Origin of the sequence: Salmonella sp. SAL04162, assembly GCF_046551535.1 — a bacterium.
Taxonomy (GTDB): Bacteria; Pseudomonadota; Gammaproteobacteria; order Enterobacterales; family Enterobacteriaceae; genus Salmonella; species Salmonella enterica.
In genome coordinates this window covers 1-56,667 of the sequence record NZ_JBGDVX010000020.1, presented here as the reverse complement: position 1 = coordinate 56,667, position 56,667 = coordinate 1, and the positions used below count along the sequence as shown (strand labels likewise).

Below are 56,667 nucleotides of genomic sequence, written 5' to 3'. Positions count from 1 at the left end.
ATACCGGCTGCGACGCCAATGATACGCGCATGATTTTGCATACCCATGCCTTACTGGGCGAAGTGCTGGCGTTTCGTCTCGGCAAAGAAACTATTCTGTTACGTACCGGCTGGCCGCAGTTTGATGAAGAAAAAGCGGAGCTGATTTACCAGACGGTAACCTGCCACATCGATCTTATTCTGCATGGTTTAACGCAAAGGAGTCTGGACTGATGAAAAAACCTGTCGTTATCGGACTGGCAATCGCAGCGATCGTCGCTGTGATTGCCGGTGGAACCTGGTGGTATCAAAGTCGGCAGGACGATGGGCTGACGCTATACGGTAATGTCGATATCCGTACCGTCAATATCAGCTTTCGCGTCGGCGGCAGGCTGGCGTCGCTGAATGTTGATGAAGGCGATGCCATCAAAGCCGGACAGGTGCTCGGCGAATTGGATCACGCGCCATACGAAAACGCGCTAATGCAGGCGAAAGCTGGCGTGTCGGTCGCGCAGGCGCAATATGATTTGATGCTGGCAGGCTATCGCGATGAAGAGATAGCCCAGGCCGCCGCCGCCGTCAGACAGGCACAAGCCGCTTATGACTACGCGCAAAACTTTTATAACCGTCAGCAAGGATTGTGGAAAAGCCGCACCATTTCCGCTAACGATCTGGAAAACGCCCGCTCATCGCGCGATCAGGCGCAGGCGACACTGAAGTCCGCGCAGGATAAACTGAGCCAGTACCGTACCGGTAATCGTGAACAGGATATCGCCCAGGCGAAAGCCAGCCTGGAACAGGCAAAGGCCCAACTGGCGCAGGCGCAGCTTGATTTGCAGGACACTACGCTTATCGCACCTGCCAACGGAACCTTGCTCACCCGCGCGGTCGAGCCTGGCAGTATGCTGAACGCCGGCAGCACGGTATTAACGCTCTCGCTGACCCGCCCCGTCTGGGTGCGCGCCTATGTCGATGAACGCAACCTCAGTCAGACGCAACCGGGGCGCGACATTCTGTTGTATACCGACGGTCGTCCTGACAAACCTTACCACGGCAAGATTGGTTTCGTTTCGCCCACCGCGGAATTTACGCCGAAAACCGTCGAAACGCCGGATCTGCGTACCGATCTTGTCTATCGCCTGCGCATTATCGTCACCGATGCGGACGATGCGTTACGCCAGGGGATGCCAGTCACGGTGAAATTTAATGACGAGGCACGGCATGAGTGAGGCCGTTATTACGCTGCACGGTCTGACGAAGCGCTTTGCGGGAATGGATAAACCCGCCGTCGCGCCGCTCGACTGTACCATTCATTCCGGTTATGTCACCGGGCTGGTAGGGCCGGACGGCGCAGGAAAAACCACGCTGATGCGTATGCTGGCGGGCCTGCTCAAAGCCGATGGCGGCAGCGCGTCCGTATTGGGCTTCGACCCGATACAAAACGACAGCGAGCTGCACGCGGTTCTGGGCTATATGCCGCAGAAATTCGGTCTGTATGAAGATCTTACCGTCATGGAGAACCTTAATCTCTATGCCGATTTACGCAGCGTTACCGGCGAGATACGCGAAAAGACCTTTGCCCGTTTGTTGGAATTTACCGCCCTCGGCCCTTTCACTGGCCGTCTGGCGGGGAAATTGTCCGGCGGGATGAAGCAAAAACTGGGGCTGGCCTGTACGCTGGTCGGCGAACCGAAAGTGCTGCTGTTGGATGAACCGGGCGTTGGCGTTGACCCGATTTCACGGCGCGAGTTGTGGCAAATGGTCCACGAACTGGCGGGCGACGGGATGCTGATTTTATGGAGCACCTCCTATCTGGATGAAGCCGAACAGTGTCGCGATGTACTGCTGATGAATGAAGGCGAGCTGCTCTATCAGGGCGAACCTAAAGCGCTGACGCAAACGATGGCCGGTCGTAGCTTTCTGATAAGCAGTCCACAGGAAAACAACCGTAAGTTACTACAGAGAGCGCTCAGACTGCCGCAGGTGAGCGACGGCATGATTCAGGGGCGTTCGGTACGCCTGATCCTGAAAAAAGAGGCGACCGCAGCAGATATTCGTCAGGCCGAAGGAATGCCGGAAATCACCCTCAATGAGACCGCGCCGCGCTTCGAAGATGCGTTTATCGATCTGCTTGGCGGAGCGGGAACCTCGGAGTCTCCGCTGGGTTCAATCCTGCATACGGTTGAAGGCACTGCCGGCGAAACGGTGATTGAAGCGCAGGAACTGACGAAAAAATTTGGCGATTTCGCGGCCACGGACCATGTTAATTTCGTCGTACAGCGCGGCGAGATTTTTGGCCTGCTCGGCCCGAACGGCGCGGGTAAATCAACCACCTTTAAAATGATGTGCGGCCTGCTGGTGCCGACGTCCGGCAAGGCGCTGGTGCTGGATATGGACCTGAAAGTCAGCTCCGGCAAAGCCCGTCAGCATCTGGGCTATATGGCGCAAAAATTTTCGCTTTACGGCAACCTGACGGTTGAGCAGAACCTGCGTTTTTTCTCCGGCGTCTACGGTTTGCGGGGCCGCGCGCAAAATGAAAAAATTCAGCGCATGAGTGAAGCGTTTGGTCTGAAAAGCATCGCGTCGCATCCCACCGATGCGCTACCGCTGGGCTTTAAACAGCGACTGGCGCTGGCCTGCTCGCTGATGCACGAACCGGATATTTTATTCCTTGATGAACCAACGTCCGGGGTTGATCCCCTCACCCGCCGTGAATTTTGGCTGCATATTAATAGCATGGTGGAAAAAGGGGTCACGGTAATGGTGACGACCCACTTTATGGATGAGGCGGAATATTGCGATCGCATCGGACTGGTTTATCGCGGGAAGCTTATCGCCAGCGGTACGCCGGACGATCTCAAAGCGCAGGCCGCCGATGAGCAACAGGCCGATCCGACGATGGAGCAGGCCTTTATCACTCTCATCAATGACTGGGATAAGGAGCATACGCATGAGTAAGTCTCTCTCCTGGCGCCGCGTGCGTGCGTTGTGCGTCAAAGAGACGCGCCAGATCGTGCGCGATCCCAGTAGCTGGCTGATTGCGGTGGTGATCCCGCTGCTGTTGCTGTTTATTTTTGGTTACGGCATTAACCTTGACTCCAGCAAGCTGCGCGTGGGGATTCTGCTTGAACAGCAAAGCCAGGAGGCGCTGGATTTCACTCATGCGATGACCGGTTCACCCTATATCGACGCGACCATTAGCGATAATCGCCATGAATTAATTGAAAAAATGCAGGCCGGACGCATTCGCGGACTGGTGGTGATTCCGGTGGATTTCGCGCAGCAAATGGCGCGCGACGGTAACAGCGCGCCGATTCAGGTGATTACCGACGGCAGCGAGCCAAACACCGCCAACTTCGTTCAGGGTTATGTTGAAGGCATCTGGCAAATCTGGCAACAGCAGCGGGCGGAAGATCGCGGCGACACCTTTGAACCGCTCATCGACGTCCAGACGCGCTACTGGTTTAACCCGGCGGCGATCAGTCAGCATTTTATTATTCCCGGGGCGGTGACCATTATCATGACGGTAATTGGCGCAATCCTCACCTCGCTGGTCGTTGCCCGCGAATGGGAGCGCGGCACGATGGAGGCGCTGCTCTCAACCGAAGTGACGCGTGTTGAACTGCTGCTGTGTAAGCTTATTCCCTATTATTTTCTCGGTATGCTGGCGATGCTGCTCTGTATGCTGGTATCGGTGTTTATTCTCGGCGTGCCGTATCGCGGTTCGCTGGTGATTCTGTTTATTATCACCAGTCTGTTTTTACTGAGTACGCTGGGGATGGGGCTGTTGATTTCCACCATCACTCGCAACCAGTTTAACGCCGCGCAGGTGGCGCTGAACGCCGCCTTTTTACCCTCGATTATGCTGTCCGGATTTATCTTCCAGATAGACAGTATGCCTGCGGTGATCCGCGCGGTGACCTATATTATTCCGGCGCGCTATTTTGTCAGCACCCTGCAAAGTCTGTTTCTGGCCGGCAATATTCCGGTCGTGTTAGGCGTTAACGTACTGTTTTTAATCGCCTCGGCGGTGATGTTTATTGGCCTGACGTGGCTAAAAACCAAACGACGGCTGGATTAAATATGTGTATGGATAATTGTCGTCGTAGGCCGGATAAGGCGTTCACGCCGCCATCCGGCATTATGCCTGATGCGCTTTGCTTATCAGGCCTACAAACTGGACCGAGAGGACGGACATGTTTCATCGCTTATGGACATTAATTCGCAAAGAACTGCAATCGCTTTTACGCGAACCGCAAACGCGCGCGATCCTGATTCTGCCTGTGCTGATTCAGGTCATCCTGTTTCCGTTCGCCGCGACACTTGAAGTCACTAACGCGACTATCGCCATCTATAACGAAGATAACGGCAAACATTCGGTAGAACTTACCCAGCGCTTTGCCCGCGCGAAAGCGTTTACCCATGTGCTATTGCTGAACAGTCCGCAGGAGATCCAGCCGACTATCGATACGCAAAAAGCGCTGCTGCTGGTACGCTTCCCGGCGGATTTCTCGCGGAATCTGGATACCTTCCAGCCTGCGCCGATGCAACTCATTCTTGATGGACGTAACTCCAACAGCGCGCAAATCGCCGCCAATTATCTGCAACAGATCGTCAAGGAGTATCAGCAGACATTGATGGACGGCAAGCCAAAGCCCAACAATAGCGAACTGGTGGTACGCAACTGGTATAACCCGAATCTGGACTACAAGTGGTTTGTGGTGCCCTCGCTGATCGCCATGATCACCACTATTGGCGTGATGATCGTCACTTCGCTGTCCGTCGCCCGCGAGCGTGAACAAGGCACTCTGGATCAGCTGCTGGTCTCTCCGCTCACCACCTGGCAGATTTTCGTTGGTAAAGCGGTGCCGGCGCTGATTGTCGCGACCTTCCAGGCCACGATCGTGCTGGCTATCGGCATTTGGGCATACCAAATTCCCTTCGCCGGTTCGTTAGCGCTGTTTTATTTCACGATGGTGATTTACGGGCTGTCGCTGGTAGGCTTTGGCTTGCTGATATCATCGCTTTGCGCCACGCAACAGCAGGCGTTTATCGGCGTCTTTGTCTTTATGATGCCAGCGATTTTGCTCTCGGGGTATGTCTCGCCAGTGGAAAATATGCCGGTCTGGCTGCAAAACCTGACGTGGATAAACCCTATCCGCCACTTTACTGATATTACCAAGCAAATTTATCTTAAGGATGCGAGTCTGGGGATTGTCTGGGAAAGTTTGTGGCCGCTACTGGTGATAGCGGCCACCACGGGTTCAGCGGCGTATGCGATGTTTAGACGCAAAGTGATGTAGCTTTTTATCTTTCGCCAGTAGCGAGACTACGGCGGGCCCGGCCAGGATAGCCAGCCCCGCCAGAGCCAGTAAGACATTGTTTTGCAATACGCGGGATAGCAGCCAGAGGACAATCAGCGCGGTGCCGAAGTACCAGGTGGTAGTCAGCTCTTCCAGCACATCCGCCACATCGCGCCAGCGTTGCTCATGATGGCGCTGCAACGCCAGCATCAGCAGTACCGTCACGCCATAAAGCACGCATAATCCCAGGCCGACGCGCACTAATGTGCCGCTCATCCAGCCTATTACCAGCATCGCCACTACCAGTAAATGCAACATAATCTGCCAACAACCGAGGCCGGTTGCGACACGAACGCGTTGTTGCCACTTCATGGCTTTTCTCCTGAAGCATTTTTCTCTCATTATTCAGAGTACCGAACTTTACGGAAAATTCCGTAAGACCGCATCTTTTTGTGACGACGACTACACTATTTCAATCAGGATAGTGACGCGGACAGGAAGAAAATGACTCAACACACGCGAAATTTTTCATTCAAAGTGCTCACAATTAATACGCACAAAGGTTTTACCGCCTTTAATAAACGCTTCATCCTGCCGGAGCTGCGCGACGCCGTCAGAACGGTCGGCGCCGATATCGTCTGTCTGCAAGAAGTGATGGGCGCGCATGAAGTACATCCGCTGCATATCGAAAACTGGCCGGACACTACCCACTATGAATTTTTGGCCGACACCATGTGGAGCGATTTCGCCTATGGCCGCAATGCGGTCTATCCGGAAGGCCACCACGGTAACGCGGTTCTTTCTCGCTATCCCATTGAACATTATGAAAATCGCGACGTCTCGGTCGGCGGTAGCGAAAAACGCGGCGTGCTCTATTGCCGCATTACGCCGCCCATGCTCAACCGCCCTATCCACGTCATGTGCGTACATCTCGGCCTGCGGGAGAGTCACCGCCAGGCACAGCTAACCATGCTGGCGGGATGGGTGAATGCCTTGCCGGAATCAGAACCGGTGCTGGTGGCCGGAGACTTTAATGACTGGCGGCAAAAGGCCGGCCCGCCGTTAAACGCGGCCGGGCTGGAGGAGATATTCACCCGTGCCCATGGCCGACCGGCGCGCACATTCCCGGTGAGTATGCCGCTGCTGCGACTCGATCGTATTTACGTCAAGAATGCGAACGCCAGTTCTCCTACGGCACTACCGCTGCGGAACTGGCGACATTTATCAGACCATGCCCCCCTTAGCGCGGAGATCCATCTATGAAATGCGGCTGGCGTGAAGGTAATCAAATTCAGCTACTGGAAAACGGCGACCAGTTCTATCCTGCCGTGTTTGAGGCTATCGCTCAGGCACAGCAAAAAATCATTCTGGAAACCTTTATCTTGTTTGAAGATGAGGTGGGTAAAAAACTCCATGCCGCTCTGCTAAAAGCCGCACAGCGCGGCGTAAAAGCCGAAGTATTACTCGACGGCTACGGCTCTCCCGATCTCAGCGACGCGTTTGTCGGCGAATTAACCTCGGCGGGCGTGATTTTTCGCTATTACGACCCCCGCCCGCGTCTACTGGGGTTGCGAACCAATATCTTCCGCCGAATGCACCGCAAAATTGTGGTGATTGATGATCGTATTGCTTTTGTCGGCGGCATTAACTACTCCGCCGAACATATGTCGGATTACGGCCCGCAGGCGAAACAAGACTACGCGGTACGGGTCGAAGGGCCTGTTGTGGCCGATATCCTGCAATTCGAAGTCGAGAATCTGCCGGGGCAAAGCCCCGCGCGCCGCTGGTGGAAGCGCCATCACCAGGCTGAAGAAAACCGTCACCCCGGCGAAGCGCAGGCGCTGTTTGTCTGGCGGGATAACGAAGAGCACCGTGACGATATCGAACGTCATTATCTGAAAATGCTGACCCAGGCAAAGCGTGAAGTGATTATCGCTAACGCCTATTTTTTCCCCGGCTATCGCTTGCTCCACGCAATGCGTAAAGCCGCCCGCCGTGGCGTGAGCGTAAAACTGATTGTCCAGGGGGAACCAGACATGCCGATAGTCAAAGTCGGCGCGCGGTTGCTCTATAACTATCTGGTGAAGGGCGGCGTGCAGGTTTATGAATACCGACGCCGTCCGCTGCATGGCAAAGTGGCGCTGATGGACGATCACTGGGCCACGGTAGGGTCGAGTAATCTCGATCCGCTCAGCCTGTCGCTTAACCTTGAAGCTAACCTGATCATTCACGATCGTACCTTTAACCAGACCCTGCGCGATAATTTACAAGGCATCATCGTGAACGATTGTAAGCAGGTCGATGAGTCTATGCTGCCGAAACGCACCTGGTGGAACCTGACCAAAAGCGTGCTGGCGTTCCACTTTTTACGTCATTTCCCGGCGCTGGTCGGCTGGCTACCTGCGCATACCCCGCATCTGGCGCAGGTTCCCCCGCCTGCCCAGCCAGAAATGGAAACCCAGGATCGCGTTGATCCAGAAAATACAGGAGTGAAGCCCTAATGGCTAAATCGCATCCGCGCTGGCGGCTGGCTAAAAAAGTGCTGACCTGGCTGTTTTTTATTGCGGTCGTCGTTCTGCTGGTGGTTTATGCTAAAAAGGTCGACTGGGGTGATGTCTGGACCGTCATCCGCGACTATAACCGCACGGCGCTTTTAAGCGCTGTAGGACTGGTGATCGTTAGCTATCTTCTGTACGGCTGCTACGACCTGCTTGGACGGCTTTATTGCGGCCATAAACTGGCGAAGCGACAGGTGATGTTGGTATCGTTCGTCTGCTATGCCTTTAACCTGACGCTCAGCACCTGGGTCGGCGGGATCGGGATGCGTTACCGACTATACTCTCGCCTCGGGTTGCCCGGCAGTACTATCACGCGCATTTTCTCGCTCAGCATTACCACTAACTGGCTGGGCTATATTCTGCTGGGCGGCATCATTTTTACCTTCGGCGTTGTCCAGCTTCCCGACCACTGGTATATCGATGAAGGCACGCTACGTATTCTCGGTATCGTTTTATTGTTGATTATCGCGGTCTATCTGTGGTTTTGCGCCTTTGCAAAGCGGCGGCATATGACGATTAAAGGGCAGAAACTGGTGCTGCCGTCATGGAAATTCGCGCTGGCGCAGATGGCGATCTCCAGCGCGAACTGGATGGCGATGGGCGCCATCATCTGGCTGCTGATGGGTCAGGATGTGAACTATTTCTTTGTGCTGGGCGTACTGCTGGTGAGCAGTATCGCGGGCGTCATCGTGCATATTCCGGCAGGCATCGGCGTGCTGGAGGCCGTATTCCTCGCGTTGCTGGCGGGCGAACATACGTCGCAAGGCACGATTATCGCCGCCCTGCTCGCGTACCGCGTGCTTTACTATTTTATTCCCCTGTTGCTGGCGCTGGTGTGCTACCTGATCCTGGAAAGCCGGGCGAAGAAGCTGCGGGCGAAAAACGAGCGGGCGATGGCGAAATAAATCTAAGCAGACGCGTTTTCGCTTTCCAGCACAACGCGTTTTATCCGGTAAAAATAAACATATGCTGAGAAAAAAGACGTATTCATCTGTAAGCGGGAAAAAAGCAGCAATGACCAGCTAAACAGCAGCAGGAGCACTTCGTGAAACTCGCCCATGAATACTGATGACAGGGTACAGAACGTTGCCAACGTAACGGAAATAATGGCCAGCAATAGCGCATACCGGTAAATAATGACCCCGTTCATATTCCCATGACAATCCGGTAATGAAATGAGAAATTAGCGCTGGTGGGCATTTCTTATTAAAATCCTCGCCGCCATTTTTAATGGCGCGAGTGACGTCTTTAGCTTCACAAAACGCTAACCAAAATTGTTTGCCACATAATTTACTCATTATACCCATCATCACCAACCTGAATAAAAAACCTGCAACGCCTACGGCCTGAAAGATAATAGTATTTCCAGAATCATCAAAATGATATAACGACACAGCGTAACCACAGCATTAATAATGCCAAGGTAAAGCGTCAGCGCGCCAAATAAAGCGCAACGAGGCAGCGATGAAAACTCGCCGTGGTATAACATGCGGGCATAACCGTGAAGCGTGGATTTTTCTAGCGCTGTAATCAATGTCCACACCAATACCGTCAGCACACTGACTATCCAGACCAGAGTGCTACTGGCCACCAGGCTATTGACAACTATCGCAGCGATGATCCCGCTTACCGCCATAAAAATTAACGGTCTGAATAGACCAGAACTGATATTCAGGTAGAAAATAAATAAGGCATTAAGACTAAACATGATTCCACCAATCACGAAAATGGTCGCGCCACCTGAGAAAAGGTAAGCTAATGACACGCCGGTAAGCGTAATGATGGCAATATATATCAACGTTGCGACAACAGTGCCAAAGCGGGAAAGACAGGTAATGGCCCCATACCCCAGGCCAAGCAAAAGTGCTGATATCCACAAAACAACAACAGGTTGAACGTGAGTTATCAAAAAATGAGTATACAACGTTAACCATATAATGCCGGCGGTACACCATAGTCCCAACGCAGTATACCAATAGGTAAGGGATAACATTGTCGCGGGAATAAATGCTATTTGTCGTATACGTATTGCAGCCAGAGGTCCCACTTGTCATTTATCACTCTTCACATGATCACGGTGATAAGAATGGCAAGCGCAGGAAAACATTTCTAAGATATTTATGCTGTTTCGCCCTAAATATAGTCCTAAAAAAATCCTGGCGCAGGGCCAGGATTTTAAGAGATCGCGATAATTAGCGGCGATTACCAAAAATACGCAGTAACATCAGGAACAGGTTGATAAAGTCCAGGTACAGCGTTAACGCGCCGAGAATCGAATATTTACGCAGATTAGCGCTATCGCGGGTATCTATTTGCTCGCCGATATTTTTCAGTTTCTGCGTGTCATAGGCGGTCAGACCGACAAACACCACCACCCCGATATAGGTTACCGCCCACATCAGCGCTTCACTCTTCAACCAGAAATTGACCAGCGACGCCAGAACGATACCAATAAGCGCCATAAACAGCATATTGCCGAAACCGCTAAGATCGCGCTTAGTGGTGTACCCGTACAGGCTCATGGCGCCAAACATTCCCCCCGTCACCACAAACGTGCTGGCGATAGAGGAGTAGGTGTAAACGATAAAAATACTGGATAACGTCAATCCGGTTAGCGCCGAATAGAGCATAAACAGCGTCGTCGCCATTCCGGCGCTAAGCTTATGCACCAGTCCCGACAGAACAAACACCAGCGCAAGCTGGGCAATAATTAAGCCAAAGAAGGTGATCTTACTGGAAAAGACAAACATCATGACGGCTGGCGTATTAGCCGCATACCACGCGATAAACGCGGTCAGTAACAGTCCGACCGTCATCCAGCCATACACTTGCGCCATATAGGTCTGCAGGCCGGACCGCGCCTGCACTATTGAATCAGATCGTGGAAATCTGTCCATGATGAACTCCTGTGTGGAAATGATACCCTAAAGCGTATCACATTCTGCTACCAACGTTTCGCCGACTGCTGGTCGCTGTCGCGCGCTTCGACCCAGCGTTCGCCTTCCGGCGTGGCTTCACGCTTCCAGAACGGCGCACGGGTTTTCAGATAATCCATAATGAACTGACCGGCGTCGAACGCGCTACTGCGGTGCGCGCTGGTGACGCCGACAAACACAATCTCATCGCCCGGCCATAATTCGCCAACGCGATGAATCACCGTGACCCGCCCCAGCGGCCAGCGGGAACGCGCCTTTGCGACGATCTCCGCCAGAGCTTTCTCAGTCATGCCGGGATAATGCTCCAGCGTCAGCGCCTTAACGCTATCGCCCAGGTTATGATTGCGCACTTTTCCGGTAAAGGTGACGACCGCGCCGTCTTCGTCGCGCGCCGCCAGCCAGGAATATTCCTCCCCGACGCTAAACGGCGCAGGGCCGACTACAATTCGCGTTTCGTGCATGTTAGCCCCCCGTGACTGGCGGGAAAAACGCCACTTCATCGCCCGCCGTCAGCGGGTGGTCAAAACTTACCAGCGTCTGGTTGACCGCCGCCAACAGCTTGCCGTCTTCCAGCGCCAGCGCCCAACGATCGCTCTTTGTCGCCAGATGCTGTCGCAGCGACTCAACGGTGGAAAAATCTGCTGGAAGATCCAGCGCATCAGTTCCTGTAAGCTCGCGAACCTGGGCGAAGAAAAGCACCTTAATCATGCGCATCCACCTTAAAATCCCCCGATTTGCCGCCGCTTTTCGCCAGCAGGCGCACCGGACCAATTACCATATCTTTTTGTACCGCTTTGCACATGTCGTAGATGGTTAACGCCGCGACGGACGCCGCGGTTAATGCTTCCATTTCGACGCCGGTTTTACCGGTCAGACGGCACAGAGACTCAATACGTACACGGTTATGCTCCGGCTCGGCCTGAAGCTGAATCTCCACTTTACTTAGCAGTAGCGGGTGGCACAGCGGGATCAGCTCCCAGGTGCGTTTGGCGGCCTGAATACCGGCAATTCGGGCGGTCGCGAAAACATCGCCCTTGTGGTGTTTGCCATCAACAATCATCGCCAGCGTTTCACTACGCATGGTAACGAATGCTTCCGCACGCGCTTCACGAACGGTTTCCGCTTTCGCGGAAACGTCCACCATGTGCGCTTCGCCTGCGGCGTTTATATGGGTTAATTGCGACATCGTTATTTCTTTAAATGAGGGTGAAAATTACATGGGCGTGTACGGGCATCCAACTGCGGCGCAATGATATTCTCCCATGCGGTTCTGCACGCTTTTGTGGAGCCCGGCATGGCGAAAATCAAGGTGTTATTCGCCACGCCAGCTACCGCGCGCGACTGCAGAGTTGCGGTGCCGATCTCTTCAAACGAGAGCATGCGAAACACTTCGCCAAATCCTTCCACTTCACGATCGAACAGCGGCAACAGCGCTTCCGGCGCCTGATCGCCTTCGGTCAAACCGGTCCCGCCAGTTATCAATACGACCTGCACCTCATCACTGGCGATCCAGGCGGAAACCTGGGCGCGAATCGCGTAACGGTTTTCTTTAACGATGGCTTTCGCCACCACTTCATGCCCGGCCTCCTGCGCCGAATCACGCAGATAATGACCGGAGGTGTCGTCTTCTTCGCCGCGTCGGCTGGAAACAGTAAGAATAGCGATGCGGGTCGGGATAAATTCAGCGCTGACCTGACTCATCTGAAATCTCCTTATTAAGGATTAACCGCCAATGTAAGATAAATTTTGCGTAATACCAGTATTGCTCTGGTGAAGGAAATGGGTCTGCTTTTTCTCCCGCAACGCGTCGGAAATACGTTCCTCAAGCGCGTATTGCTGCGCATCATCCTGTAACAGGTCGCGTAAACTCACGCCGCCGTCGCCAAACAGACATAAATGCAGCTTACCGACGGACGAAACACGCAGGCGGTTACAGGTGGCGCAGAAATCTTTTTCGTACGGCATAATGAGACCGATCTCACCGGCGTAATCGGGATGACAAAAAACCTGCGCCGGGCCATCGCTACGCTGGCGGAGCTGGTGGATCCAGCCGCGCTTAATCAGCTCGTCGCGTAATACCTGACCCGAAATATGATGTTTGCGGAAGAGATCGCTCCCCTCGCCCGTCTCCATAAGTTCAATGAAGCGTAGCTGAATGGGGCGAGGCTGAATCCAGGCAAGGAAGGTATCCAACTGATGGTGATTCACGTCGCGCATCAGCACGGTGTTGACTTTCACCTTTTCGAAACCGGCGTCAAAGGCGGCATCGATGCCCGCCATCACCTGGCGGAATTTGTCCTGACCGGTAATCGCATGGAACTGACGCGCATCCAGACTATCCACGCTAACATTGACGCCCGTCAGCCCCGCTTCGCGCCAGTTCGCGGCATCGCGCGCCAGTCGATAACCGTTAGTGGTCACCGCGATCTGGCGAATAGCATCATTTTCACCTACGGCGGCAATGATGTCGGTAAAATCGCGGCGTAATGAAGGCTCGCCGCCGGTAAGACGCACCTTCTCCGTGCCAAGACTGGCAAAAGCGCGCGTAACGCGACGAATTTCATCGACGGTAAGGAAACCGTTGTTAGTAACGCCGCCAGGTTTGTAGCCATCCGGCAGACAGTAGGTGCAACGAAAGTTGCACACATCGGTAATCGACAAACGCAAGTAGTAAAACTTACGCGCGAAAGCATCGGTAAGTTGTGAAGCCATGTACACCTTTCCAAATACGGGAGGCGGAGTCATTTCTTCCTGCGCCCTGGTGGCAAACGTTAAACGTTGTCACGGCCAAAGCACCATATCAAAAATGACCCAGGTGCAGAGGCTAGAGTGTTTACTGTGGTTACGCCGATACTAGCGTGTAAATGACAATTTCGCCATCACGCTTTCGCTATATAAACATATACATAGCGATATGATCGTGCTATTTAGCGACAGAATACGTGAAAATCACACTTTTACATTGATATATATCATTTAGCCGTGGTAACGCCCTCGCTATAAAGGGGTAGTCGGGAATAATTAATTGTCTTTTAGCCGGTCGGCTAATTGCTGAAAACCCGCGACTTGCGCTACTGTAGCGCTGCTTATTTGACTTCAGGAATTTTTATGCGCAATCGTACGCTGGCTGACCTTGATCGTGTCGTTGCCCTCGGCGGAGGGCATGGATTAGGACGCGTCCTCTCCTCGCTTTCTTCATTAGGTTCGCGCCTGACCGGCATTGTGACTACCACAGATAACGGGGGGTCAACTGGCCGTATTCGCCGCTCGGAAGGCGGAATCGCCTGGGGCGATATGCGCAACTGTCTGAATCAGTTAATAACCGAACCCAGCGTCGCATCCGCTATGTTTGAGTATCGTTTTGGCGGTAATGGCGAACTTTCTGGTCATAACCTCGGAAATTTGATGTTAAAGGCGTTAGATCACCTGAGCGTGCGGCCTCTGGAAGCGATTAATTTAATTCGTAATCTGCTTAAAGTGGACGCGCAGCTGATCCCGATGTCGGAGCTACCGGTAGATCTGATGGCGATTGACGATCAGGGGCATGAGATTTATGGCGAGGTGAATATCGATCAGTTAGCGACGCCGCCGCAGGAGATCATGTTAACGCCAAACGTTCCGGCGACGCGGGAAGCGGTACAGGCCATTAATGACGCGGATCTGATTCTGATTGGCCCTGGCAGTTTTTATACCAGCCTGATGCCTTGCCTGCTGCTTGATGAACTGGCGCAGGCGCTGCGGCGCACCCCGGCGCCAATGGTGTATATCGGCAATCTGGGCCGCGAACTGAGTCTGCCCGCCGCCAGTTTAACGCTGGTCGATAAGCTGGCGATGATGGAGCAATATATTGGCAAAAAAGTCATTGACGCAGTGGTGGTTGGACCGCAAGTTGACGTCAGTGCGGTGAACGATCGGGTGGTGATTCAGGAAGTGCTGGAGGCCAGCGATATCCCCTATCGCCACGATCGTCAGTTACTACACAATGCGCTGGAAAAAGCGCTACAGGCGTTGGGTTAAGCCCGTTTACCGACGACGCTGCGCTTATCAGATGCCTGTTTACACCGAAGGGTAAACAGGCTCTCTCCCCCTTCTGATAAACTGCGTTCAGCTATCGCCAGTAGGCGCTCATGAGCGAGCTCACCTCTTTTTTCAGCAATATATTCTCCATGATCCCAGTAAAGTGGGTCTGATTGATCTCTTCCATTATCCGCATCCCAGCCATGCGCTCTGCGTCAGGATCACCCGCTATTCCTAACGCTTCCAGTTCAGCATTGACCCGGCTCTGATACTCATCCGTTTCAATATACTCAGCCCTTTTAGCCATCATTTCACGCCACTCTTCTGGCGCTATACGCTCCAGCACTTTATGCCACGGCCCCCACAGCGCAAACCATTTGTGAAAATCCCTATTTTCAGCAATTTTTATCCTTAATTCCGCCTCGTCAAGGTCAGACTCAGTGATACCCGAAACGTTATAAAATCGCATATCCTGGGTCATTGTTGTCAGCGACAGCGACTCTCGTAACTGATTCTGAAAACCCAGAAATACTTCGATTTCGTCAATAAAAAACAGCCGTTTTACCTTTTCTCTCGCGAGCGATTCTATTTGCTCCAGCCGAAAGATTTCACGCCCCGCCATAATCAGTTCCGCTAAGTGGCTATCAAAGACGCCTCTTTCAGCATCATGAACCAACGTCGCTTCCTGCATTTGGTGGTATGCCAGTGTGACCCGATCTTCACAGCTTATCGTTGCATCCATCGCTATAATAAATGCGGTTTCTCTTAGTGTGCTATCATCAGCCAGGCGCATTAGCCAGGCGGAGACTTGCTCCTTAAAATCCGAATGTCGGGTGTTCTGCGTATCGCCAAGACGATCCAGAAACATGCTGAAGGCTGCCGCGTTTACTTCCGTCTCAAACGCCCGCCATTGGTTGACGTCTTCCTCCTCGAGATTGGTTAGCCACCCCCGGACAGCTTGATGCAGTGGTCGAGTTACCCGAACAGTTGAAAAGTCGCCCATGGCAAACAATACCCGGGGTCCCTGATAACCCGCAGAGGACATTAGCCGCTGCATATTCTGTATTGTTCGTTCTGAAAAAGGATTACGTTCTACGATTATTCTTGTAGGTTGAGGTCCTTCACCACGAAAATGGGGTAACGACTCCGGGAGACGGACCAGGCGATTGCGAGAGGCCTGCATTATTTGTAATGCCGCCGGGAGGTTTTCCGGTAGATTACTCAATGCGTTACGGGAAACGTCCAGCGTTGTTATCGTGGGAGGTAGTGTTTCAGGCAGAACAGTAATCTGATTTTTACTTACATCCAGGAACTGTAATTCTGGTGGTAACGATGCGGGCAGACTGGTTAAGGCATTTTCGCCGGCCTCCAGATTCTTCAGGCCCGGCGGCAATGTTTCAGGCAGAGCGGTTAACGAATTACTCTGCACATTCAAATGGGTAATCCCTGACGGAAGATGTTCTGGCAGTGTCCTTATGCGGTTATCATAAACGCTCAGGTACCGAAGTTCCTCAGGTAGATTTTCAGGTAAAGAACTAATTTTATTATGGAAAAGATCCAGCGATTGAAGCGCTGAAGGCAAACGTTCCGGTAATTCAGTAATACGGTTAATGCTCAGCTCCATTTTCTGTATGGTATCCGGTAACGTGGCAGGGATACTGGTTAGCCGATTACTGCTGGCATACAGGGTCTTTATATTTCCCTGTAAATTTTCCGGCAAACTTTTCAGTTCATTGTTATCGAGTGTCAGAGTAGTTATCTGCTCAGGAATACAGGCGGGTATAGTGGTAAGTCCTAATATTTTCAGACGGAGTTCCGTCTTATTATTTTTCAGGCAGTCACGCATCCGTTGTACGGCTTCTTCACGATTTGCTGCCTCTTCCGCTGGTGCCTCTTTTACCCACTCAGACCAGATTAACTCATAATTCACAGCAACTTTGGAGCCGGAAGCGCTACTCGCCTGCTCGCTTTCTGTTACACGGGTATAGGTGACTGACTTTCCCCCTCCCTCAACGGTATAGCCCTCTGTATTAAAAATTATAGACAGAATTTCCTGACTATTTTCATTCAAAATACAGTATTGGTCTGTCCCCCCTCTATTACTCTGAATATTATCCGCATACGCCGGGAAGGCTAACTCCCTCAAACATTCAAACTTGCTTTTGATCTCTTCTGGCGAGGCGGTTTCAGGTGGATGACAAAGATAAGCGATGCAGCTTTGTGCTTCAACCTGATGTTCTGAAGAGAAAAAGGCACTTATTTTATTCCATATCTCTTCTTTTAAAGGCACCTCTGTTGATGCCTCATTGCTAATACTTTGATGCCTTGCCGTAGATTGTATATTAGTAATATTAAACATATTTTCCCTACCTGATCTGAACGTAACCTAAAGTAACAGATAAGGATATTCTCAACTTTAAACAAGAGGTCATAGTCATCATTATTTCGGACAAATCATTCAGTATTTGCAGCGCTTGACTTATAAATGCTCGCGCTTCCATCACCTCTTTTTTAAGTAGAATGATGTAATCTGTTGCCATGACACGCTTTCAACGAACTCACATAAGATTAAAATGACGATCATAAGGATAGCTATACCGATAATACGGGGCGTTTTTTTTCATAGCCGAGGAGAGAGGGAAAATTAGCGTTGGGTTCAGCCTCAACGCTAATTTTCTTCAGTTGTGATTAAACTAGCTACCCCATTGATGTTTTGAGTTTTTCGACAATCCCGTTAGTCAAAGCCTGTCACTGTTTTTCATTCCTGACTGACTTAGCCCTTACTATTGCACTGAAATTCTCAAAAGCGAGCCATGGTAACGATGACTCGCTGCCGATCGACACATTGTCAGGACGCCGCGATAAACAACTCGCGTAACTGGTGCAACTGGTCGCGAATTTGCGCGGCTTCTTCAAACTCCAGATTTTGCGCGTGCTGCATCATTTGCCCTTCCAGTTCATGAATTTTCTGCTGCAACGCTTTCGGCGTCATATCCAGTTCGACAATTCCGGCTTTTGCCGTAGAACGGCCCTTGCCTTTCCCCTTCGCTTTGGTTTTCGCAATGTTCTGCCCCAGCGCCAGGATGTCGACCACTTTTTTATTCAGCCCCTGCGGAGTGATACCGTGCTCTTCGTTGTACTTCTGCTGCTTCTCGCGACGTCGCTCGGTTTCGCCAATCGCCTTCGCCATCGACGGCGTGATTTTATCGCCATACAGAATCGCTTTACCATTAACGTTACGCGCCGCGCGTCCTATGGTCTGAATCAGGGAGCGCTCGGAGCGCAGGAAGCCCTCTTTATCGGCGTCCAGAATCGCCACCAGCGAGACTTCCGGCATATCCAGCCCTTCGCGCAGCAGGTTAATCCCCACCAGAACGTCAAACTCGCCCAGACGCAAATCGCGGATGATTTCCATGCGCTCCACGGTATCAATATCTGAGTGCAGGTAACGCACGCGCTCGCCGTGTTCTTCCAGATATTCGGTCAAATCTTCCGCCATCCGTTTGGTAAGCGTAGTGACAAGGACACGCTCATTAATGGCCGCACGCTGACGAATTTCGGACAGCAGATCGTCCACCTGGGTCGCCACCGGACGCACTTCAATAATCGGGTCCAGCAGCCCGGTCGGTCGCACGACCTGATCCACCACCTCATCACCAGATTTTTCCAGCTCATAGTTGCCGGGCGTGGCGGAAACATAGATAGTTTGCGGCGCTAAGGCTTCAAACTCCTCAAACTTCAGCGGACGGTTATCCAGCGCCGAAGGCAGACGGAAGCCATACTCGACCAGCGTCTCTTTGCGCGCCCGGTCGCCGCGATACATGCCGCCTATCTGCGGGATGGTGACATGAGACTCATCCACCACCAGCAGTCCGTCGGCGGGCAGATAATCGAACAAGGTTGGCGGCGGTTCGCCCGGCCCGCGGCCCGACAGAAAGCGGGAATAGTTTTCAATGCCTGAGCAGTAGCCCAGCTCGTTCATCATCTCTAAATCGAACTGCGTGCGCTGGCTTAATCGCTGCTCTTCAAGCAGCTTATTATTTGCCAGCAAGACTTTACGCCTGTCCGCCAGCTCATCTTTTATCTCTTCCATCGCCTGCAGAATACGCTCGCGCGGCGTCACGTAGTGCGTTTTGGGATAGATGGTATAACGTGGCACCGTTGACTCTACCTGCCCGGTTAACGGGTCGAACAGCGACAGGCGTTCCACTTCTTCATCAAACAGCTCAACGCGTAGCGCGATATCGTCAGATTCAGCCGGGAAGATGTCGATCACTTCGCCGCGCACGCGAAAGGTACCACGCTGAAAAGCTTGATCGTTACGGGTGTATTGCAATTCCGCCAGCCGACGCAAAATCGCGCGCTGGTCAATCAGCATTCCCACCGTCAGATGCAGCATCATTTTCAGGTAGAGATCCGGATCGCCCAGACCGTAAATCGCGGACACGGAAGCCACCACCACGACATCGCGTCGCTCAAGCAACGCTTTCGTTGCCGACAACCGCATTTGCTCAATATGTTCGTTTACCGAAGCGTCTTTTTCGATAAACGTATCCGAACTTGGCACATACGCTTCCGGTTGATAGTAGTCATAGTAGGAGACGAAATACTCCACCGCGTTTTCCGGGAAAAACTCTTTCATTTCGCCGTAGAGCTGCGCCGCCAGGGTTTTATTGGGCGCAAGCACCATCGTTGGCCGCTGCAAGTCCGCAATGACGTTGGCGATGGTGAATGTCTTCCCGGAGCCGGTCACGCCCAATAACGTCTGATGCGCCAGCCCGTCCTCCAGCCCCTCTTCCAGACGACGTATAGCGTCCGGCTGATCGCCAGAAGGTTTAAAAGCGGAATTCAGTTTGAACGGTTTACTCATGAGCGGCTACCTGAAGGAGTGAGCGGGCAGGGATGTAATTTTACTCTCGACGGTGAATATTGCCAATAAAAAACACTGGATGAAAAAACAGTAACACTCCAGTGTATAATGGCTATCGGCAGATACCCCACGCTATTTAGAGGTAAAACATAGACAGTCGCGGGGTAAAATTCCAGCAGTGCGCTGGTTATCCCCAGACCAGAGTCTTTTTTAACATTTGTCAAGTCGGATGATGAAAGTTTTATGTCAACGTATCCCCATTCCTTTACAACCATTGATTTTATATAACTTGCTGTCTAAAAAGGGATATTTTCTCAAGCCGTCTTTCGCGCCAATTTAGTCGCAGGCCGCGTCGCCTCTCGCTTACGTTGTGTTTTCTAACTCTAATACACAAGGTTATCCACAGGAATAGTGGATAACTGCTTCCAGCCCGTATCCCCTGCCGCCTGGCAAAATCGGCCCCTGACGTTTTCGCCGGGCGATAAAAAAAAATTATCGCTATTTTTGGCAGATTATTGGCTAACGAGAAGGGAAAAATTGAGGCGTACACGCTCACATTTTGCACATTTTTAGCCTGGCGACGTCAGGAGGGTCTGGCGAAAGAACAGCAGGATCGTCTGATCCTGCAAGAAGGCGGTTTTTAAGCGCGGTCAGGCGCGTTCCAGGGGGCTAAGGTCCAGATACTGTCCTGTCGCCGCCTGCGATGGAGAAACGCCCAGCCACGGGATTTCCCCTAACAGCGGGGCCGGTATGACGCGGCGAAGCGTCGCGAGATATTCACCATGACGCGCGCCCGGCGGCTGTATGTCGTTGGCTATCCATCCGACAAGTGGTAATCCGGCCTGTTCTACCGCCAGTGCCGTCAGCATGGCGTGATTAATACAGCCCAGCTTGACGCCAACAACCAGAATCACCGGCAGCTGCTCCGTCTGTACCCAGTCGGCAAACGTCAGCGTGGCAGAGAGCGGTGTAAACCAGCCGCCCGCCCCTTCTGTCAACACCCAGTCTGCCTGCGCCTCCAGCGTTCGCAATCCGCGTGATAATACCGCCGCGTCTATCGCCCGGCCTTCGTCGGCGCTAACGATGTGGGGAGAGGTAGGCTCGGCAAAAGTATAAGGATTGATAGCGGAATAAGGTTGCGGGAGGCTGCTGTTACGCTGCAAGGCCAGGGCATCGCTATTGCGTAGCCCGTCGGTTGTCATTTCGCTGCCGGAAGCGACGGGCTTATAGCCTACGGTTTGATAACCTAACTGCGTTGCGGCCTGCAATAAGGCGCAACTGGCAACCGTTTTACCGACTTCAGTATCAGTACCGGTCACAAAATAGCGTTTAGTCACGTTCAATCACTCCCATAAAAAGATGGTACGTCAGCGGATATTTCCCCTGCCGCTGCGGCCATGCCAACTGAATCTGTCTAAGCCGGGCGCGGGTTAATACATCCGACTCCCGCCCTTCATGAAGATGGGTGGCGCCAATGCCTTTAAGCGAGCGCATCGCACTCAGGGCATCCTCAAACCACAATGTCATCGCCTGAGTATGACGAGACGCCCGCCAGCCGCGCAGCGCGTGGTCAATGGCCTCTTCCGGCAAAAAGCTATTCGCGTGAGCGCGATTATCGACGGCCTGCCATGCCTGACGCAGCTCCGGCAACGACCCCTGGCACAAGGTGGTAAACGCCACCACGCCGCCGGGCCGTACAACCCGATACAACTCGCTCAACGCATCACGTAAATCGCCGCACCACTGGACCGCCAGGTTGCTCCAGGCCAGGTCAAAAACTTCGGCGTCATGGGGAATCGCTTCGATATCCGCCAGCAAATAGTGATGCGCCGCCTGACGATCGCGCGCCTGTTGCAGCATCGCCAGCGAAAGATCCAGGGCGGTCACTTCGCTCCCCCGCTCTCGCCAGTAACGACTCATACGTCCAGGGCCGCAGCCTGCGTCCAACACACTGGCAAACTGGCGGCCTGCCAACAGCGTCAGCAGCGCATCCGCGCTGTGTTGCTGCAAAGAGGCGTGTTGTTCATATTGCGATGCGGCCCGGCCAAACGCCGCCGCAATAGCCTGCTTATTCACCTGCGCCATGCAGCACCTCCAGCAGACGGTCTATATCGCACGCTTCATGCGCCTGCGTTAACGTTAAGCGCAGGCGCGCCGTACCGACAGGCACCGTCGGCGGACGAATCGCCGTCGCCCAGCATCCTTGTTGACGTAGCGCCTCCGCCAGGCGCAATGCACGGCTGTTATCGCCCACGATTAACGGCTGGATGGCGCTATGGGCATTCAGTAGCGTAAATCGGGACGCGTTAACGCCGGCCCGAAAGCGCTGAACCAGAGCGGCGAGTTTTTCGCGCCGTTCACCACCTTCATCGCTACGGATCACCGCCAGCGAGGCGCTTAACGCCTGCGCCTGGGCGGGCGGCATACTGGTGCTGTAAACCAGATGGCGGGCAAATTGCAGCAGATAATCCGCGACGCTTTCCGAGCAGAGCACCGCTGCGCCGCTGACGCCAAACCCCTTACCGAAAGTCACTACCAGCAACTCAGGCTTCACCCCCCGTTGCCAGCAGGTGCCCCGCCCCTCATCGCCAGTCACGCCGATGCCGTGCGCATCATCAACCAACAGCCAGGCATGATGCCTGCGGGCAATGTGCTGGATTTCCGCCAGCGGCGCGCTGTCGCCGTCCATGCTGTATACACCTTCTGTCACCACCAGTTGCTGACCCACGCAGGGCGATTGCAGTAAACGCGACAGATGCTGCGTATCGTTATGGATAAAGCGGCGAAGCTGCGCCGGACTCAGATTAGCGGCTTCCAGCAGGGAAGCATGACTCAACCTGTCGGCCACAATCCGGTCATTTTTTTTCATTAAGGCGGTAATGACCGCCTGATTCGCCGCAAAGCCAGAGATAAACAGCAGCGCGCGTGGATATCCTAACCATTGCGCCAGTTCCTCCTCTAACGCCTGGTGCGCCACGGAATAACCGCTGATATGACCCGACCCGCCGCTGCCGACGCCAAAACGCGTCGCTGCCTGTTGCCAGGCGCGAATAATCTGCGGATGTTGACTTAAGCCGAGGTAATCATTGCTGGAGAAGTTAAGATACTGTCGCCCGTTCGCTACCAGCCAGCGTCCGGCGCCCTGCGACACCACATAGCGGCGGCGCAACGTATCCGTCGCCCGACGCGCCGTCAGCGCATCGTCGACGCGTTGTTGCCAACTCATAAGGCTGCCGCGTTGTAATAATCATCGGTGTCAGGCGTCATCAGCGTCTGCTCCAGACGTTGCTGCTGCTCGTTATCGCCCGCCAGCACCCTGGTCTGCTGCGGATTCAGCCCCAGCTTACGGAATAACTGCAGATCCTTGTCCTCTGCCGGATTTGGCGTAGTTAACAATTTGCAGCCATAGAAAATCGAGTTCGCCCCGGCCATAAAGCACATCGCCTGGGTCTGTTCGTTCATCTGTTCACGCCCTGCGGAAAGACGCACGTATGAGGTCGGCATCATGATGCGCGCCACAGCGATAGTACGAATAAAATCAAACGCATCCACGTCATCGTTATCCGCAAGCGGCGTGCCTTTCACCTTCACCAGCATGTTAATTGGCACGCTTTCCGGCGGCGTCGGCAGGTTCGCCAACTGCAACAACAGTCCGGCGCGATCGGTAACCGTTTCGCCCAGACCCACAATGCCGCCGGAGCACACTTTAATCCCTGCTTCACGGACTTTTTCCAGCGTGTCGAGGCGCTCCTGATAGGTACGGGTAGTGATGATATTGCCGTAAAACTCCGGCGAGGTATCGAGGTTGTGGTTGTAGTAATCCAGCCCGGCATTAGCCAGACGCTGCGCCTGGCTCTCGTTCAACATACCGAGCGTCATACAGGTTTCCAGCCCCATCGCTTTGACGCCCTGTACAATCTTCTCCAGATAAGGCATATCGCGTTCATGCGGATTCTTCCAGGCCGCCCCCATACAGAAGCGGGTCGAACCGGCGTTTTTCGCTTTACGGGCGGAGTCCAGTACCTGCTCTACTTCCATTAAACGCTCGGCTTCCAGCCCGGTTTTATAGCGCGAGCTCTGCGGGCAGTATTTACAATCCTCCGGGCAGGCGCCGGTTTTGATCGACAGCAGCGTACTAACCTGTACCTGCTGCGGATCGAAATGCTGGCGATGAATTTGCTGCGCTTCAAACAGCAATTCCAGCAGTGGTTTTTCAAATAATTCGGTTACTTGCGACAGTGTCCAGCGTGGGTGGCGAGCCATCGGGCTTCTCCAAAATATGTTGTTTGTTTTTGATATGGTGTAGACTCGTAAACCTAAATCTTTTTAATTTGGTTTACAAGTCGATTATGACAACGGACGATCTGGCCTTCGATAAACGCCATATTTGGCATCCTTACACTTCCATGACCTCGCCGCTGCCGGTATATCCCGTTGAGCGGGCCGAAGGCTGCGAGCTGGTTCTCGCCTCGGGCGAACGCCTGATTGAGGGGATGTCCTCCTGGTGGGCGGCCATTCATGGTTATAACCACCCGCAATTGAACGCGGCGATGAAAGCGCAAATTGACGCCATGTCGCATGTCATGTTCGGCGGCATAACCCATCAACCTGCGGTGAATCTGTGCCGTAAGCTGGTCGCGATAACGCCTGAGCCGCTGGAGTGTGTCTTTCTGGCCGACTCTGGTTCGGTGTCGGTAGAAGTGGCCATGAAGATGGCGCTGCAATACTGGCAGGCGCGGGGCGAATCGCGTCAGCGTTTTCTGACGTTTCGCCACGGTTATCATGGCGACACGTTCGGCGCGATGTCGGTGTGCGATCCGGATAACTCCATGCACAGCTTGTGGAAAGGCTATCTGCCGGAAAATCTGTTCGCGCCGGCGCCGCAAAGCCGGATGGATGGCGAATGGGATGAAAGCGACATCGCGCCATTTGCCCGCCTGATGGCCGCGCATCGCCATGAAATCGCCGCAGTGATTCTGGAACCTATCGTTCAGGGCGCGGGCGGGATGCGCATATATCATCCACAATGGCTCAGGCGTATTCGTAACATGTGCGATCGCGAAGGCATTCTGCTGATTGCCGATGAAATAGCCACCGGGTTTGGCCGTACCGGCAAACTGTTCGCCTGCGAGCACGCCGGGATCGCGCCGGATATTCTGTGTCTCGGCAAAGCCTTAACCGGCGGCACCATGACCCTCTCGGCAACGCTCACGACACGCCAGGTTGCAGAGACTATTAGCAACGGCGAGGCGGGGTGTTTTATGCATGGCCCGACGTTTATGGGGAATCCGCTGGCCTGCGCCGTCGCTTGCGCCAGCCTGACGCTGCTGGAAAGCGGCGAATGGCGTCAGCAGGTGGCGTCTATCGAGTCTCAGTTACACGCTGAGTTAGCCCCCGCGCAAAGTTCTCCCTGGGTGGCAGATGTGCGGGTGTTGGGCGCGATTGGGGTGGTTGAAACCACGCATCCGGTCAATATGGCGGCGCTTCAACGCTTCTTCGTCGGGCAAGGCGTCTGGATCAGGCCGTTCGGCAAGCTAATCTACCTGATGCCGCCCTACATTATTCGTCCGGATCAACTGCGCTGTTTGACCCAGGCGGTCAATGACGCGGTACACAATGAAACATTTTTTAGCCATTAATCAGCGGTAAGCGATGCTGCTTCTGGCTACACTTCTGGTGAGTCAAAAGGAGAGCGCATGAAACTTATCAGCAACGATTTGCGCGATGGAGATAAACTTCCTCATCGCCACGTTTTTAACAGTATGGGCTATGATGGCGATAATATTTCGCCGCATCTGGCCTGGGACGACGTGCCGATGGGCACCAAAAGTTTTGTCGTGACCTGTTACGATCCCGACGCGCCGACCGGCTCCGGCTGGTGGCACTGGGTGGTGGTGAACCTCCCGGCGGATACGCGCGTACTGACCCAGGGGTTCGGCTCAGACCTGGTAGCCGTACCAGACGGCGTCATTCAGACGCGTACCGATTTCGGTAAAGCCGGCTACGGCGGCGCGGCGCCGCCTAAAGGGGAAACGCACCGCTATATCTTTACGGTTCACGCGCTGGACGTCGAGCGTCTTGACGTTGATGAAGACGCCAGCGGCGCGATGGTCGGCTTTAACGTGCATTTCCATTCGCTCGCCAGCGCCTCGATCACGGCGATGTTCAGTTAAACGCTGTGCCGGATGGCGGCGTAAACGTCTTACCCTGCCAACGGGTTGGGTAAGCCGAATAAGCGCCTCGCCATCCGGCAGCATTCACATAAAGTCCGGCACCAGACGCTGTAACGCGCCTTGCGCCAGCAGCGCCGTCGCACACTCAATATCGGGTGCGAAAAAACGATCCTGCGTATAGTGCGCCACCCGCTCGCGCAGTGTCTGCCGCGCCTGTTCCAGTAACGGGCTGGAGGTTAACCCTTCCCGTAAATCTATCCCCTGACAGGCAGCCAGCCACTCCACGGCAATGATGCCGCGGGTATTCGCCGCCATTTCCCAGAGTCGCCGTCCTGCCGCCGGGGCCATTGAGACATGATCTTCCTGATTCGCCGAGGTCGGCAGGCTATCCACGCTGTGCGGGTGCGCCAGCGCTTTATTCTCGCTGGCGAGCGCTGCGGCGGTGACCTGGGCAATCATAAAACCGGAATTAACGCCGCCATTTTTCACCAGAAACGGCGGTAACTGCGACATATGTTTATCCATCATCAGCGCGATGCGCCGCTCCGATAGCGCGCCGATTTCCGCTATCGCCAGCGCCAGATTATCCGCCGCCATGGCAACCGGTTCAGCATGGAAGTTACCGCCGGAGATCACCTCCCCCGCATCGGCAAAGACCAGCGGATTATCGGACACCGCGTTGGCCTCAGCCAGCAGTACCTCTTTCGTCTGACGTAACTGGGTCAAACAAGCGCCCATTACCTGTGGCTGGCAGCGAAGGGAATACGGGTCCTGAACTTTATGACAGTGGTGATGTGATTCAGCAATGGCGCTGGTATCGGTCAGCAGATGCCGGAACAACCGCGCGACGTCAATTTGCCCCTTTTGTCCGCGCGCGGCATGAATGCGCGCATCAAAAGGACGGCGCGATCCCAGCACGGCTTCGGTAGTCAGCGCGCCGCAGACAACGGCGGAGGCAAATAACTCCTGTGCCTCAAACAAACCGCGCAGCGCAAAGGCCGTTGACGCCTGGGTGCCGTTAAGCAGCGCCAGCCCCTCTTTGGCCGCCAGCGCGACAGGCTCCAGTCCGGCCTTTTTTAGCGCCGTCTGCGCCGGAAGCCATTCACCCTGCCAGCGCGCTTTTCCTTCGCCAAGCAGCGTCAGCGACAGATGCGCCAGCGGCGCTAAGTCGCCCGACGCGCCAACCGAGCCTTTTGCCGGAATCAGCGGATACACGCCGGCATTAACCAGAGCGATGAGCGCCTCTATCACGCTCAACCGAATCCCGGAAAACCCGCGCGCCAGGCTATTGATTTTCAATACCATGATCAGACGCACCATCGCGTCATCCAGTGGGTCGCCTACGCCCGCGGCGTGAGACAGCACCAACGATCGCTGTAGATTTTGCAAGTCTTCATCAGCGATGCGCGTCTGCGCCAGCAGACCGAAACCGGTGTTGATGCCGTAGGCGGTACGCCCTTCGGCAACGATATCATTGACGCACGCGACGCTGGCGTTAATGCCGTCAATGGCGCTGGCGTCCAGCCGAAGCTGTACCGGATGACGCCAGACATCGTACAGTTGAGAGAGGCTTAACTGCCCCGGAGTGAGTGTCATGGTGTTCATATCAGCCTTTCCCCCTGTGTCGCCGCAACCATCGGTAAATTCAGACCTTGCTCAACAGCGCATTCCACCGCGAGATCATATCCGGCATCGGCATGGCGCATGACGCCCGTCGCCGGATCGTTGTGTAACACGCGGCGAATACGCGCGGCGGCCTCGTCAGTGCCATCACAGACAATCACCATACCGGCGTGTTGCGAAAAACCCATCCCCACCCCGCCGCCATGATGGAGCGATACCCATGTCGCCCCGCTGGCGGTATTCAGCAACGCATTTAACAGCGGCCAGTCGGAAACCGCGTCGGAACCGTCGCGCATCGCTTCGGTTTCACGGTTAGGGCTGGCGACAGAACCGGAATCCAGGTGATCGCGGCCAATCACAATAGGCGCGGATACCTCACCGCAACGCACCATTTCGTTGAACGCCAGCCCCAGTTTTTGCCGCCACTCCAGGCCTACCCAGCAGATACGCGCCGGTAGCCCCTGAAAATGAATGCGCTCGCGCGCCATATCCAGCCAGTGATGCAGATGTTTATCCTCAGCCACTATCTCTTTGACTTTGGCATCGGTTTTATAGATATCCTGCGGATCGCCGGACAGCGCCACCCAGCGAAACGGCCCGATGCCACGACAGAACAGCGGACGAATATAGGCTGGCACAAATCCCGGAAAATCAAAGGCGTTTTCCACCCCCATCTCTTTCGCCATCTGGCGAATATTGTTGCCATAGTCAAAGGTCGGCACGCCCATTTGACTGAACGCCAGCATCGCCCGAACATGCGCCGCCATGGAACGTTTCGCTGCCTGCATCGTCCCGTGGGGATCGGATTGCGCGTTTTTCTGATACTCCTCCCAGCGCCAGCCGGAGGGTAAATAGCCATGTAGCGGATCGTGGGCGCTGGTCTGATCGGTCACCAGGTCCGGGCGCACGCCGCGATTAACCAGTTCCGGCAGGATATCCGCCGCGTTCGCGCACAGGGCGACGGACACGGCTTTCCCCTCGCGGGTGTAGCGCGTAATGCGGGCCAACGCGTCATCCAGCGTGGCGGCCTGCTCATCCACGTAGCGAGTACGCAGACGAAAATCGATACGGCTTTGCTGGCATTCAATCGTCAGCGAACACGCTCCGGCCAGCGTCGCGGCTAGCGGTTGCGCGCCGCCCATGCCGCCCAGCCCGGCGGTCAGCACCCAGCGTCCCGCCAGCGTGCCGTTATAGTGCTGACGCCCCGCCTCGACAAAGGTTTCGTATGTTCCCTGCACGATTCCCTGACTGCCGATATAGATCCAGCTTCCGGCCGTCATTTGACCGTACATCGCCAGCCCTTTCGCATCCAGTTCGTTAAAGTGTTCCCATGTCGCCCAGTGGGGAACCAGGTTGGAGTTGGCGATTAATACCCGCGGCGCGTTGTCGTGCGTTTTAAATACGCCGACCGGTTTGCCAGACTGAATAAGCAACGTTTCGTCCGCCTCCAGCCGGGTGAGCGCATCAACAATAGCGTCATAGCATTCCCAGTTGCGCGCGGCGCGACCAATCCCGCCGTAGACCACCAGCTCATGCGGATTTTCCGCCACGTCAGGATCGAGATTATTCATTAACATCCGCAGCGGGGCTTCTGTCAGCCAGCTTTTCGCCGTTAATACCGTGCCTCGGGGCGCGCGGATAGTCTGCTGACGATACTTGCTTTCAGGCATAGCAATGACTCCTCATTGTTATCGGTCTGCCATCGCCAAATAACGCTAAAACGCCACTATCAGGCACCGCCGCAGACCCACAGATAAGAATCAGACATATACTTGTCTATACAAGTAAGCACAAGAATAGAATTAACAAAAATGATACAATTTTGTTATATTGTGTCAGCAATCACGTTTTCCGGCAGCGGCCCGCTCAGGAGATAAATCGTCCCTGTAGCCGATAGCGCGACCCGGGGAAAAGTAAGCGGGCGTGAGAAACAATCCGCGACGCGGACCAGGTTGTACGACGAATGAGCAGACAAGGCTCATGCTCTTTGATTGTTAACCACGCGCACTCTTGCGCCGTGGCGCGCACCGCCTCCACAATATGTTCCCCTTCCGTTAGCGGCGCGATCCGCGACAAATAAGCGTGCGGCGTGGTCTGACGGTAATCTTGCGTCAGGTAATCCACGGCAATATCCGCATTCACGCAGCGATCTTCAATTTGTACCGGCAGATCGTTTTCATAATGCACCATGATGGAATGGAAAATGACATCGCTCTCATTGACGTTGAGAGCGCTGGCCTGGATGGCGTTTGCCCGCACGCGCTCCAGCGTGAGCACCTCACAACGATGCTGATGACGGCGGGCGGCAATCTCCTCGGCGATACTGCGGACTTCAAACAGCGCGGACTGGCCTTTTGGTTCGGCGACAAACGTCCCCACGCCCTGTAAACGCACCAGCCACCCTTCATCCGTCAGCTCACGCAGCGCCCGGTTGATGGTCATTCGGCTAAAGCCATACTGAGCGACCAGTTCAGCTTCCGACGGAATGCGATCGTGCGGCTGCCAGACGCCGCCGGCTATTTTTTTACAGATGTCCTGTTTCACCGTTTCGTAAAAAGGCGCAGGCGCAGAACGGGAGCGGGATGAATACATGCGTGAAGCCTTCCTTATGCGGAGAGTGTTTTGCGGATGACAGATTAACGCCACCAGTGCGCGATTTGCCAGCCAAGCCGCGCCGCCACGCGCGCCGCTGCGCCATCTTCATCAAAGCGTGGATTAAATTCAACCAGATCCGCCGCCTGTAATTTTCCGCTGCGGCAAACCGGCTCAATTAAACGCAGAACCTGTATCAGTGGCACGCCCAGCGCTGCGGGAGCGGAGACGGCCGGCATTTCCCAGACAGGCAATACGTCGAGATCGATAGTCAGATAAATTTTATCCACCTTGTCGATAAACTGCGTCATCTGCGCCAGCGCGTCATGGCAGTCAAGATCCTCCACCGCGGTAACATTCCGCCACTGCGCTTCCCGCCACAACGCCTGCGTATTCGCCGCACGGCTCACGCCGAAACAGGCATAATGAAACGCGCGGCTCTGCGCGTCGCATAGCTGCGCCAGTTGACGAAACGGCGTCCCGGATGTTGCCCGGTCGGTCTGACGGAGATCCAGATGCGCATCAAGATTAATGATCCCTACGCTTTCCTGCGCAAACGCGTCCAGCACCCCCGCGCCGTGTCCAAACGCGGTTTCATGCCCGCCGCCCAGCACCAGCGTGCGCATCCCGGCCCGCAGACAGCGGCTTACCGCATCGCGCAAGGCCTGCTGCGCGCCTTCCAGATCGGGCGTCGGCGCAACCCAATTGCCTAAATCCACCAGCCGTTCATGTCCCTGGTGGCTGGCCATATTCGCCAGCGCTTTACGCAACGCGTCCGGGCCGCCTGCCGCGCCGGGACGGCCTGCATTGCGTTTTACCCCCTCATCGCAGGCAAATCCCATTAACGCGATCTTTTGCTGCCAGTTTTCGGGGGAAAAGGTCTCGCTGCGCGTGACGGTCTGAAACAGACGCCGCGCATCCGGCGCTTCTATACTGTCATCGCGCCCCTGCCAAAGCGCCGGAGAAGCCGGATACCATTGCGTCATGAGATTTTTCCTCTGTATACCCGCTGATATAAAGGGTTACGCCCCGGCTCATACACTATCTCTACCGGCTGTTCAGCATCCCACACCACAAAATCCGCCCGGTAGCCGGCCCTGAGCTGCCCATGCGTCGCCTGTCTTCCCAGCGCGCGTGCGGCATGGCGCGTAACGCCCGCCCATGCCTCTTCCGGCGTCAGACCAAACTGTACGCAGGCCATATTCATCGCCAGATGCAAACTGCAAAACGGGCTGGTGCCGGGATTGAAATCGCTGGCGACGGCGACAGGCACCTGATAGCGGCGCAGCAGTTCAACCGGCGGGCGCTGCGTCTCGCGCAGAAAATAAAACGCGCCGGGCAACAACACGCCGACAGTACCGCTGTCACGCATCGCCGCGACGCCCGCTTCATCAAGATATTCGATATGATCCGCCGATAAACCCTGATAACGACTCACCAGCTGCGCGCCGCCCAACAGCGAAAGCTGCTCAACATGGCCTTTAACGGGAATACCTAACGCCTTCGCCGTCTGCAACACGCGCTCACTCTGCGCCACATTAAAGCCGACGCTCTCGCAAAAGAGGTCTACCGCATCAAATAACCCTTTTTGCCAGAGCTGCGGAATCATCGTCTCGCAGACCAGAGTGATGTAGCCGTCCGGGTCGTCACGATACTCCGCTGGCGTAGCATGAGCGGCCAATAGCGTGGGGCTAATGTCGATAGCGTTTTCGGCAGCAAGTTTTGCAGCGACGCGCAACAGCTTTTCTTCTGTCGCCAGTTCCAGACCATAGCCGGATTTAATCTCCAGCAGCGTAACGCCTTCGCTGGCAAGGCGCATCATGCGTTCGCGCGCCAGCAGGTAGAGCGTCTCCTCCGCACAGGCGCGGGTTGCTGATACCGTCGCGTTAATGCCGCCGCCCTGAGCGCTAATATGCTGGTATGACGCGCCGTTAAGCCGCTGTTCCCACTCTGCGGCGCGGTTACCGGCAAACACCAGATGCGTGTGGCAATCGATAAGTCCCGGGGTTACCAGTCGTCCCTGCATATCATGGATATTGTCCCCACTGACAGGAAGCTGCGTCTCTGGCACGATATCGCAAATATACCCTTCGCGTACAATCAGCGCCTGGTTATCCACCAGCCCATACGGGGCTTGCCGCTGCGGGTCCATTGTCGCCAGCCTGATGTTTCGCCAGACAGTATCGCCCGGTAAAAGTTGCCGCATTCCTGTCGCTCTCTTGCCTGTCATGAGTTGTATAGACATTTATTTTCTTTCTGCTCCGGATTGTCAACTCAAAGCGCGAAAGTTGTTGCTTAATTGTGATAAAACTATCTGATGCTACAGGTGTTTCCAGCCTGAAAAGGAACTTTTTACCTTTTCGCCTTCCCGTTTCGTTCAACTTAGTATAAAAAAGCAGGCTTCAATGGATGTCATTTAACTTTTTCAAGCCCGGAGCAACCTGTGAATACATTATCGGTTTCCCGTCTGGCGCTGGCACTGGCTTTTGGCGTGACGCTGAGCGCCTGTAGCTCTACGCCACCCGATCAGATCCCTTCCGATCAAACCGCGCCTGGCACCGCCTCGCGCCCAATTCTGTCGGCAAATGAAGCGAAAAACTTCGTTGCGGCGCACTATTTTGCCTCCCTGACGCCGAATACCGCCCCGTGGTCGCCGTCGCCGATTACCCTGCCCGCACAGCCTGACTTTGTGGTGGGGCCGGCAGGTACGCCAGGCGTTACGCACACCTCAATTCAGGCCGCGGTCGATGCGGCAATGGTTAAACGCACGAACAAACGCCAGTACATTGCTATTATGCCGGGCGACTATCAGGGGACCGTGTATGTTCCCGCCGCGCCGGGAAGTCTGACCCTGTACGGGACCGGTGAAAAACCGATCGATGTGAAAATTGGGATGGCGATTGATGGTGAAATGAGTGTCGCTGACTGGCGCCGCGCGGTGAATCCCGGCGGGAAATATATGCCTGGTAAACCCGCCTGGTATATGTTCGATAACTGCCAAAGCAAACACGCCGCGACGATCGGTGTGATGTGTTCTGCCGCGTTCTGGTCGCAGAATAACGGTCTGCAGCTACAAAATCTGACCATCGAGAACACGCTGGGCGACAGTGTCGATGCCGGAAACCATCCGGCGGTGGCGCTGCGTACCGATGGCGACAAAGTCCAGATTAACAAGGTCAATATCCTTGGCCGCCAGAACACCTTCTTTGTGACCAACAGCGGCGTGCAGAACCGTCTGCAAACCGATCGTCAGCCGCGTACGCTGGTGACGAACAGCTATATTGAAGGCGATGTGGATATGGTTTCCGGACGTGGCGCCGTGGTGTTCGATAACACCAACTTCCAGGTCGTCAACTCCCGCACACAGCAGGAAGCCTACGTCTTCGCCCCGGCTACGCTGTCCAATATTTACTATGGCTTTTTGGCGATCAACAGCCGCTTTAACGCCTCCGGCGATGGCGTTGCGCAGCTTGGCCGCTCGCTGGATGTCGACGCCAACACCAACGGTCAGGTAGTGATCCGCGACAGCGTGATTAACGAGGGCTTTAACGTTGCCAAACCGTGGGCCGACGCGGTCATCTCGAAACGTCCGTTTGCCGGAAATACGGGAACCGTGGATGACAAAGGCGAGGTGCTGCGTAATCTGAACGACACTAACTACAACCGCATGTGGGAATACAACAACCGCGGTGTAGGCAGTAAAGTGGTGGCGGAACCTAAGCAGTAATCGCCGTTCCGGTTCAGGCTTATAAACGGGCCGCCGCAGCAGATGTGGCGGCCCGTGGTTTTACTGCAAGTGATGTTTATTGAAATTAATCAGGCATCCTGCCCTGGTGAGCTCCAGCCCGCCGCCCTCCGGCACACAGCGCTTTAGTACGCGTTCACCACAACCCACATTGGCCCCTGGCCGACGGCATAACGACCTTTTTCCGTCAGCAACCCCTGAGTGCCCGTAATTTCATAGACCGCGATATGATGTGATTTTTGACCCGCTGCAATCAGGTATTTCCCGCTGTTGTCGATATTAAAGCCGCGCGGTTGGGCTTCCGTCGGCTGGAAGCCTTCAACGCTCAGTACGCTGCCGTCTTCGGAGACACTAAAGACGGTAATCAGACTGGCGGTACGGTCACAGGCATACAAATGCCGTCCATCCGGCGTAATATGAATATCCGCCGCCCAACGGGTATCGGAAAAATCGGCGGGCATCATATCCAGGGTTTGTACGCACTCTATCTCGCCATGCGGATTTTTAAGCTGCCAGACATCCACCGAACTGTTCAGTTCATTGACGCAATAGGCATATTGTCGATTCGGGTGGAAGACCATATGACGCGGGCCTGCCCCTTCAACTGTATTCACTTCCGCCGGCTCCAGGGCCACCAGATGGCCGTCATCGCTTAGCGTAAACAGACAAATGCGATCCTGTTTTAGCGCAGGCACCCACAAAGTACGGTTATCAGGCGTAATATTTGCCGAGTGGCAGCCGTCCAGCCCCTCCACCACATCCACCAGCTCAACCGGCAGGCCATCCTGTAAGCGCGTCACGCTGACATTACCGGCGTTATACGATCCGACAAAGACAAAACGACCATGATGATCGGTAGAAATATGGGTCGGGCTACCCGGCAGGGCGGATTCGGCGGCAAACGTCAGCGCGCCATCATCCGGCGCAATACGATACGCCAGGACACGAAACTCCGGGCGCACGCCGACATAGAGGTAGCGTTTATCCGGACTGACCACCATCGGCTGAACCTGACCGGGCACATCCACGACCTGTACCAGCGTCAGCGTCCCTTCGTGGTTCAGGCTCCAGACGTGAATTTGCTGACTCTCAGGGCTGGCGGTATAGACTGTTTGTTTCATGAATACTCCTTTGCATATGGCATGTAGCTGCAATAACAGGACACAGCTTAACGTAGTCGCTTTTGACGGCGAATGCTGAATTCAGACGCAGAATTTTGTCTGCTTACCGTCCCGGTGTACCATGCCGACAGACGGAATTATTACTCTTAATCTGGAAAAAATTATGACTGCACGCGTGATTGCCCTCGATTTAGACGGAACGTTATTAACCCCGCATAAAACCTTACTCCCCTCCTCACTTGACGCGCTATCACGCGCCAAGGCGCTGGCGCTGGAAACACCTGCTATTTGCTGCAACGGCACCTATTTGTATAAGTGAAGCATTACTACAATAAAAATCTTACTCATGCTTCGCTTCCCATCCCATGACATACAACTATTGATCAACAAAGTGAGCGGTGTACTATCAGTGCAACTTCTAAAATGGACACAGCGAAAATAGCATGAATTATCAGGTAATAGCTCTCGATCTGGACGGTACTTTATTAACACCTGGAAAAAAAATCCTCCCTGAATCACTCACTGCCTTAGAAAATGCCCGAAAATCTGGTGCAAAAGTCGTCATTGTTACCGGAAGGCATTTTGTTGCAATTCATCCTTTTTATCAATCACTTAGATTAGATACTCCTGCAATATGTTGCAATGGTGCATTATTATACGATTACCAAGAAAAGAAGGTGCTTGAGTCTGATCCCCTGCAAGCAGAACAAGCTTCACAACTAATTTCCCTTCTTGATAGTTACAATGTTCATAGTCTGATGTATGCCGATGATGCCATGTTCTACCAAGAACCTACGGGGCATATTATCCGTACAGAAAATTGGGCTAAATCTCTCCCAGAGTCACAACGTCCAATCTTCAAACAAGTACCCTCTCTTAGTGAAGCATCTCAGAACGTTGATGCTATCTGGAAATTCGCCCTTACTGACTCTGATACTGAGAAACTGCATAGCTTTGGTCAAATTGTAGAACGCGAGCTTGGCCTTGCCTGTGAATGGTCCTGGCACGATCAAGTAGACATAGCACAAGCCGGAAACAGTAAGGGTAAACGCTTGGCACAATGGGCAGAATCACAAGGTTTATCAATGGACCAAGTTATAGCCTTTGGCGATAATTTCAACGATCTTAGTATGTTGAAGTCTGCTGGTTTGGGTGTTGCTATGGGTAACGCTGTTGATGAAGTCAAAGCCTGTGCTGATTTGGTTATAGGTAATAATGCTGAAGCTGGTATAGCTGATGTAGTTAATCAGTACTTTTCAGAAGAGAAAATAACAGCGTGACACTGAAACAGGGAGGTGTGTAATGATAGAATTTAAACCAGAAATTGGAATGCGAACTTATATTGATGAACAGTTAGAACAATTTGGTTTTCAATTTAATAATGGCTTAACAACACTTGAAAATTTAAAGACTGTTTTTAAAGACTGTTTTTGCATTACAAAGAAAGATACCAAGTATTAAAAGAAGAATAGTAATCTAACTACCAAGAATTCAAGTGCCTAAGGGAACAGAAAAGGCATATTGAATCGCTTACTACCCCCGTAATTGTTAGTTAGAACAAGAGATTGGATGTTATATAATTGTTGGTCATGGCTAGAAGGGATGAGTAAATGGACACTACTGAAACATTGAATGGTACGTACTTCTACGGCGGGTTACCCAACCTGACACCACAACAGCTATGGTGGGCTATCACCATCGCCGTTGTGAGCGATCGTCTGGGGATCTCAGCGGTTGATGCTGCACTGGTTATCTCAGGGCAACCAATTCTACCTACGAGGAGTAAACCTCGTGGGACAACTCCAGGAACATCAATTGCTTCTAAGTACATCAGTAATTGGTTGAACTATAGACTGCCACCTGGGATCAGATTACCAACGTTGACAGGCAAAACCATCAACTCATTACAGCTAAGCTCAACGAATAATTTAGGTCGTTTCGTTGGTCGTAATGTGCCCTGGCTCGGTTGGGTTATGACATTCACTACGATTTATGATATCCAGCGTGATATTAAAGATACATTTAATCGTGTGGCGGTTCCTAAAGATCGCATTCAGTGGACATATTTCTAATGAGAGATATTGAGAAAGAAATTATCGATTTTATCGATCAGGAATATAACACTAAAAAGTACTTTCTCTTTGGGCCAAAGCGAACCATCACACTTGATACCAGTATTAGGGATGATCTTAAACTCATTTTTGAAGATAGTGAAGAACTTCTACAAGAGTACTTCAAGCGTTGGAATGTAGATTCAGAAGGATTTGACATACTTAACTATCTGAATCCAGAGTACTTTGGAAGTAAAGAGCCCGATCCGCGTAAGCCACTAACAGTTGGTATGCTCGTTGAAAGTGCTAAAGCTGGACGTTGGTTATATAGTTGAAGAATAAATTTATTATATTTTAAACGCCCATTATTTGGGAATTTTTATTATCATAATGGTAATATGATTAGGCGTATATTTTCATGATTACTAGTAAATACATAGAATGGTTAGCAGTACTAACCAACTATGGGATTTACAGAATGATTAGAATGGAATTTAATACATACGATGATGGAACATACTACTTTCTCTATATTACAGAGGAAGTACGGATAGAAACTAATGGTATTAATGGCTTGCAGATGGAAACCCGCGATTGGCGAGTACGTGATTCAGGCGATCCGTTCCAGTACTTAACCATCAGAAAAAGAAAGGATAAGTACTTTAATGAAGCCATTGTAAATCCGTATACTGAAGTATTAATTATAGCGGCGATAACTACAACGACATCAGTATGCTGGAGGCGGCAGGCACCGGCGTTGCGATGGGCAACGCCGATGAGACGGTGAAAGCGCGCGCTGACGTTGTGATCGGCGATAACACTACCGATAGCATCACCAAATTTATTTACACCCACCTGCTATAGTCAGGCGGTGATAGAAACGCTTTTCACCTGCGCGTAAAGCCACAGGCCAGGCTTGATATTCAGCTCATCCCTGGCCCACGGGCTTATTCGCGCCCACAGCGTTCTGCCGCCTATCTCAAGCTGGACTTCCACCTGTCCGTTATCGTCATAGCAATTTGCCACTTTTGCCCGCAATACGTTGCGGATACTGGTCTGCTGCGGCGGCTGTAGTACCAGCGAGACATCCGACGCCTGTATACGAATACGCAGTGTGGATTGCAGCGGCTGATTGAGTTTATTTACCCACAGGTGCTGGTCGCCAAGCGCCAGGGCGGTCATGGCATAATGCGGGTGATGCTCCAGCACGCTGACTTTCAGAATACTGCTCTGTTGCTCTTTCGGCAGCCACGGGTGCATAACGCTGCTTCCCCAGACTTCTTCCAGCGGGCCAAACGCTTTAACCTGTCCATCCTCCAGCACCATGACTTTATCCGCCAGGTGGAGAATTTCATCGAGAGAATGGCTGACATACAGCATGGGAATATTGATTTCTCGCGCCAGCCGTTGCAGGTACGGCAGTAATTCGCGTTTTCGCGGGATATCCAGCGAGGCCAACGGTTCGTCCAACAGCAGCAACTCCGGGGCAGTGAGCAATGCCCGGCCTATCGCTACGCGCTGTTTTTCTCCGCCGGACAAGCTCCCCGGCAGGCGATCAAGCAACGCTTCAATTCCCAGCAGCGACACCAGCTTATCAAACTGACCGGTCATGCTTTTCGCCATGCCGTAGCGCAAATTGCCGCGTACTTTGTAATGGGGGAACAGGCGCGCATCCTGGAAAACATAACCGATGCGGCGCTTTTCCGGCGTTAAACAGATACCGTTTTCCGCGTCATGCAACACCCGGCCATTCAGCGCGATGCGTCCTTTTTGCGGGCGAGTTAAACCGCTGATGGCATTAATCAGCGAGGTTTTTCCCGCGCCGGAGACGCCAAAGATAGCCGTGATCCCACTGGCTGGCAGCGTTTCGTTGAGGGTTAAACAGTGCGTTCCCAGCGTCTGGGAAAAATTAAGCTCCAGCATGGTTAGCGCCCCGTCCGTTCACGGCTAATCCGCGCCAGCCATTCAGAAATCAACAGCGAAATCAGCGCTAATACAATCGAAATCACGCACAGCCTCGCCGCCGCGCTCTCCCCGCCCGGCGTCTGGATCAAGGTATACATGGCGGAAGGTATGGTGCGGGTTTCGCCCGGAATATTGGAAACAAAGGTAATGGTTGCGCCAAATTCGCCAAGCGAACGGGCAAACGCCAGCACCGTACCGACAATAATGCCCGGCAGGGTAAGCGGTAAGGTGATAGTCAGGAAAACGCGCCAGCGCCCGGCGCCCAGCGTTCTGGCGGCCTGTTCAAGCTTGATATCCACCCCCTCCAGCGCCAGCCGAATGGCCCGCACCATCAGCGGGAAGGACATCACCGCCGCCGCCAGCACGGCGCCGCGCCAGCTAAAGGCAAACGTGAGACCGAACCAGTCATACAGCCACTGGCCAATAAACCCGCGTCGCCCCATCGACACCAGCAGCAGATAGCCGACCACCACCGGCGGCAGCACCAGCGGCAGATGCAGGACGCTATCAAGTAAGGCTTTGCCCGGAAACCGGCATCGTACCAGTAACCAGGCAAAAAAGATCCCAAACGGCAGGCTAAACAGCACGGCCAGGGAAGACACTTTCAGGCTAAGAAGGACAGCCTGCCATTCTGGATCGGTCAGTATCATTACTTCGTCGTAAATCCATAACGTTTAAAGATTGCCGAGGCCTGCGGTCCTTTCAGGTAATCATAGAACGCGCTGACGGTCGCATTTTTATGCCCCTCCACGATAGCGATGGGGTATTCCACTTTTTTATGTGAATCTTCCGGGAACGTCGCCACCACGTTGACCCCCTTGCTGGCGACCGCATCAGAACCGTATACAATGCCCAAAGGCGCTTCGTTACGTTCGACCAGCGCCAACGCGCCGCGCACATCCTCGCCCGGCGCCAGTTTCGGTTCAAGCGTTTGCCATGCGCCCAACTTTTGCAGCGCTTCTTTGGCATAAATTCCCGCCGGTACGTGTTGCGGATCGCCCACTGCCAGACGTCCGCCGTTCAGCAGACGAATCCAGTCCGTTTTGTTGTCGATGGTAAACGGTTTTTGCTCGCTGGCTTTCGGCGCCACCACCACCAGGCTATTGCCAAGCAATGTTTCGCGCGTCGTGGTATCCACCGCTTTTTTATCGGCTGCGTAATCCATCCATTTCTGGTCAGCAGAGATGAACAGATCCGCCGGCGCGCCCGCTTCTATCTGGCGCGCCAGCGTTGAAGAGGAGGCGAATGAGGAGACCACATCCACATTTTTCTCTTTTTTATATTCTGCCGCAATGTCTTGCATCGCGTTCGTTAGCGACGCGGCGGCGAATACGGTGATCTTGCCTTCATCCGCCAGCGCATGACCAGCGATGACGAAAGATAATGTCGCCCCTGCGACCAGGCGTAACCAGGAATGCGCCATCTGTAACTCCTTGTGTGTTTCGTTATGTAAACGACAATATAACGATAATCTCAGGGGTTTCCCAGCGGTTATTCATACCCATTAACGATTAAACACAGAAAATATCGGCAGGAAAAGCAGGATCTTGAGTAACAAAAACGCCCGACTGAGCGGGCGTTTGGGGAAATCAGCGGTTCTGTCTGGACTGGTCTTTCTGACCGATACCGGAAAAAATGTTGAACACCTCACCCAGACCGTAAATCAGACCGAGGATGATGGCCATCACTACCGGTACCATGATGACGGCGAATACCAGACTTTTTAATAACTCTAACATGGGCAACTCCAGATATAGTCCTTTTTGTATTTTAACCGCATCACACAGAAAAGCACTCCCCTTTTGTGCGGTCGGCTTTGCGCTGACGCGCTTTTCAGTCACAATAGTCTTTTTACCAGGAGCTGGTTATGCAGGCCGAAATCCTTCTTACCCTGAAACTTCAGCAAAAGCTTTTTGCCGATCCCCGACGTATCTCTCTGCTGAAACACATTGCGCTTTCCGGCTCGATTAGTCAGGGCGCGAAAGACGCGGGAATCAGCTATAAGAGCGCCTGGGATGCGATAAACGACATGAACCAGCTTAGTGAACATATGCTGGTTGAACGCGCAACGGGCGGCAAAGGCGGCGGCGGCGCGGTATTAACCCGCTATGGTCAGCGTCTGATCCAGCTTTACGATTTGCTGGGCCAAATTCAGCAAAAAGCGTTCGATGTGTTAAGCGACGATGACGCCCTGCCGCTTGACAGTCTGCTGGCCGCTATTTCCCGCTTTTCACTGCAAACCAGCGCCCGAAATCAGTGGTTCGGCACCATTACCGCCCGCGATCGCGATCAGGTGCAACAGCATGTCGACGTACTGCTGGCCGACGGCAAAACGCGGCTCAAAGTTGCGCTGACGGCGCAAAGCGGCGAGCGTCTCGGCCTGGAGGAAGGTAAAGAAGTGCTGATCCTGCTAAAAGCGCCGTGGGTTGGCATTACCCGGGATGCAGCCGTTGCGCGCGCCGCTGACAATCAGTTGTCGGGAACGATCAGCCATATCGAGCGCGGCGCGGAACAGTGTGAAGTGTTGATGGCGCTGCCGGACGGCCAGACGCTATGCGCCACGATACCGACTGCGGATGCCGCCACGTTAAAGGAAGGCGATGACGTGATTGCCTGGTTTAATGCGGACAGAGTGATTATTGCAACGTTGTGCTAAGCACATTGACATCCGTTGCCGAAAGACGTATCCCTGTCATTCATCGCTGCATAAAATGGGATGCAAAATGTCATCGTTGCAAATTTCGCAAGGCACGTTTCGTCTGAGCGATACAAAAACACTTCATCTGGATTCGCTGACGCTCAATGCGGGCGATAGCTGGGCATTCGTTGGGGCTAACGGGAGCGGGAAGTCGGCGCTCGCCCGCGCGCTGGCGGGTGAACTGCCATTATTAACAGGCGAGCGCCAGTGTCAGTTTACCCGCATTACTCGTCTGTCCTTTGAACAATTGCAAAAGCTGGTCAGCGATGAATGGCAACGTAATAACACCGATATGCTCAGTCCTGGCGAAAACGATACCGGGCGCACTACCGCGGAAATTATTCAGGATGATGTTCACCATCCTGCCCGCTGTGCGATGCTGGCGCAGCAGTTCGGCATTTCCGCTTTACTCAACAGGCGTTTTAAATACCTTTCTACCGGCGAGACGCGAAAAGCGCTGCTGTGTCAGGCGATGATGTCTGAGCCGGAGTTATTGATCCTTGATGAACCGTTCGACGGGCTTGACGTGACCGCCCGTCAACAACTGGCGCAACGCCTGACGGCGTTGAACCAGGCGGGTATTACCCTGGCGCTGGTACTCAACCGTTTTGATGAAATCCCGGACTTCGTGCAGTTTGCCGGCGTGCTTGCCGACTGTACGCTGGCGGAGACCGGAACGACGACAGAGTTACTGCAACGGGCGTTGGTCGCTCAACTCGCGCACAGCGAGCGTCTGACCGACGTACAATTACCCGAACCGGACGAACCTTCCGCCCGCCATGCGTTACCCGATGGCGAACCACGGATCGTACTTAACGATGGCGTAGTCTCGTATAACGATCGCCCTATCCTCCACCACCTAAGCTGGCGAGTCAATCCAGGCGAACACTGGCAGATCGTCGGTCCTAACGGAGCGGGTAAGTCTACGTTGCTTAGCCTTATTACTGGCGATCATCCGCAAGGCTACAGCAACGATCTTACGCTGTTCGGGCGGCGGCGAGGAAGCGGCGAAACAATCTGGGATATCAAAAAACATATCGGCTACGTCAGCAGCAGTTTACATCTGGATTACCGCGTCAGTACCACGGTACGCAATGTCATTCTCTCCGGCTATTTCGATTCTATCGGCATTTACCAGGCCGTTTCAGACAGGCAACGAAAACTGGCGCAACAGTGGCTGGATATTCTGGGAATCGATAAGCGCACGGCGGATGCCCCTTTCCACAGTCTCTCCTGGGGACAGCAGCGGCTGGCGCTGATCGTGCGCGCGCTGGTTAAACATCCGACAGTGTTGATTCTGGATGAACCGCTGCAAGGGTTGGATCCGCTGAACCGCCAACTGGTACGCCGTTTTGTGGATGTATTAATTCGCCAGGGAGAGACCCAACTGCTGTTCGTTTCCCATCATGCAGAGGATGCGCCTGCCTGTATTACCCACCGACTGGAATTTGTACCAGAGGGCGAACGTTATAAGTACGTTTCCGGACGATGCAATAATTAAATGTATTATCAGAATGGCGCCGCGCGCCATTCTGGAACCACTCTCCTTTTATTAAGAATAATAATAACGGTCGATAAGCTTACTATCTCTTGAATCGCTGACCGCCTCATTGTCATAATAATCCTGAAATTTTCGACAATGATGTCGTATGTGAATATAAGGGATTCATTATGGCTTTTCGTTTTCCACAAATAATACTATTTTTACTGGCAGCTATGTTATTTTGCCCCGGCAGTTATGCTGAGCAAAAGCCGACCGCTGCGCAGGAAGCGCGTAAAACCGCCGTTGAGGTCGCTGTTGAAGGCATGAGTCGCGCCGCCGTTGCGGGTCCGACAAAAATTAGTTTAGGTGATAAAGCCACGCTTAATCTGCCGGAAGGATTTACCTGGATACCCGCAAAAGAAGCGGCGGTATTTATGCGTGAAATTGGTAACTATGTTGACGATGAATATTTTTACGGTCTCGTATTTAAAAAGGAAATGAATGGATTTATTTCTATCGAATATGATGATTCTGGTTATGTAAAAGATGATGATGCAAAAAATTGGGATGCCGATGAATTAATGGATAACCTGCGCAAAGGCACAAAAGAAGCGAATAAAGATCGTATTGCAAAAGGCATTGAGCCGATAGAAATTATTGGCTGGATCGAGAAGCCTACCTACGATGCAACCAATCATCGTCTGATCTGGTCCGCCGCCATCCAGGATATCGGCACCAACGAACCACTGAATGAACAAGGCGTGAACTACAACACCTATCTGCTGGGACGTGAAGGCTATTTTTCTTTAAATCTGGTGACCGACAGAGGTTCTGTTGACCATGAAATCCCTCTGGCGAAAAGAATTCTCAGTTCCGTCAAGTTCAACGCTGGACAACGCTACGCTGACTTCAACGAATCAACGGACAAAATAGCGGAGTATGGGCTCGCCGCGCTGATTGGCGGTATCGCGGCCAAGAAAGTAGGACTGCTTGCTATGCTCGGTATCGCGTTGCTTAAATTCTGGAAAGTGACCGCCATCGGCGTCGTCGCTGTCGGGGCGCTCGCCAGGAAGCTACTCTCGCGTAAAAAAGACTGACAGCTCCTGCCCCGTCCGTTTCATTCCCAGGCGCGTAACGCGCCTTTTTTTCGGATAAAAAGCAGAAGCATTCTCAAGCCAGATGATTTGTAATCATTTAATTGATATAAATGCGTAAAATCACCAGTGTGTAAACGATTCCACTAATTTATTACATGTCACACTTTTCGCATCTTTGTTATGCTATGGTTATTCCATACCATAGGCTTAACGGAGCGAATTATGAGAGTATTGGTTACAGGTGGTAGCGGTTACATTGGAAGTCATACCTGCGTACAATTGCTGCAAAATGGTCATGACGTCGTCATCCTCGATAACCTCTGCAACAGCAAGCGCAGCGTGCTGCCCGTTATTGAACGTCTGGGCGGTAAGCACCCGACCTTTGTCGAAGGCGATATTCGCAACGAAGCGCTTATAACCGAAATTCTGCACGATCACGCGATTGATACCGTGATTCACTTTGCCGGCCTGAAAGCCGTCGGCGAATCGGTCGCCAGGCCGCTGGAGTACTATGACAACAACGTCAACGGTACGCTACGGTTAATCAGCGCCATGCGTGCGGCCAACGTTAAAAACCTTATTTTTAGCTCCTCTGCCACCGTTTATGGCGATCAGCCCAAGATCCCTTACGTCGAAAGTTTTCCTACCGGCACGCCGCAAAGCCCCTACGGCAAAAGTAAATTGATGGTAGAACAGATCCTCACCGATCTGCAAAAAGCCCAGCCGGAGTGGAGTATTGCGCTGCTGCGTTATTTCAACCCGGTCGGCGCGCACCCGTCGGGCGACATGGGAGAAGATCCGCAAGGTATTCCGAATAACCTGATGCCCTATATCGCCCAGGTCGCCGTGGGTCGTCGCGAATCGCTCGCCGTTTTCGGCAATGATTACCCGACCGAGGATGGCACCGGCGTACGCGATTACATTCACGTTATGGACTTAGCCGACGGGCACGTCGTGGCGATGGAAAAACTGGCGGACAAATCCGGCGTACATATTTATAACCTCGGCGCGGGTGTCGGCAGTAGCGTCCTGGATGTGGTCAACGCCTTTAGTAAAGCCTGCGGTAAACCCATTAATTACCACTTCGCGCCGCGTCGCGACGGCGATCTCCCGGCGTATTGGGCGGATGCCAGCAAAGCCGATCGCGAGCTGAACTGGCGCGTCACCCGCACGCTTGACGAAATGGCGCAGGACACCTGGCACTGGCAGTCACGCCATCCGCAGGGATACCCAGATTAAGGATGTTGTTATGACCCCATTTAATCCCATCGATCATCCGCATCGCCGTTATAACCCGCTTACCGGCCAGTGGGTTCTGGTTTCGCCGCATCGCGCAAAACGCCCCTGGCAGGGGGCGCAGGAAACGCCGTCTCAGCAAATGCTGCCGGCCCACGATCCGGACTGCTTCCTGTGTGCGGGCAATACGCGTGTCACCGGCGATAAAAATCCCGATTACAAAGGGACTTACGTCTTTACTAACGATTTCGCGGCGCTGATGGCCGACACGCCGGATGCGCCGGACAGCCACGATCCGCTGATGCGCTGTCAGAGCGCGCGCGGCACCAGCCGCGTGATCTGTTTTTCTCCCGATCACAGTAAAACGCTGCCGGAGTTGAGCCTGCCCGCGCTGACGGAAATCGTCAGAACCTGGCAGACGCAGACCGCCGAGTTAGGCAAAACCTATCCGTGGGTGCAGGTCTTTGAAAATAAAGGCGCAGCGATGGGCTGTTCGAACCCGCATCCACATGGACAGGTCTGGGCCAACAGCTTCCTGCCGAATGAGGCCGAACGCGAAGATCGTTTACAAAAAGCCTACTTCGCCGAGCAGCGCTCGCCAATGCTGGTGGATTATGTCCAGCGGGAACTGGCGGACGGCAGCCGCACCGTGGTCGAAACCGAACACTGGCTGGCGGTGGTGCCTTACTGGGCGGCGTGGCCGTTCGAAACGCTACTGTTACCCAAAACGCATGTCCTGCGCATTACCGATTTAAACGACGAGCAGCGCGACTCTCTGGCGCTGGCGTTGAAAAAGCTGACCAGTCGTTATGATAACCTGTTCCAGTGTTCCTTCCCCTACTCAATGGGCTGGCACGGCGCGCCGTTTAACGGTGAAGAAAACGCACACTGGCAGTTGCACGCGCACTTTTATCCGCCGCTGCTGCGCTCTGCGACCGTCCGCAAATTTATGGTCGGCTATGAAATGCTGGCGGAAACCCAGCGTGATTTAACCGCAGAACAAGCGGCTGAACGCCTGCGCGCGGTCAGCGACATCCATTTTCGCGAATCCGGAGTATAAAAATGAATCTGAAAGAGAAAACGCGCGCGCTGTTTGCTGAAATTTTCGGCTACCCTGCCACCCACACGATTCAGGCGCCAGGCCGCGTCAATCTGATCGGCGAGCACACTGATTACAATGATGGTTTTGTTCTGCCCTGCGCTATCGATTACCAGACCGTAATTAGCTGTGCGCCGCGCGACGATCGTACCGTACGGGTGATTGCCGCCGATTACGACAATCAGGTGGACGAATTTTCACTGGATGCGCCGATCGTGACCCACGATAGCCAGCAGTGGTCTAACTATGTGCGCGGCGTAGTGAAACATCTGCAACAGCGTAACAACGCGTTTGGCGGCGTGGATATGGTCATCAGCGGCAATGTGCCGCAGGGTGCCGGGTTAAGCTCCTCCGCCTCGCTGGAAGTGGCGGTGGGCACCGTCTTCCAGCAGCTTTATCACCTGCCGCTGGACGGCGCGCAAATTGCGCTCAACGGACAAGAGGCCGAGAACCAGTTTGTCGGCTGTAACTGCGGCATTATGGATCAGCTCATCTCTGCGCTCGGCAAAAAAGATCATGCGTTGCTGATTGATTGCCGTACGCTCGGCACCAAAGCGGTTTCCATGCCGAAAGGTGTGGCCGTGGTGATCATCAACAGTAACTTTAAGCGCACTCTGGTGGGCAGCGAGTATAATACCCGCCGTGAACAGTGCGAAACCGGCGCCCGTTTCTTCCAGCAGCCGGCCCTGCGCGATGTCAGCCTTGAGGCGTTCAATGCCGTTGCCAGCGAACTGGACCCGGTAGTCGCAAAACGCGTTCGCCATGTATTGAGCGAAAATGCGCGCACCGTTGAAGCGGCAAGCGCGCTGGAGAAAGGTGATTTGCAACGTATGGGCCAACTGATGGCGGAGTCCCATGCCTCAATGCGCGATGATTTCGAAATTACCGTCCCGCAGATAGACACGCTGGTAGACATTGTCAAAGCGACCATCGGCGATCAAGGCGGCGTGCGCATGACCGGCGGCGGCTTTGGCGGGTGTGTTGTCGCGCTGATCCCGGAAGATCTGGTTCCCGCTGTGCAGCAGGCCGTTGCGCAACAGTACGAAGCGAAAACCGGAATCAAAGAAACCTTTTATGTATGCAAACCGTCACAAGGAGCAGGACAGTGCTAAATGAAACGCCCGCACTGGCCCCCGATGGTCAACCGTACCGCCTGCTAACCCTGCGCAACAGCGCAGGGATGGTGGTAACGCTGATGGACTGGGGAGCCACTCTTCTTTCCGCCCGTATTCCGCTGTCTGACGGCAGCGTTCGGGAAGCATTGCTGGGCTGCGCCAGCCCGGAACACTACCCTGAACAGACGTCGTTCCTCGGCGCCTCTATTGGCCGTTACGCGAACCGTATCGCCAATAGCCGTTATACGTTTGCCGGCGAAACCGTACAGTTAAGCCCAAGCCAGGGCGAGAACCAGCTACACGGCGGACCGGAAGGCTTTGACAAGCGCCGCTGGCAAATTGTGAACCAGAACGATCGCCAGGTATTATTCGCGCTCACCTCTGATGACGGCGACCAGGGCTTTCCTGGCCATCTTTGCGCCACGGCGCAATATCGTCTGACCGATGACAATAGAATCTCCATCACCTACCGGGCAACGGTCGATAAACCCTGTCCGGTGAATTTGACCAACCACGTCTATTTTAATCTGGACGGCGATCGGACCGACGTGCGCCAACATAAGCTGCAAATTCTGGCGGATGAGTATCTGCCGGTAGATGAATCCGGTATTCCACGCCAGGGGCTAAAATCGGTAGCCAATACCTCGTTTGACTTCCGGATGCCAAAAGTCATTGCCAGCGAGTTTCTCGCCGATGACGATCAGCGCAAGGTTAAAGGCTACGATCATGCTTTCCTGCTACAGACGCAGGGTGATGGCAAAAAGCCGGCGGCCCGTCTGTGGTCACAGGATGGAAAGCTACAAATGATGGTTTACACCACCGCCCCGGCGCTACAGTTTTATTCCGGCAATTATCTGGCGGGTACACCTTCCCGCGGGCCGGAACCTTATGCCGACTGGCAAGGGCTGGCGCTGGAGAGCGAACTGCTGCCGGACAGCCCGAATCATCCTGAATGGCCGCAGCCTGACTGTATCCTTCGCCCTGGCGAGGAGTACGCCAGCCTGACCGAGTATCAGTTTATTCCGTTCTAACGATATGCCGCTACATGCCCGATGACGCAAGCTTATCGGGCCTACGCGCCATTGCCCTGCTCAAACCTCCACCACTTAAAGACAAAATCGCAACTCTGAGTTCACAAGAACCTTACACTGCGCCACTATTTTCGCTATGGTTATGCGTAAGCATTGCCGCCAACACCTCGCGGCAATATAATGAGAATTATTATCATTACATATGATTTATAGGAGTGAGAGTATGGCTGTAACTAAGCTGGTTCTGGTACGTCACGGTGAAAGTCAATGGAACAAAGAGAACCGTTTCACCGGCTGGTATGATGTTGACCTGTCTGAAAAAGGCGTAAGCGAAGCAAAAGCAGCGGGTAAACTGCTAAAAGAAGAAGGTTTCAGCTTTGATTTTGCCTACACTTCCGTACTGAAACGCGCTATCCATACGCTGTGGAACGTACTGGATGAACTGGATCAGGCGTGGCTGCCGGTGGAAAAATCCTGGAAACTCAATGAACGTCACTACGGCGCGTTGCAGGGGCTGAATAAAGCGGAAACGGCAGAAAAATATGGTGACGAGCAGGTTAAGCAGTGGCGCCGCGGTTTTGCCGTGACGCCGCCGGAACTGACCAAAGATGATGAGCGTTATCCGGGTCACGATCCACGTTATGCCAAACTGAGCGAGAAAGAGCTGCCGTTGACCGAAAGTCTGGCGCTGACCATCGACCGCGTTATTCCTTACTGGAACGACACCATCCTGCCGCGTATGAAGAGCGGTGAGCGCGTGATCATCGCCGCTCACGGTAACTCATTGCGTGCGCTGGTGAAATACCTGGATAACATGAGTGAAGATGAGATCCTTGAGTTAAACATCCCGACCGGCGTGCCGCTGGTGTATGAGTTCGACGAAAACTTCAAGCCGATCAAACATTACTATCTGGGCAACGCTGACGAAATCGCTGCGAAAGCGGCTGCCGTGGCGAATCAGGGTAAAGCGAAGTAATCACCTTTGCCGGATGGCGGTATAACTGCCTTATCCGGCCTACGAGCAATGGGTAGGCCGGATAAGCGCAGCGCCATCAGGCAATATGTCTTAAACAGCGATCACGCCGTCCAGCACCACCTGCAATTTCCCCTGCGAACAGCGCTCCACACGTCCTCGTACCCGGTACACTTCAGCCAGACGCTCCGCAGTAATCACCGTCTCCGGCGCGCCGCTGGCGACCAGCCTGCCGTCTTTTAGCATCAGGACATGGTCACCATGACGCAGTGCAATATTAATGTCATGCGCCACGACTATCGTTACCCTATTTTGCGCTTGGGTATCCCGACGCACGAGATCCATTACGTGAAACTGATAGTTTAAATCCAGCGCGCTGAGCGGCTCATCCAGCAACAGAAGTTCAGGGCGACGAATCAGCGATTGCGCCAGACCCACTAACTGCCGCTGACCGCCGGAAAGCTGGTCGAGATACTGCAACGCCAGATGCGTTATGCCCAATTGCTCAAGGATAGCCAGTATCTGCGCTCTGCCCTGCGCATTGTCTCTGCCGCCTGATGCCCGCAGTACCACGATAATCGACTCCAGTACATGCAGATGTACGCCCTGCGGTAATGACTGCGGCAAAAACACAACTTTCTGCGCCCGCTCGGCAAACGATAACGACATGAGATCTTCGCCATCAAGCAGCGCCTCGCCGTCGGCGTTATTCAGCCCGGCCAGCGAACGTAGTAACGTCGATTTACCACAGCCGTTCGGCCCCAGCAAAATGGTAATTTTCCCGCGCGGCAGTAAGGGAACGTTGAGATCTGCAATAACCGGCTGAGTGGAATAGCCGGCGCTAAATGAGCGGAGCATTAACCCGCGCATCAGAGACTCCCCCGATGTCGCAATACAATGCTTAAAAAGAACGGAACCCCGACCAGCGAGGTGACAATCCCCACCGGCACCATGACGCCCGGAACACTATTTTTCGCCGCAATAGAGGCCAGCGATAACACCAGCCCGCCTATCAGCACGCTGCCCGGAAGGTAGAAACGGTGATCTTCCCCCAAAAGTATTCGCGCAATGTGCGGCGCAACGAGACCAATAAAACCAATCGGCCCGACGAAAGCTACCGCCAGCGCTGATAACAAGCTGATACGCAACAATGACAGCAGGCGTAAACGGCGGACATGAATCCCAAAGCTCATCGCCCTCTCTTCGCCCAGACGTAATGCCGTGAGTTGCCAGGCGCTTCGTAACGCGCAAAAAAGCACAGCAATAAACACCACGGCCAGTACGCCCAATTTTTCCCACGACGCGCGGACCAGGCTCCCCATCGTCCAGAATACCAGCCCCTGCAGCGTATCTTCATCAGCCACAAACTGCATAATGGCGACCAACGCGTTAAAGGTGAATACCAGCGCAATGCCGAACAACACCACTCCGGATGCGGCGACGCCTGTCCAACGGGTAATACCGTCCAGTAGTAACGCGGATAAAAGTGCAAAGATGAACGCATTGGCCGGGATAAACCAGGCGGCTGGAATACCGGGAATACCGATCCCCAACACAATCGCCAGCGCAGCGCCAAAAGCCGCCGCGGACGATACGCCAAGGGTAAACGGCGTCGCCAGCGGATTATTTAAAATGGTTTGCATTTCGGCGCCCGCTAACCCTAACGCCATGCCTACCAGCAGCGCCATCAGGGCATAGGGTAAACGAATATCCCAGACAATAACGTGTATGCCCGCATTCACCTTTTCCGGCTGGAAAAGGGCCTGCCACAGCGCACTGAGCGGTAAACCAGAAGACCCACAGGTTACATCCACCATCAGTGAAGCCATCATCGCCAGCGCAATAGCTAACATGAGCACAGCCCGTTTGCGTATGATCTGGCGATAGCGCGGAATGACGGGCGTGGAAGCGAAACCGGGGGCTAAAAGTGATTTGTCCTGACAGGTCATGGTTCGGGCTACGTTATTAATCAGAGGAGAATTATAGCGCCGAATTATTTCGTTATATATTTATTTATATTTCGATTGATGACACGGTGGCCTATCTCACCGGTTTCCAATAAAAAACCGGCCTTGCGGGCCGGTTTAAGACGTAATGAAGATTAACCGCGACGGGCTTTTACCGCTGCCGACAACTGACGAAGCAGCGCATCGGTATCTTCCCAGCCAATACAGGCGTCAGTAATGCTTTTACCGTAGGTCAGCGGCTGACCGCTTTCCAGACTCTGGTTGCCTTCTACCAGATGACTCTCGACCATCACGCCAATAATCGCTTTTTCACCGCCCGCTATCTGCTGACAGACATCGGCGCAAACCTCCATCTGCTTTTGAAATTGCTTACAGGAGTTGGCATGGCTGAAATCGATCATGACCTGCGGCGTCAGTCCCGCTTTGGTGAGGCCTTCTTTCACCTCAGCAACATGTTGCGCACTATAGTTTGGCGCTTTACCGCCGCGCAGAATGATATGGCAGTCGCCGTTGCCGCTGGTATTCACAATCGCCGAATGACCCCATTTAGTGACGGAGAGGAAGCAATGCGGCGCGCCGGCGGCGTTGATGGCGTCAATGGCGACTTTAATCGTGCCATCAGTACCATTTTTAAAACCGACCGGACAAGAGAGGCCAGACGCCAGTTCGCGATGAACCTGGGATTCAGTAGTCCGCGCGCCAATGGCACCCCAGCTCATCAGATCGGCCAGATATTGCGGCGTGATCATATCGAGGAATTCGCCGGCGGCAGGCAGGCCGCTGTCGTTAATATCCAGCAGCAGTTTGCGCGCAATACGCAGACCGTCGTTAATCTGGAAGCTGTTATCCATGTGCGGATCGTTAATCAGCCCTTTCCAGCCGACGGTAGTACGCGGTTTCTCAAAATAGACGCGCATAACAATTTCAAGCTCGCCTTGAAGCTCATCGCGTAGCGCCAGCAAACGGGCGGCATACTCTTTCGCCGCTGCCGGATCATGAATTGAACAAGGACCGATCACCACCAGCAGACGATCGTCATTGCCTTTGAGAATTTTATGGATGGCTTTGCGCGCGTGAGCAACGGTATTTGCTGCATTTTCCGTGGCGGGAAACTTTTCCAGCAGCGCGACCGGAGGTAATAACTCGTTGATTTCTTTAATGCGTAAATCGTCGTTCTGATAATTCATGTTTATTCCAGTGTTGCCGTACTTATCCCAATGAATGCAATCCCTCCAATCTATCTCTTCAATTAAATAGTGTAAACGGGCTTTTACACTTTGAACGGAATAATCCTGGAATTCAGGAAAAAAACGCACAAATGTAGCGAAAAATGGGATCTAACCTACACTTTTTAACTGTAACCACTCTGTTTATGAATTATTGCAAGATTCTCTGCTGCGTTAACCTGCGGCGGCGAACGCTTTTTATCCCTTATTTGAGGATTTGACTGACACGTGCACTGTTGGAAGAGGTTATCCGACATATCCACCATAACAGGAGCATCTTATGAAAATGACAAAACTGACTACGCTTTTACTCACCGCTACCCTCGGCCTTGCCAGCGGCGCAGCGTTAGCTGCTGAATCTAACGCGCAATCCAGTAATGGCCAGGCGAACTCGGCGGCAAATGCCGGTCAGGTTGCCCCGGACGCCCGCCAGAATGTGGCGCCAAATGATGTGAATAACAACGACATCAATACCAACGGCAATACTAACAGCACGATGCAGCATCCGGACGGTTCAACCATGAATCATGATGGAATGACCAAGGATGAAGAGCATAAAAATACCATGTGTAAAGACGGTCGCTGCCCGGATATTAATAAAAAAGTGGAAACCGGTAATGGCGTCAATAATGACGTGAATACCAAAACCGACGGTACCACACAGTAATGCAGAAAAAAGTCTGATAACGGGAGAGCTTTCGCTCTCCTTTTTATTTTGTCAGCGAAAAATCAGTATGATGTCTACAGTATTGATGAGAATAACAAAGGAATGACGTTATGGCGCACTCACACTCTCATGCCGATTCACACCTGCCGAAAGATAATAATGCTCGTCGCCTGCTTTTCGCCTTTATCGTCACTGCCGGATTTATGCTCCTTGAGGTGGTGGGCGGGATACTCTCCGGCTCTCTGGCGTTGTTGGCGGATGCGGGACATATGCTCACCGACGCGGCGGCCCTTCTCTTTGCGCTGCTGGCGGTTCAATTTTCCCGTCGCCCCCCGACTGTTCGCCACACTTTTGGCTGGCTAAGACTCACCACACTGGCGGCCTTTGTGAATGCCATTGCGTTGGTGGTCATTACCCTTCTCATTGTCTGGGAAGCGATAGAGCGCTTTTACACGCCACGTCCGGTGGCGGGCAATCTGATGATGGTGATTGCGGTCGCGGGTCTGCTGGCGAACCTGTTTGCATTCTGGATTCTCCATCGGGGAAGCGATGAAAAAAACCTGAACGTGCGCGCTGCCGCGCTACATGTGATGGGCGATTTGCTGGGTTCCGTCGGCGCAATAGTCGCCGCGCTGATCATTATCTGGACGGGCTGGACGCCAGCGGACCCGATTCTCTCTATTCTGGTTTCGGTACTGGTGTTACGCAGCGCCTGGCGTTTGTTAAAAGATAGCGTCAACGAATTGCTGGAAGGCGCGCCGGTTTCACTGGATATTAATGCCTTACAGCGCCATTTAAGCCGGGAAATCCCCGAAGTCCGCAACGTACACCATGTGCATGTCTGGATGGTCGGCGAAAAACCGGTCATGACATTGCACGTTCAGGTCATTCCGCCACACGACCATGATGCGCTGCTGGAACGTATCCAGGATTTCCTGATGCACGAATACCATATTGCGCACGCCACGATTCAGATGGAGTATCAAGTGTGTCACGGCCCGGACTGTCACCTGAATCAGACGCCATCCGGGCATGTTCATCACCATTAACGGGAAAACGCGCGCGATCCTCGCTCCCGCGCGCTGTTTATCCACAGGCGGCTACCGTTCACGGCGATAAATGTCAGGATCAGATATTCCAGCGACATCGCATAGACGCCCTGCAAAGCAAAAATCACCACACTGATCACGTTGATTACCACCCACAGGAGCCAGTTTTCGACATATTTGCGTGTCATCAGAATCATCGCCGCGATAGACAGTACCATCATGCAAGAGTCCCAGAACGGGAAAGCGTCCGGTTGCAGTACGGGCATTGTCACCTGTAACCCCAGCATCTGCATAATGGCGACGGCCACGCGCGTCAGGACGGCGAATACGGGATCGATATATCGCGTCATCAAACCAATGGCTATCACACATATCGCCAGCCATGCCATTGCTTTTGGCAACGGCAGCCAGCGGATTTTAAGCTCGGCTTCATTATCATTTGTTTGCCGAGACCACGCATACCAGCCATAAACATTGGCGGCAAAGAAAAAGAGTTGCAGCAACAGGCTGGCATAAAGCTGGATCTGAAAGAAAATAATCGCAAACAGGGTGACGTTAACCAGCCCAAAAAAGTAGTTGCTGATCTTCTCCAGACTGGCAAGCCAAATACAGAGCAGGCCGGCGATGGTTCCTACCGCCTCAATCCACGAGAGATCGTACCCGCCAGCGCCAATCGGAATATGAATCAGTATGTTGTGCGTACTAAAAAAATCCATTATCTCCCCCAAAGATTTCCGTCTTTACGCCCGAAGTGTAGTCGCAAAATCCAGCATCCGGTTGAGGGGCAGTAATGCGCCCTCGCGTAGCGCCGCATCAACCTGTATTTCATGCGCCGCGCCTCCCTGCTCCAGCCCTTCAGCAATGGCTTTCAGGCCATTCATCGCCATCCACGGACAGTGCGCGCAGCTACGGCAGGTCGCCCCCTCGCCAGCCGTGGGCGCTTCAAGCAGCTCTTTTTCAGGCACCGCCTGCTGCATTTTGTAGAAGATGCCGCGATCGGTCGCCACGATAAGCTGTCTGTGCGGCAGCGTTTCTGCCGCCTTAATAAGCTGACTGGTGGAGCCCACCGCATCGGCCATTTCGACAATGGACTGCGGCGATTCAGGGTGAACCAGAAGAGCGGCATCGGGATAGATTTTTTTTAAACGGGTCAACGCCTGGGTTTTAAACTCGTCATGCACGATACACGCCCCTTGCCAACACAGTACATCGGCCCCGGTCTGTTTTTGCACGTAATTCCCCAAGTGTCTGTCCGGCGCCCAGATAATTTTTTCCCCCAAACTATCCAGATGCTCAATCAGTTCTACGGCGATACTGGAGGTCACAACCCAGTCCGCACGCGCTTTAACAGCAGCCGAGGTGTTAGCATAGACCACTACGGTTCTGTCAGGATGCGCATCACAAAAAGCGCTAAATTCGTCTATTGGGCAGCCTAAATCCAGCGAACATTCCGCCGCCAGGGTAGGCATAAGAATGGTTTTTTCCGGGCTGAGGATTTTGGCGGTTTCCCCCATAAACCGTACGCCCGCTACCAGCAGCGTGGATGCGGCGTGCTTCGCGCCGAAACGGGCCATTTCCAGCGAGTCGGAAATACAGCCGCCGGTTTCTTCTGCCAACTGTTGAATTTCCGGATCGGTGTAGTAGTGCGCCACCATGACGGCATTGCGCTCTTTGAGCAACCGCTTGATTTTCTCACGATAAAATTGCTTTTCATCGTCGTTCAACGGCGTTGGTTTCGGCGGGAACGGGTAGATTGCGGCTTGTGGGTCAAACATTACGCTCATCGTGGCTTCTCGTTTTACTGACTTAACGAAACAACCGAATGAAAGCGTAATAAACGCCACAATCGGTTAATTTGTTTTATATGCTAAACAAGATAGCTGATTCAATAAGGAAAGTCACAATAATTACGTAGCCCCGTATCTGATGGCGGCGTAACGTCTTATCTGGCCTACGTGAGCGGTGCCGTCTGTAGGCCTGATAAGCGCAGCGCATCAGGCAAGACCCGAACCTGCGACAGGTTCGAATCTTCCATATCGCAGATAGCAAAAAAGCGCCTTTAGGGCGCTTTTTTACATTGGTGGGTCGTGCAGG

57 protein-coding genes, 3 pseudogenes and 1 riboswitch (1 of these 61 only partly in view) are annotated in these 56,667 nt (G+C 53.6%); of the genes and pseudogenes, 28 read left to right on the top strand and 32 right to left on the bottom strand.

Annotated features, from left to right (window positions below; translation table 11 throughout):
* The 5 genes from cecR to ACLJRH_RS24990 form a co-directional block, all read left to right on the top strand.
* Window positions 1-212 carry the end of a transcriptional regulator CecR gene (gene cecR / locus ACLJRH_RS25010; RefSeq protein ID WP_001028037.1) on the top strand. 463 nt of this gene lie to the left of the window's left edge, so the window shows 212 of its 675 coding nt (coding positions 464-675); its start codon lies beyond the left edge, outside the window; it ends in the stop codon at window positions 210-212.
* Entirely contained in the window at window positions 212-1,207 is a 996-nt protein-coding gene (gene hlyD, locus ACLJRH_RS25005) for a secretion protein HlyD (protein ID WP_000743431.1), read from the top strand. Before cecR ends, hlyD begins: the two co-directional genes overlap by 1 nt.
* On the top strand, window positions 1,200-2,936 hold the full coding sequence (locus tag ACLJRH_RS25000) for an ATP-binding cassette domain-containing protein (RefSeq protein WP_023136840.1): 1,737 nt from the start codon (window positions 1,200-1,202) through the stop codon (window positions 2,934-2,936). The genes hlyD and ACLJRH_RS25000 overlap by 8 nt, the downstream gene beginning before the upstream one ends.
* Entirely contained in the window at window positions 2,929-4,059 is a 1,131-nt protein-coding gene (locus tag ACLJRH_RS24995) for an ABC transporter permease (RefSeq protein WP_080187414.1), read from the top strand. Before ACLJRH_RS25000 ends, ACLJRH_RS24995 begins: the two co-directional genes overlap by 8 nt.
* A 115-nt stretch (window positions 4,060-4,174) precedes the next feature.
* Window positions 4,175-5,281, top strand: coding sequence for an ABC transporter permease (locus ACLJRH_RS24990; RefSeq protein WP_023136839.1), 1,107 nt, complete (start codon window positions 4,175-4,177; stop codon window positions 5,279-5,281).
* Here ACLJRH_RS24990 and ACLJRH_RS24985 read toward each other — a convergent pair.
* The gene (locus ACLJRH_RS24985; RefSeq protein ID WP_000871970.1) at window positions 5,243-5,653 is read right to left on the bottom strand and encodes a YbhQ family protein; all 411 of its coding nucleotides are present in this window, start codon (window positions 5,651-5,653) and stop codon (window positions 5,243-5,245) included. The genes ACLJRH_RS24990 and ACLJRH_RS24985 overlap by 39 nt on opposite strands.
* Window positions 5,654-5,785: 132 nt before the next feature.
* On the opposite strand from ACLJRH_RS24985, the gene ACLJRH_RS24980 reads away from it, so the two are divergent.
* Genes ACLJRH_RS24980 through ACLJRH_RS24970 form a run of 3 tightly spaced genes read left to right on the top strand, consistent with a single transcriptional unit; the run spans window position 5,786 to window position 8,744 of the window.
* A complete protein-coding gene (locus ACLJRH_RS24980; RefSeq protein ID WP_000192039.1) occupies window positions 5,786-6,544 on the top strand; it encodes an endonuclease/exonuclease/phosphatase family protein in 759 nt (252 codons plus the stop codon).
* On the top strand, window positions 6,541-7,782 hold the full coding sequence (gene clsB, locus ACLJRH_RS24975) for a cardiolipin synthase ClsB (RefSeq protein ID WP_000649639.1): 1,242 nt from the start codon (window positions 6,541-6,543) through the stop codon (window positions 7,780-7,782). The genes ACLJRH_RS24980 and clsB overlap by 4 nt, the downstream gene beginning before the upstream one ends.
* Complete coding sequence (locus ACLJRH_RS24970; RefSeq protein WP_001129824.1) at window positions 7,782-8,744, top strand: YbhN family protein; 963 nt, start codon at window positions 7,782-7,784, stop codon at window positions 8,742-8,744. The genes clsB and ACLJRH_RS24970 overlap by 1 nt, the downstream gene beginning before the upstream one ends.
* 2 nt (window positions 8,745-8,746) lie before the next feature.
* Here ACLJRH_RS24970 and ACLJRH_RS24965 read toward each other — a convergent pair.
* The 9 genes and pseudogenes from ACLJRH_RS24965 to moaA form a co-directional block, all read right to left on the bottom strand.
* A pseudogene (locus ACLJRH_RS24965) lies at window positions 8,747-8,995 on the bottom strand (hypothetical protein); the annotation flags it as partial.
* A pseudogene (locus ACLJRH_RS24960) lies at window positions 8,922-9,155 on the bottom strand (hypothetical protein); the annotation flags it as partial. The pseudogenes ACLJRH_RS24960 and ACLJRH_RS24965, both read right to left, overlap by 74 nt.
* A gap of 23 nt (window positions 9,156-9,178) precedes the next feature.
* Window positions 9,179-9,886 carry a Bax inhibitor-1 family protein gene (locus ACLJRH_RS24955; RefSeq protein WP_000529054.1) on the bottom strand — a complete coding sequence of 236 codons (708 nt, stop codon included), beginning with the start codon at window positions 9,884-9,886 and terminating at the stop codon, window positions 9,179-9,181.
* Window positions 9,887-10,031: 145 nt separating this feature from the next.
* Window positions 10,032-10,736, bottom strand: coding sequence for a Bax inhibitor-1 family protein (locus tag ACLJRH_RS24950; protein ID WP_000373611.1), 705 nt, complete (start codon window positions 10,734-10,736; stop codon window positions 10,032-10,034).
* Window positions 10,737-10,783: 47 nt separating this feature from the next.
* A complete protein-coding gene (moaE, locus tag ACLJRH_RS24945) occupies window positions 10,784-11,236 on the bottom strand; it encodes a molybdopterin synthase catalytic subunit MoaE (protein ID WP_023136838.1) in 453 nt (150 codons plus the stop codon).
* Window position 11,237: 1 nt separating this feature from the next.
* The gene (gene moaD / locus ACLJRH_RS24940; RefSeq protein ID WP_000598596.1) at window positions 11,238-11,483 is read right to left on the bottom strand and encodes a molybdopterin synthase sulfur carrier subunit; all 246 of its coding nucleotides are present in this window, start codon (window positions 11,481-11,483) and stop codon (window positions 11,238-11,240) included.
* Window positions 11,476-11,961 carry a cyclic pyranopterin monophosphate synthase MoaC gene (moaC, locus tag ACLJRH_RS24935; RefSeq protein ID WP_000080894.1) on the bottom strand — a complete coding sequence of 162 codons (486 nt, stop codon included), beginning with the start codon at window positions 11,959-11,961 and terminating at the stop codon, window positions 11,476-11,478. The genes moaD and moaC overlap by 8 nt, the downstream gene beginning before the upstream one ends.
* 2 nt (window positions 11,962-11,963) lie before the next feature.
* On the bottom strand, window positions 11,964-12,476 hold the full coding sequence (gene moaB / locus ACLJRH_RS24930) for a molybdenum cofactor biosynthesis protein B (RefSeq protein WP_000084604.1): 513 nt from the start codon (window positions 12,474-12,476) through the stop codon (window positions 11,964-11,966).
* A 21-nt stretch (window positions 12,477-12,497) separates the two neighbouring features.
* Window positions 12,498-13,487, bottom strand: a complete 990-nt coding sequence (gene moaA / locus ACLJRH_RS24925; RefSeq protein WP_000168180.1) for a GTP 3',8-cyclase MoaA — start codon at window positions 13,485-13,487, stop codon at window positions 12,498-12,500.
* Window positions 13,475-13,619: riboswitch (molybdenum cofactor riboswitch) on the bottom strand. Its footprint overlaps the gene before it by 13 nt.
* 264 nt (window positions 13,620-13,883) lie before the next feature.
* On the opposite strand from moaA, the gene yvcK reads away from it, so the two are divergent.
* Window positions 13,884-14,792 carry a uridine diphosphate-N-acetylglucosamine-binding protein YvcK gene (gene yvcK, locus ACLJRH_RS24920; protein ID WP_001246032.1) on the top strand — a complete coding sequence of 303 codons (909 nt, stop codon included), beginning with the start codon at window positions 13,884-13,886 and terminating at the stop codon, window positions 14,790-14,792.
* Window positions 14,793-14,883: 91 nt separating this feature from the next.
* Here yvcK and slrP read toward each other — a convergent pair whose 3' ends face one another.
* The 7 genes from slrP to bioB all read right to left on the bottom strand — a co-directional run bounded on the left by slrP (window position 14,884) and on the right by bioB (window position 23,925).
* Complete coding sequence (gene slrP, locus ACLJRH_RS24915; RefSeq protein ID WP_000482003.1) at window positions 14,884-17,151, bottom strand: SPI-1 type III secretion system effector E3 ubiquitin transferase SlrP; 2,268 nt, start codon at window positions 17,149-17,151, stop codon at window positions 14,884-14,886.
* A 7-nt stretch (window positions 17,152-17,158) separates the two neighbouring features.
* Window positions 17,159-17,332 carry a hypothetical protein gene (locus ACLJRH_RS24910; RefSeq protein WP_001563585.1) on the bottom strand — a complete coding sequence of 58 codons (174 nt, stop codon included), beginning with the start codon at window positions 17,330-17,332 and terminating at the stop codon, window positions 17,159-17,161.
* A 308-nt stretch (window positions 17,333-17,640) separates the two neighbouring features.
* The gene (uvrB, locus tag ACLJRH_RS24905) at window positions 17,641-19,662 is read right to left on the bottom strand and encodes an excinuclease ABC subunit UvrB (RefSeq protein ID WP_000042502.1); all 2,022 of its coding nucleotides are present in this window, start codon (window positions 19,660-19,662) and stop codon (window positions 17,641-17,643) included.
* Window positions 19,663-20,312: 650 nt separating this feature from the next.
* Window positions 20,313-20,999, bottom strand: a complete 687-nt coding sequence (gene bioD / locus ACLJRH_RS24900) for a dethiobiotin synthase (protein WP_000167222.1) — start codon at window positions 20,997-20,999, stop codon at window positions 20,313-20,315.
* Complete coding sequence (gene bioC / locus ACLJRH_RS24895) at window positions 20,992-21,747, bottom strand: malonyl-ACP O-methyltransferase BioC (protein WP_000079904.1); 756 nt, start codon at window positions 21,745-21,747, stop codon at window positions 20,992-20,994. Before bioC ends, bioD begins: the two co-directional genes overlap by 8 nt.
* On the bottom strand, window positions 21,731-22,888 hold the full coding sequence (bioF, locus tag ACLJRH_RS24890; RefSeq protein WP_000118941.1) for an 8-amino-7-oxononanoate synthase: 1,158 nt from the start codon (window positions 22,886-22,888) through the stop codon (window positions 21,731-21,733). Before bioF ends, bioC begins: the two co-directional genes overlap by 17 nt.
* Window positions 22,885-23,925 (bottom strand): biotin synthase BioB, encoded by a 1,041-nt coding sequence (bioB, locus tag ACLJRH_RS24885; RefSeq protein WP_000090724.1) that lies wholly within the window; start codon window positions 23,923-23,925, stop codon window positions 22,885-22,887. Before bioB ends, bioF begins: the two co-directional genes overlap by 4 nt.
* 86 nt (window positions 23,926-24,011) lie before the next feature.
* Between bioB and bioA the strand changes: the two genes are divergently transcribed.
* Together bioA and ACLJRH_RS24875 are read left to right on the top strand one after the other, a co-directional pair.
* The gene (gene bioA, locus ACLJRH_RS24880) at window positions 24,012-25,301 is read left to right on the top strand and encodes an adenosylmethionine--8-amino-7-oxononanoate transaminase (protein WP_023136837.1); all 1,290 of its coding nucleotides are present in this window, start codon (window positions 24,012-24,014) and stop codon (window positions 25,299-25,301) included.
* 57 nt (window positions 25,302-25,358) lie between these two features.
* On the top strand, window positions 25,359-25,835 hold the full coding sequence (locus ACLJRH_RS24875; protein WP_023136836.1) for a kinase inhibitor: 477 nt from the start codon (window positions 25,359-25,361) through the stop codon (window positions 25,833-25,835).
* Window positions 25,836-25,919: 84 nt separating this feature from the next.
* Here the strand turns inward: ACLJRH_RS24875 and hutH are convergent, their stop codons facing one another.
* The 5 genes from hutH to hutI all read right to left on the bottom strand — a co-directional run bounded on the left by hutH (window position 25,920) and on the right by hutI (window position 32,256).
* A complete protein-coding gene (gene hutH, locus ACLJRH_RS24870; RefSeq protein WP_023136835.1) occupies window positions 25,920-27,440 on the bottom strand; it encodes a histidine ammonia-lyase in 1,521 nt (506 codons plus the stop codon).
* The gene (gene hutU, locus ACLJRH_RS24865; protein ID WP_001115216.1) at window positions 27,437-29,128 is read right to left on the bottom strand and encodes a urocanate hydratase; all 1,692 of its coding nucleotides are present in this window, start codon (window positions 29,126-29,128) and stop codon (window positions 27,437-27,439) included. Before hutU ends, hutH begins: the two co-directional genes overlap by 4 nt.
* A gap of 196 nt (window positions 29,129-29,324) precedes the next feature.
* Window positions 29,325-30,050: a histidine utilization repressor gene (locus ACLJRH_RS24860; protein WP_000287413.1), complete on the bottom strand. Its 726-nt coding sequence runs from the start codon at window positions 30,048-30,050 to the stop codon at window positions 29,325-29,327.
* Window positions 30,051-30,094: 44 nt separating this feature from the next.
* Window positions 30,095-31,036: a formimidoylglutamase gene (gene hutG, locus ACLJRH_RS24855; protein WP_001648436.1), complete on the bottom strand. Its 942-nt coding sequence runs from the start codon at window positions 31,034-31,036 to the stop codon at window positions 30,095-30,097.
* On the bottom strand, window positions 31,033-32,256 hold the full coding sequence (gene hutI, locus ACLJRH_RS24850; protein WP_023137453.1) for an imidazolonepropionase: 1,224 nt from the start codon (window positions 32,254-32,256) through the stop codon (window positions 31,033-31,035). Before hutI ends, hutG begins: the two co-directional genes overlap by 4 nt.
* A 237-nt stretch (window positions 32,257-32,493) precedes the next feature.
* Between hutI and ACLJRH_RS24845 the strand changes: the two genes are divergently transcribed.
* Window positions 32,494-33,777, top strand: coding sequence for a putative acyl-CoA thioester hydrolase (locus ACLJRH_RS24845; protein WP_001094763.1), 1,284 nt, complete (start codon window positions 32,494-32,496; stop codon window positions 33,775-33,777).
* A gap of 143 nt (window positions 33,778-33,920) precedes the next feature.
* Here ACLJRH_RS24845 and pgl read toward each other — a convergent pair whose 3' ends face one another.
* Window positions 33,921-34,916: a 6-phosphogluconolactonase gene (gene pgl, locus ACLJRH_RS24840; RefSeq protein WP_023137454.1), complete on the bottom strand. Its 996-nt coding sequence runs from the start codon at window positions 34,914-34,916 to the stop codon at window positions 33,921-33,923.
* A gap of 163 nt (window positions 34,917-35,079) precedes the next feature.
* On the opposite strand from pgl, the gene ACLJRH_RS24835 reads away from it, so the two are divergent.
* From ACLJRH_RS24835 to ACLJRH_RS24810, 6 genes and pseudogenes are all read left to right on the top strand, one after another.
* A complete protein-coding gene (locus tag ACLJRH_RS24835) occupies window positions 35,080-35,235 on the top strand; it encodes an HAD hydrolase family protein (RefSeq protein ID WP_370694610.1) in 156 nt (51 codons plus the stop codon).
* A gap of 124 nt (window positions 35,236-35,359) precedes the next feature.
* A complete protein-coding gene (locus tag ACLJRH_RS24830; RefSeq protein WP_001109271.1) occupies window positions 35,360-36,196 on the top strand; it encodes a pyridoxal phosphatase in 837 nt (278 codons plus the stop codon).
* A 22-nt stretch (window positions 36,197-36,218) separates the two neighbouring features.
* On the top strand, window positions 36,219-36,377 hold the full coding sequence (locus ACLJRH_RS24825; RefSeq protein ID WP_023892220.1) for a hypothetical protein: 159 nt from the start codon (window positions 36,219-36,221) through the stop codon (window positions 36,375-36,377).
* 149 nt (window positions 36,378-36,526) lie between these two features.
* Window positions 36,527-36,988, top strand: coding sequence for an STM2901 family protein (locus ACLJRH_RS24820; protein ID WP_023137455.1), 462 nt, complete (start codon window positions 36,527-36,529; stop codon window positions 36,986-36,988).
* The gene (locus tag ACLJRH_RS24815) at window positions 36,973-37,302 is read left to right on the top strand and encodes a DUF1493 family protein (RefSeq protein ID WP_023892221.1); all 330 of its coding nucleotides are present in this window, start codon (window positions 36,973-36,975) and stop codon (window positions 37,300-37,302) included. Before ACLJRH_RS24820 ends, ACLJRH_RS24815 begins: the two co-directional genes overlap by 16 nt.
* 373 nt (window positions 37,303-37,675) lie before the next feature.
* Window positions 37,676-37,831, top strand: a pseudogene (locus ACLJRH_RS24810) (HAD hydrolase family protein); the annotation flags it as partial.
* On the opposite strand, the gene modC reads toward ACLJRH_RS24810, so the two are convergent.
* From modC to ACLJRH_RS24790, 4 genes are all read right to left on the bottom strand, one after another.
* Window positions 37,832-38,890 (bottom strand): molybdenum ABC transporter ATP-binding protein ModC, encoded by a 1,059-nt coding sequence (gene modC, locus ACLJRH_RS24805; protein WP_000891710.1) that lies wholly within the window; start codon window positions 38,888-38,890, stop codon window positions 37,832-37,834.
* A gap of 2 nt (window positions 38,891-38,892) precedes the next feature.
* Window positions 38,893-39,582, bottom strand: coding sequence for a molybdate ABC transporter permease subunit (modB, locus tag ACLJRH_RS24800; protein WP_000604026.1), 690 nt, complete (start codon window positions 39,580-39,582; stop codon window positions 38,893-38,895).
* A complete protein-coding gene (modA, locus tag ACLJRH_RS24795; protein WP_000951416.1) occupies window positions 39,582-40,355 on the bottom strand; it encodes a molybdate ABC transporter substrate-binding protein in 774 nt (257 codons plus the stop codon). The genes modB and modA overlap by 1 nt, the downstream gene beginning before the upstream one ends.
* A 166-nt stretch (window positions 40,356-40,521) precedes the next feature.
* Window positions 40,522-40,671, bottom strand: a complete 150-nt coding sequence (locus tag ACLJRH_RS24790; RefSeq protein ID WP_000891513.1) for an AcrZ family multidrug efflux pump-associated protein — start codon at window positions 40,669-40,671, stop codon at window positions 40,522-40,524.
* A 128-nt stretch (window positions 40,672-40,799) separates the two neighbouring features.
* On the opposite strand from ACLJRH_RS24790, the gene modE reads away from it, so the two are divergent.
* From modE to gpmA, 8 genes are all read left to right on the top strand, one after another.
* Entirely contained in the window at window positions 40,800-41,588 is a 789-nt protein-coding gene (modE, locus tag ACLJRH_RS24785; protein ID WP_001147416.1) for a molybdenum-dependent transcriptional regulator, read from the top strand.
* 67 nt (window positions 41,589-41,655) lie between these two features.
* On the top strand, window positions 41,656-43,131 hold the full coding sequence (modF, locus tag ACLJRH_RS24780; RefSeq protein ID WP_023137458.1) for a molybdate ABC transporter ATP-binding protein ModF: 1,476 nt from the start codon (window positions 41,656-41,658) through the stop codon (window positions 43,129-43,131).
* 170 nt (window positions 43,132-43,301) lie between these two features.
* Entirely contained in the window at window positions 43,302-44,210 is a 909-nt protein-coding gene (locus tag ACLJRH_RS24775; RefSeq protein ID WP_000885519.1) for a DUF2167 domain-containing protein, read from the top strand.
* Between the two features lie 222 nt (window positions 44,211-44,432).
* The gene (gene galE, locus ACLJRH_RS24770; RefSeq protein ID WP_001265457.1) at window positions 44,433-45,449 is read left to right on the top strand and encodes a UDP-glucose 4-epimerase GalE; all 1,017 of its coding nucleotides are present in this window, start codon (window positions 44,433-44,435) and stop codon (window positions 45,447-45,449) included.
* Window positions 45,450-45,459: 10 nt separating this feature from the next.
* The gene (gene galT, locus ACLJRH_RS24765; RefSeq protein WP_000187471.1) at window positions 45,460-46,506 is read left to right on the top strand and encodes a galactose-1-phosphate uridylyltransferase; all 1,047 of its coding nucleotides are present in this window, start codon (window positions 45,460-45,462) and stop codon (window positions 46,504-46,506) included.
* Between the two features lie 2 nt (window positions 46,507-46,508).
* On the top strand, window positions 46,509-47,657 hold the full coding sequence (gene galK / locus ACLJRH_RS24760) for a galactokinase (RefSeq protein WP_001049369.1): 1,149 nt from the start codon (window positions 46,509-46,511) through the stop codon (window positions 47,655-47,657).
* Window positions 47,651-48,691 carry a galactose-1-epimerase gene (galM, locus tag ACLJRH_RS24755; protein WP_000931428.1) on the top strand — a complete coding sequence of 347 codons (1,041 nt, stop codon included), beginning with the start codon at window positions 47,651-47,653 and terminating at the stop codon, window positions 48,689-48,691. Before galK ends, galM begins: the two co-directional genes overlap by 7 nt.
* 223 nt (window positions 48,692-48,914) lie before the next feature.
* The gene (gpmA, locus tag ACLJRH_RS24750) at window positions 48,915-49,667 is read left to right on the top strand and encodes a 2,3-diphosphoglycerate-dependent phosphoglycerate mutase (protein ID WP_000301554.1); all 753 of its coding nucleotides are present in this window, start codon (window positions 48,915-48,917) and stop codon (window positions 49,665-49,667) included.
* Between the two features lie 90 nt (window positions 49,668-49,757).
* Here the strand turns inward: gpmA and ACLJRH_RS24745 are convergent, their stop codons facing one another.
* From ACLJRH_RS24745 to aroG, 3 genes are all read right to left on the bottom strand, one after another.
* Window positions 49,758-50,534, bottom strand: coding sequence for an ABC transporter ATP-binding protein (locus tag ACLJRH_RS24745; protein WP_001214710.1), 777 nt, complete (start codon window positions 50,532-50,534; stop codon window positions 49,758-49,760).
* Window positions 50,534-51,613 (bottom strand): FecCD family ABC transporter permease, encoded by a 1,080-nt coding sequence (locus ACLJRH_RS24740; RefSeq protein WP_023137459.1) that lies wholly within the window; start codon window positions 51,611-51,613, stop codon window positions 50,534-50,536. The genes ACLJRH_RS24745 and ACLJRH_RS24740 overlap by 1 nt, the downstream gene beginning before the upstream one ends.
* 152 nt (window positions 51,614-51,765) lie before the next feature.
* Entirely contained in the window at window positions 51,766-52,818 is a 1,053-nt protein-coding gene (gene aroG / locus ACLJRH_RS24735; RefSeq protein WP_001109234.1) for a 3-deoxy-7-phosphoheptulonate synthase AroG, read from the bottom strand.
* A gap of 319 nt (window positions 52,819-53,137) precedes the next feature.
* Between aroG and ACLJRH_RS24730 the strand changes: the two genes are divergently transcribed.
* Window positions 53,138-53,524, top strand: coding sequence for a YbgS-like family protein (locus ACLJRH_RS24730; RefSeq protein WP_000784380.1), 387 nt, complete (start codon window positions 53,138-53,140; stop codon window positions 53,522-53,524).
* A 110-nt stretch (window positions 53,525-53,634) separates the two neighbouring features.
* Window positions 53,635-54,573, top strand: coding sequence for a CDF family zinc transporter ZitB (zitB, locus tag ACLJRH_RS24725; protein WP_023137460.1), 939 nt, complete (start codon window positions 53,635-53,637; stop codon window positions 54,571-54,573).
* Here zitB and pnuC read toward each other — a convergent pair.
* Together pnuC and nadA are read right to left on the bottom strand one after the other, a co-directional pair.
* Window positions 54,570-55,289: a nicotinamide riboside transporter PnuC gene (gene pnuC / locus ACLJRH_RS24720; protein WP_023137461.1), complete on the bottom strand. Its 720-nt coding sequence runs from the start codon at window positions 55,287-55,289 to the stop codon at window positions 54,570-54,572. The genes zitB and pnuC overlap by 4 nt on opposite strands.
* Window positions 55,290-55,313: 24 nt before the next feature.
* On the bottom strand, window positions 55,314-56,357 hold the full coding sequence (nadA, locus tag ACLJRH_RS24715; protein ID WP_000115342.1) for a quinolinate synthase NadA: 1,044 nt from the start codon (window positions 56,355-56,357) through the stop codon (window positions 55,314-55,316).
* Window positions 56,358-56,667: the final 310 nt, after the last annotated feature.

Bases quoted from the DNA above. Each gene is read 5' to 3' on its own strand.
- moaC (WP_000080894.1), bottom strand. From the start codon at position 11,961: ATGTCGCAATTAACCCATATAAACGCCGCAGGCGAAGCGCACATGGTG.
- zitB (WP_023137460.1), top strand. From the start codon at position 53,635: ATGGCGCACTCACACTCTCATGCCGATTCACACCTGCCGAAAGATAAT.
- galT (WP_000187471.1), top strand. From the start codon at position 45,460: ATGACCCCATTTAATCCCATCGATCATCCGCATCGCCGTTATAACCCG.
- uvrB (WP_000042502.1), bottom strand. From the start codon at position 19,662: ATGAGTAAACCGTTCAAACTGAATTCCGCTTTTAAACCTTCTGGCGAT.
- ACLJRH_RS24995 (WP_080187414.1), top strand. From the start codon at position 2,929: ATGAGTAAGTCTCTCTCCTGGCGCCGCGTGCGTGCGTTGTGCGTCAAA.
- modC (WP_000891710.1), bottom strand. From the start codon at position 38,890: ATGCTGGAGCTTAATTTTTCCCAGACGCTGGGAACGCACTGTTTAACC.
- modF (WP_023137458.1), top strand. From the start codon at position 41,656: ATGTCATCGTTGCAAATTTCGCAAGGCACGTTTCGTCTGAGCGATACA.
- bioB (WP_000090724.1), bottom strand. From the start codon at position 23,925: ATGGCTCGCCACCCACGCTGGACACTGTCGCAAGTAACCGAATTATTT.
- hutH (WP_023136835.1), bottom strand. From the start codon at position 27,440: ATGAACACCATGACACTCACTCCGGGGCAGTTAAGCCTCTCTCAACTG.
- hlyD (WP_000743431.1), top strand. From the start codon at position 212: ATGAAAAAACCTGTCGTTATCGGACTGGCAATCGCAGCGATCGTCGCT.
- ACLJRH_RS24730 (WP_000784380.1), top strand. From the start codon at position 53,138: ATGAAAATGACAAAACTGACTACGCTTTTACTCACCGCTACCCTCGGC.
- ACLJRH_RS24875 (WP_023136836.1), top strand. From the start codon at position 25,359: ATGAAACTTATCAGCAACGATTTGCGCGATGGAGATAAACTTCCTCAT.
- galE (WP_001265457.1), top strand. From the start codon at position 44,433: ATGAGAGTATTGGTTACAGGTGGTAGCGGTTACATTGGAAGTCATACC.
- hutI (WP_023137453.1), bottom strand. From the start codon at position 32,256: ATGCGGCAACTTTTACCGGGCGATACTGTCTGGCGAAACATCAGGCTG.
- ACLJRH_RS24740 (WP_023137459.1), bottom strand. From the start codon at position 51,613: ATGACCTGTCAGGACAAATCACTTTTAGCCCCCGGTTTCGCTTCCACG.
- ACLJRH_RS24830 (WP_001109271.1), top strand. From the start codon at position 35,360: ATGAATTATCAGGTAATAGCTCTCGATCTGGACGGTACTTTATTAACA.
- bioA (WP_023136837.1), top strand. From the start codon at position 24,012: ATGACAACGGACGATCTGGCCTTCGATAAACGCCATATTTGGCATCCT.
- aroG (WP_001109234.1), bottom strand. From the start codon at position 52,818: ATGAATTATCAGAACGACGATTTACGCATTAAAGAAATCAACGAGTTA.
- modB (WP_000604026.1), bottom strand. From the start codon at position 39,582: ATGATACTGACCGATCCAGAATGGCAGGCTGTCCTTCTTAGCCTGAAA.
- moaB (WP_000084604.1), bottom strand. From the start codon at position 12,476: ATGAGTCAGGTCAGCGCTGAATTTATCCCGACCCGCATCGCTATTCTT.
- ACLJRH_RS24820 (WP_023137455.1), top strand. From the start codon at position 36,527: ATGGACACTACTGAAACATTGAATGGTACGTACTTCTACGGCGGGTTA.
- ACLJRH_RS24985 (WP_000871970.1), bottom strand. From the start codon at position 5,653: ATGAAGTGGCAACAACGCGTTCGTGTCGCAACCGGCCTCGGTTGTTGG.
- ACLJRH_RS25000 (WP_023136840.1), top strand. From the start codon at position 1,200: ATGAGTGAGGCCGTTATTACGCTGCACGGTCTGACGAAGCGCTTTGCG.
- ACLJRH_RS24910 (WP_001563585.1), bottom strand. From the start codon at position 17,332: ATGGCAACAGATTACATCATTCTACTTAAAAAAGAGGTGATGGAAGCG.
- bioF (WP_000118941.1), bottom strand. From the start codon at position 22,888: ATGAGTTGGCAACAACGCGTCGACGATGCGCTGACGGCGCGTCGGGCG.
- ACLJRH_RS24825 (WP_023892220.1), top strand. From the start codon at position 36,219: ATGATAGAATTTAAACCAGAAATTGGAATGCGAACTTATATTGATGAA.
- hutU (WP_001115216.1), bottom strand. From the start codon at position 29,128: ATGCCTGAAAGCAAGTATCGTCAGCAGACTATCCGCGCGCCCCGAGGC.
- pnuC (WP_023137461.1), bottom strand. From the start codon at position 55,289: ATGGATTTTTTTAGTACGCACAACATACTGATTCATATTCCGATTGGC.
- moaA (WP_000168180.1), bottom strand. From the start codon at position 13,487: ATGGCTTCACAACTTACCGATGCTTTCGCGCGTAAGTTTTACTACTTG.
- ACLJRH_RS24860 (WP_000287413.1), bottom strand. From the start codon at position 30,050: ATGTATTCATCCCGCTCCCGTTCTGCGCCTGCGCCTTTTTACGAAACG.
- nadA (WP_000115342.1), bottom strand. From the start codon at position 56,357: ATGAGCGTAATGTTTGACCCACAAGCCGCAATCTACCCGTTCCCGCCG.
- modE (WP_001147416.1), top strand. From the start codon at position 40,800: ATGCAGGCCGAAATCCTTCTTACCCTGAAACTTCAGCAAAAGCTTTTT.
- clsB (WP_000649639.1), top strand. From the start codon at position 6,541: ATGAAATGCGGCTGGCGTGAAGGTAATCAAATTCAGCTACTGGAAAAC.
- hutG (WP_001648436.1), bottom strand. From the start codon at position 31,036: ATGACGCAATGGTATCCGGCTTCTCCGGCGCTTTGGCAGGGGCGCGAT.
- ACLJRH_RS24790 (WP_000891513.1), bottom strand. From the start codon at position 40,671: ATGTTAGAGTTATTAAAAAGTCTGGTATTCGCCGTCATCATGGTACCG.
- galK (WP_001049369.1), top strand. From the start codon at position 46,509: ATGAATCTGAAAGAGAAAACGCGCGCGCTGTTTGCTGAAATTTTCGGC.
- modA (WP_000951416.1), bottom strand. From the start codon at position 40,355: ATGGCGCATTCCTGGTTACGCCTGGTCGCAGGGGCGACATTATCTTTC.
- slrP (WP_000482003.1), bottom strand. From the start codon at position 17,151: ATGTTTAATATTACTAATATACAATCTACGGCAAGGCATCAAAGTATT.
- ACLJRH_RS24980 (WP_000192039.1), top strand. From the start codon at position 5,786: ATGACTCAACACACGCGAAATTTTTCATTCAAAGTGCTCACAATTAAT.
- ACLJRH_RS24775 (WP_000885519.1), top strand. From the start codon at position 43,302: ATGGCTTTTCGTTTTCCACAAATAATACTATTTTTACTGGCAGCTATG.
- ACLJRH_RS24990 (WP_023136839.1), top strand. From the start codon at position 4,175: ATGTTTCATCGCTTATGGACATTAATTCGCAAAGAACTGCAATCGCTT.
- ACLJRH_RS24950 (WP_000373611.1), bottom strand. From the start codon at position 10,736: ATGGACAGATTTCCACGATCTGATTCAATAGTGCAGGCGCGGTCCGGC.
- bioC (WP_000079904.1), bottom strand. From the start codon at position 21,747: ATGGCGCAGGTGAATAAGCAGGCTATTGCGGCGGCGTTTGGCCGGGCC.
- ACLJRH_RS24835 (WP_370694610.1), top strand. From the start codon at position 35,080: ATGACTGCACGCGTGATTGCCCTCGATTTAGACGGAACGTTATTAACC.
- moaE (WP_023136838.1), bottom strand. From the start codon at position 11,236: ATGCACGAAACGCGAATTGTAGTCGGCCCTGCGCCGTTTAGCGTCGGG.
- moaD (WP_000598596.1), bottom strand. From the start codon at position 11,483: ATGATTAAGGTGCTTTTCTTCGCCCAGGTTCGCGAGCTTACAGGAACT.
- ACLJRH_RS24745 (WP_001214710.1), bottom strand. From the start codon at position 50,534: ATGCGCGGGTTAATGCTCCGCTCATTTAGCGCCGGCTATTCCACTCAG.
- yvcK (WP_001246032.1), top strand. From the start codon at position 13,884: ATGCGCAATCGTACGCTGGCTGACCTTGATCGTGTCGTTGCCCTCGGC.
- gpmA (WP_000301554.1), top strand. From the start codon at position 48,915: ATGGCTGTAACTAAGCTGGTTCTGGTACGTCACGGTGAAAGTCAATGG.
- ACLJRH_RS24970 (WP_001129824.1), top strand. From the start codon at position 7,782: ATGGCTAAATCGCATCCGCGCTGGCGGCTGGCTAAAAAAGTGCTGACC.
- pgl (WP_023137454.1), bottom strand. From the start codon at position 34,916: ATGAAACAAACAGTCTATACCGCCAGCCCTGAGAGTCAGCAAATTCAC.